The organism is Sphingobacterium sp. 40-24, assembly GCF_001899705.1.
Lineage (GTDB): Bacteria > Bacteroidota > Bacteroidia > Sphingobacteriales > Sphingobacteriaceae > Sphingobacterium > Sphingobacterium multivorum.
In genome coordinates, this window is the sequence record NZ_MKWH01000036.1 from 56,844 (window position 1) to 114,514 (window position 57,671).

At 39.1% G+C, this 57,671-nt stretch carries 50 protein-coding genes (1 of these 50 only partly in view); 25 read left to right on the forward strand and 25 right to left on the reverse strand.

Annotated features, from left to right (window positions below; genetic code table 11):
• Positions 1-154, forward strand: the 3' end of a protein-coding gene (locus BGP15_RS14445; protein WP_046675059.1) for a VOC family protein. 254 nt of this gene lie to the left of the window's left edge; the window shows 154 of its 408 coding nt (coding positions 255-408); its start codon lies beyond the left edge, outside the window; its stop codon occupies positions 152-154.
• Between the two features lie 255 nt (positions 155-409).
• On the forward strand, positions 410-673 hold the full coding sequence (locus BGP15_RS14450) for a hypothetical protein (protein ID WP_112375837.1): 264 nt from the start codon (positions 410-412) through the stop codon (positions 671-673).
• An 81-nt stretch (positions 674-754) separates the two neighbouring features.
• On the opposite strand, the gene BGP15_RS14455 is transcribed toward BGP15_RS14450, so the two are convergent.
• The gene (locus tag BGP15_RS14455) at positions 755-1,378 is read right to left on the reverse strand and encodes an HPP family protein (protein WP_046675061.1); all 624 of its coding nucleotides are present in this window, start codon (positions 1,376-1,378) and stop codon (positions 755-757) included.
• Between the two features lie 382 nt (positions 1,379-1,760).
• On the opposite strand from BGP15_RS14455, the gene BGP15_RS14460 reads away from it, so the two are divergent.
• A complete protein-coding gene (locus BGP15_RS14460; protein WP_286753347.1) occupies positions 1,761-2,219 on the forward strand; it encodes a VOC family protein in 459 nt (152 codons plus the stop codon).
• Positions 2,220-2,221: 2 nt separating this feature from the next.
• Here BGP15_RS14460 and BGP15_RS14465 read toward each other — a convergent pair whose 3' ends face one another.
• The 4 genes from BGP15_RS14465 to BGP15_RS14480 form a co-directional block, all read right to left on the reverse strand.
• Positions 2,222-2,554: a winged helix-turn-helix transcriptional regulator gene (locus tag BGP15_RS14465; protein WP_286769921.1), complete on the reverse strand. Its 333-nt coding sequence runs from the start codon at positions 2,552-2,554 to the stop codon at positions 2,222-2,224.
• 93 nt (positions 2,555-2,647) lie between these two features.
• Entirely contained in the window at positions 2,648-3,811 is a 1,164-nt protein-coding gene (locus BGP15_RS14470) for a PepSY-associated TM helix domain-containing protein (protein ID WP_286769922.1), read from the reverse strand.
• Positions 3,812-3,896: 85 nt separating this feature from the next.
• Positions 3,897-4,376: a hypothetical protein gene (locus BGP15_RS14475; protein ID WP_046675066.1), complete on the reverse strand. Its 480-nt coding sequence runs from the start codon at positions 4,374-4,376 to the stop codon at positions 3,897-3,899.
• 172 nt (positions 4,377-4,548) lie between these two features.
• Complete coding sequence (locus BGP15_RS14480) at positions 4,549-5,124, reverse strand: GNAT family N-acetyltransferase (protein WP_286769923.1); 576 nt, start codon at positions 5,122-5,124, stop codon at positions 4,549-4,551.
• A 363-nt stretch (positions 5,125-5,487) separates the two neighbouring features.
• Between BGP15_RS14480 and BGP15_RS14485 the strand changes: the two genes are divergently transcribed.
• A complete protein-coding gene (locus BGP15_RS14485) occupies positions 5,488-7,017 on the forward strand; it encodes a DUF2931 family protein (protein ID WP_286769924.1) in 1,530 nt (509 codons plus the stop codon).
• A 15-nt stretch (positions 7,018-7,032) separates the two neighbouring features.
• On the opposite strand, the gene BGP15_RS14490 is transcribed toward BGP15_RS14485, so the two are convergent.
• Positions 7,033-7,524, reverse strand: coding sequence for a GNAT family N-acetyltransferase (locus BGP15_RS14490; protein WP_286769925.1), 492 nt, complete (start codon positions 7,522-7,524; stop codon positions 7,033-7,035).
• Between the two features lie 278 nt (positions 7,525-7,802).
• Between BGP15_RS14490 and BGP15_RS14495 the strand changes: the two genes are divergently transcribed.
• Positions 7,803-9,530: a tetratricopeptide repeat protein gene (locus BGP15_RS14495; protein ID WP_286769926.1), complete on the forward strand. Its 1,728-nt coding sequence runs from the start codon at positions 7,803-7,805 to the stop codon at positions 9,528-9,530.
• A 134-nt stretch (positions 9,531-9,664) separates the two neighbouring features.
• Here the strand turns inward: BGP15_RS14495 and BGP15_RS14500 are convergent, their stop codons facing one another.
• Positions 9,665-10,348, reverse strand: coding sequence for a YceI family protein (locus BGP15_RS14500; RefSeq protein ID WP_070566941.1), 684 nt, complete (start codon positions 10,346-10,348; stop codon positions 9,665-9,667).
• Between the two features lie 311 nt (positions 10,349-10,659).
• Between BGP15_RS14500 and BGP15_RS14505 the strand changes: the two genes are divergently transcribed.
• The 3 genes from BGP15_RS14505 (at position 10,660) to BGP15_RS14515 (ending at position 14,415) form a co-directional block, all read left to right on the forward strand.
• Entirely contained in the window at positions 10,660-11,043 is a 384-nt protein-coding gene (locus BGP15_RS14505; protein WP_046675072.1) for a winged helix-turn-helix transcriptional regulator, read from the forward strand.
• Positions 11,044-11,201: 158 nt separating this feature from the next.
• The gene (gene acpA, locus BGP15_RS14510; protein WP_286769927.1) at positions 11,202-12,548 is read left to right on the forward strand and encodes an acid phosphatase; all 1,347 of its coding nucleotides are present in this window, start codon (positions 11,202-11,204) and stop codon (positions 12,546-12,548) included.
• Positions 12,549-12,582: 34 nt separating this feature from the next.
• A complete protein-coding gene (locus BGP15_RS14515) occupies positions 12,583-14,415 on the forward strand; it encodes a cytochrome-c peroxidase (protein WP_286769928.1) in 1,833 nt (610 codons plus the stop codon).
• A gap of 105 nt (positions 14,416-14,520) precedes the next feature.
• On the opposite strand, the gene BGP15_RS14520 is transcribed toward BGP15_RS14515, so the two are convergent.
• Together BGP15_RS14520 and BGP15_RS14525 are read right to left on the reverse strand one after the other, a co-directional pair.
• Positions 14,521-15,033, reverse strand: a complete 513-nt coding sequence (locus tag BGP15_RS14520; protein ID WP_046675073.1) for a GNAT family N-acetyltransferase — start codon at positions 15,031-15,033, stop codon at positions 14,521-14,523.
• A gap of 304 nt (positions 15,034-15,337) precedes the next feature.
• Positions 15,338-15,697, reverse strand: a complete 360-nt coding sequence (locus BGP15_RS14525) for a response regulator (RefSeq protein ID WP_046675074.1) — start codon at positions 15,695-15,697, stop codon at positions 15,338-15,340.
• 210 nt (positions 15,698-15,907) lie between these two features.
• Between BGP15_RS14525 and BGP15_RS14530 the strand changes: the two genes are divergently transcribed.
• The gene (locus BGP15_RS14530; protein ID WP_239468817.1) at positions 15,908-16,699 is read left to right on the forward strand and encodes an NIPSNAP family protein; all 792 of its coding nucleotides are present in this window, start codon (positions 15,908-15,910) and stop codon (positions 16,697-16,699) included.
• A gap of 13 nt (positions 16,700-16,712) precedes the next feature.
• Here the strand turns inward: BGP15_RS14530 and BGP15_RS14535 are convergent, their stop codons facing one another.
• The 4 genes from BGP15_RS14535 to BGP15_RS14550 form a co-directional block, all read right to left on the reverse strand.
• Positions 16,713-17,114 (reverse strand): hypothetical protein, encoded by a 402-nt coding sequence (locus BGP15_RS14535; protein ID WP_112375845.1) that lies wholly within the window; start codon positions 17,112-17,114, stop codon positions 16,713-16,715.
• A gap of 190 nt (positions 17,115-17,304) precedes the next feature.
• Positions 17,305-18,099: a helix-turn-helix domain-containing protein gene (locus BGP15_RS14540; RefSeq protein WP_286769929.1), complete on the reverse strand. Its 795-nt coding sequence runs from the start codon at positions 18,097-18,099 to the stop codon at positions 17,305-17,307.
• An 80-nt stretch (positions 18,100-18,179) separates the two neighbouring features.
• Positions 18,180-18,737, reverse strand: a complete 558-nt coding sequence (locus BGP15_RS14545) for a hypothetical protein (protein ID WP_286769930.1) — start codon at positions 18,735-18,737, stop codon at positions 18,180-18,182.
• Between the two features lie 168 nt (positions 18,738-18,905).
• Positions 18,906-20,444 carry an ArnT family glycosyltransferase gene (locus BGP15_RS14550; RefSeq protein WP_286769931.1) on the reverse strand — a complete coding sequence of 513 codons (1,539 nt, stop codon included), beginning with the start codon at positions 20,442-20,444 and terminating at the stop codon, positions 18,906-18,908.
• A 232-nt stretch (positions 20,445-20,676) separates the two neighbouring features.
• On the opposite strand from BGP15_RS14550, the gene BGP15_RS14555 reads away from it, so the two are divergent.
• From BGP15_RS14555 to BGP15_RS14570, 4 genes are all read left to right on the forward strand, one after another.
• Entirely contained in the window at positions 20,677-21,603 is a 927-nt protein-coding gene (locus tag BGP15_RS14555) for a 2-hydroxyacid dehydrogenase (RefSeq protein WP_286769932.1), read from the forward strand.
• Between the two features lie 151 nt (positions 21,604-21,754).
• The gene (locus BGP15_RS14560) at positions 21,755-23,824 is read left to right on the forward strand and encodes a M48 family metalloprotease (RefSeq protein ID WP_286769933.1); all 2,070 of its coding nucleotides are present in this window, start codon (positions 21,755-21,757) and stop codon (positions 23,822-23,824) included.
• Between the two features lie 118 nt (positions 23,825-23,942).
• Positions 23,943-24,380 carry a dihydrofolate reductase family protein gene (locus tag BGP15_RS14565; RefSeq protein ID WP_286769934.1) on the forward strand — a complete coding sequence of 146 codons (438 nt, stop codon included), beginning with the start codon at positions 23,943-23,945 and terminating at the stop codon, positions 24,378-24,380.
• Between the two features lie 18 nt (positions 24,381-24,398).
• Positions 24,399-24,533, forward strand: a complete 135-nt coding sequence (locus BGP15_RS14570; RefSeq protein WP_286769935.1) for a dihydrofolate reductase family protein — start codon at positions 24,399-24,401, stop codon at positions 24,531-24,533.
• Positions 24,534-24,584: 51 nt separating this feature from the next.
• Here BGP15_RS14570 and BGP15_RS14575 read toward each other — a convergent pair whose 3' ends face one another.
• Positions 24,585-25,082 carry a DinB family protein gene (locus tag BGP15_RS14575; RefSeq protein ID WP_046675081.1) on the reverse strand — a complete coding sequence of 166 codons (498 nt, stop codon included), beginning with the start codon at positions 25,080-25,082 and terminating at the stop codon, positions 24,585-24,587.
• 364 nt (positions 25,083-25,446) lie between these two features.
• On the opposite strand from BGP15_RS14575, the gene BGP15_RS14580 reads away from it, so the two are divergent.
• Together BGP15_RS14580 and BGP15_RS14585 are read left to right on the forward strand one after the other, a co-directional pair.
• On the forward strand, positions 25,447-26,019 hold the full coding sequence (locus BGP15_RS14580) for a hypothetical protein (protein ID WP_112375851.1): 573 nt from the start codon (positions 25,447-25,449) through the stop codon (positions 26,017-26,019).
• Positions 26,020-26,155: 136 nt separating this feature from the next.
• The gene (locus BGP15_RS14585) at positions 26,156-32,155 is read left to right on the forward strand and encodes an alpha-2-macroglobulin family protein (protein WP_286769936.1); all 6,000 of its coding nucleotides are present in this window, start codon (positions 26,156-26,158) and stop codon (positions 32,153-32,155) included.
• Between the two features lie 77 nt (positions 32,156-32,232).
• On the opposite strand, the gene BGP15_RS14590 is transcribed toward BGP15_RS14585, so the two are convergent.
• From BGP15_RS14590 to BGP15_RS14610, 5 genes are all read right to left on the reverse strand, one after another.
• Positions 32,233-33,669, reverse strand: a complete 1,437-nt coding sequence (locus BGP15_RS14590; protein ID WP_286769937.1) for a TolC family protein — start codon at positions 33,667-33,669, stop codon at positions 32,233-32,235.
• The gene (locus tag BGP15_RS14595) at positions 33,662-36,823 is read right to left on the reverse strand and encodes an efflux RND transporter permease subunit (protein ID WP_286769938.1); all 3,162 of its coding nucleotides are present in this window, start codon (positions 36,821-36,823) and stop codon (positions 33,662-33,664) included. The genes BGP15_RS14590 and BGP15_RS14595 overlap by 8 nt, the downstream gene beginning before the upstream one ends.
• Positions 36,824-36,839: 16 nt before the next feature.
• Complete coding sequence (locus BGP15_RS14600; protein ID WP_046675087.1) at positions 36,840-37,925, reverse strand: efflux RND transporter periplasmic adaptor subunit; 1,086 nt, start codon at positions 37,923-37,925, stop codon at positions 36,840-36,842.
• Between the two features lie 105 nt (positions 37,926-38,030).
• Positions 38,031-38,453, reverse strand: a complete 423-nt coding sequence (locus tag BGP15_RS14605; RefSeq protein WP_046675088.1) for a hypothetical protein — start codon at positions 38,451-38,453, stop codon at positions 38,031-38,033.
• A gap of 209 nt (positions 38,454-38,662) precedes the next feature.
• A complete protein-coding gene (locus BGP15_RS14610) occupies positions 38,663-38,887 on the reverse strand; it encodes a YdeI/OmpD-associated family protein (protein WP_112375855.1) in 225 nt (74 codons plus the stop codon).
• A gap of 218 nt (positions 38,888-39,105) precedes the next feature.
• Here BGP15_RS14610 and BGP15_RS14615 point away from each other — a divergent pair, with 218 nt between their 5' ends.
• From BGP15_RS14615 to BGP15_RS14645, 7 genes are all read left to right on the forward strand, one after another.
• Positions 39,106-40,131, forward strand: a complete 1,026-nt coding sequence (locus tag BGP15_RS14615) for an NAD(P)-dependent alcohol dehydrogenase (RefSeq protein WP_070566904.1) — start codon at positions 39,106-39,108, stop codon at positions 40,129-40,131.
• 225 nt (positions 40,132-40,356) lie between these two features.
• Positions 40,357-41,208: a universal stress protein gene (locus tag BGP15_RS14620; protein ID WP_070566902.1), complete on the forward strand. Its 852-nt coding sequence runs from the start codon at positions 40,357-40,359 to the stop codon at positions 41,206-41,208.
• A 197-nt stretch (positions 41,209-41,405) separates the two neighbouring features.
• Positions 41,406-42,218, forward strand: coding sequence for a glycoside hydrolase family 16 protein (locus BGP15_RS14625; RefSeq protein ID WP_112375860.1), 813 nt, complete (start codon positions 41,406-41,408; stop codon positions 42,216-42,218).
• Between the two features lie 49 nt (positions 42,219-42,267).
• Positions 42,268-43,002, forward strand: coding sequence for a YoaK family protein (locus BGP15_RS14630; RefSeq protein ID WP_070566898.1), 735 nt, complete (start codon positions 42,268-42,270; stop codon positions 43,000-43,002).
• 32 nt (positions 43,003-43,034) lie between these two features.
• On the forward strand, positions 43,035-43,874 hold the full coding sequence (locus tag BGP15_RS14635) for a helix-turn-helix domain-containing protein (RefSeq protein WP_286769939.1): 840 nt from the start codon (positions 43,035-43,037) through the stop codon (positions 43,872-43,874).
• Between the two features lie 67 nt (positions 43,875-43,941).
• Entirely contained in the window at positions 43,942-44,556 is a 615-nt protein-coding gene (locus BGP15_RS14640) for a DUF417 family protein (RefSeq protein ID WP_046675093.1), read from the forward strand.
• Between the two features lie 166 nt (positions 44,557-44,722).
• Positions 44,723-45,130, forward strand: a complete 408-nt coding sequence (locus BGP15_RS14645) for a hypothetical protein (protein ID WP_286769940.1) — start codon at positions 44,723-44,725, stop codon at positions 45,128-45,130.
• Positions 45,131-45,188: 58 nt separating this feature from the next.
• Here BGP15_RS14645 and BGP15_RS14650 read toward each other — a convergent pair whose 3' ends face one another.
• From BGP15_RS14650 to BGP15_RS14660, 3 genes are all read right to left on the reverse strand, one after another.
• A complete protein-coding gene (locus BGP15_RS14650; RefSeq protein WP_167450483.1) occupies positions 45,189-45,365 on the reverse strand; it encodes a DUF6496 domain-containing protein in 177 nt (58 codons plus the stop codon).
• Between the two features lie 110 nt (positions 45,366-45,475).
• Positions 45,476-47,284, reverse strand: a complete 1,809-nt coding sequence (locus BGP15_RS14655) for a glycoside hydrolase family 2 protein (RefSeq protein WP_286769941.1) — start codon at positions 47,282-47,284, stop codon at positions 45,476-45,478.
• 184 nt (positions 47,285-47,468) lie between these two features.
• Positions 47,469-49,508 (reverse strand): M13 family metallopeptidase, encoded by a 2,040-nt coding sequence (locus BGP15_RS14660; protein WP_286769942.1) that lies wholly within the window; start codon positions 49,506-49,508, stop codon positions 47,469-47,471.
• A gap of 456 nt (positions 49,509-49,964) precedes the next feature.
• Between BGP15_RS14660 and BGP15_RS14665 the strand changes: the two genes are divergently transcribed.
• Positions 49,965-53,132 carry a SusC/RagA family TonB-linked outer membrane protein gene (locus tag BGP15_RS14665; protein WP_286769943.1) on the forward strand — a complete coding sequence of 1,056 codons (3,168 nt, stop codon included), beginning with the start codon at positions 49,965-49,967 and terminating at the stop codon, positions 53,130-53,132.
• A gap of 23 nt (positions 53,133-53,155) precedes the next feature.
• Positions 53,156-54,643, forward strand: coding sequence for a SusD/RagB family nutrient-binding outer membrane lipoprotein (locus BGP15_RS14670; RefSeq protein WP_286769944.1), 1,488 nt, complete (start codon positions 53,156-53,158; stop codon positions 54,641-54,643).
• A 91-nt stretch (positions 54,644-54,734) separates the two neighbouring features.
• Here the strand turns inward: BGP15_RS14670 and BGP15_RS14675 are convergent, their stop codons facing one another.
• The gene (locus tag BGP15_RS14675; protein ID WP_286769945.1) at positions 54,735-55,745 is read right to left on the reverse strand and encodes a CobW family GTP-binding protein; all 1,011 of its coding nucleotides are present in this window, start codon (positions 55,743-55,745) and stop codon (positions 54,735-54,737) included.
• 66 nt (positions 55,746-55,811) lie between these two features.
• Positions 55,812-56,483: a GTP cyclohydrolase I FolE gene (gene folE / locus BGP15_RS14680; RefSeq protein ID WP_286769946.1), complete on the reverse strand. Its 672-nt coding sequence runs from the start codon at positions 56,481-56,483 to the stop codon at positions 55,812-55,814.
• Positions 56,484-56,652: 169 nt separating this feature from the next.
• Here folE and BGP15_RS14685 point away from each other — a divergent pair, with 169 nt between their 5' ends.
• Complete coding sequence (locus BGP15_RS14685) at positions 56,653-57,144, forward strand: hypothetical protein (protein WP_120336365.1); 492 nt, start codon at positions 56,653-56,655, stop codon at positions 57,142-57,144.
• A 13-nt stretch (positions 57,145-57,157) separates the two neighbouring features.
• Here the strand turns inward: BGP15_RS14685 and BGP15_RS14690 are convergent, their stop codons facing one another.
• On the reverse strand, positions 57,158-57,607 hold the full coding sequence (locus tag BGP15_RS14690; RefSeq protein WP_183044036.1) for a helix-turn-helix domain-containing protein: 450 nt from the start codon (positions 57,605-57,607) through the stop codon (positions 57,158-57,160).
• Between the last annotated feature and the right edge of the window lie 64 nt (positions 57,608-57,671).

Sequence of the window (57,671 nt, forward strand, 5' to 3'; positions counted from 1 at the left end):
GAACGAAATTGTTGATAAAGGACTGAAAGCTGGCGGTATAGAACCCACGCCAATGAAAGACTATGGTTTTATGCAACAGCGAAGTATTGAAGATTTTGATGGGCATACCTGGGAGATATTTTACATGGATATGAGCAAATTTCCAACCGCATAAAAATCACAACGGAATAATCGGTGAAAGCAAGGTCCCTGCAGTAATGTAAGGGACTTTTTCTTTTGATTTTAACGTAGCGAAGCAAGTGTATGCCGACCATTGCCGCGGGCGATTTTTTATAGGAAGTACGAATATTAAATCAGGGTAAGCGAATTATAGTTATGGCTTGTCAAAAACGGATGTGCACCCTACATTTGACGAAATGCTCGTTCGTGTTAGATAAGCGGATCAGTATTAGATCATAAAACTTGACATATGTTTAAAAATAGAAAGCTCAGCAAAAATCCGCTTCATTATGTTTATGCGATAATATGGATTCTTTTATTTGGTTCCATCGCTTATTACGTTTATTCAGGTGCCGCATTTAAACCGGAGAATGGTAAAATCCATTTGGTCGCCATACTTATTGCTTGGGTGGTGGAGTATTTGGGGCTTACAATTACGAGTTTACTATTCCTTCTGTATGGAATTTATCGGGCTATAATAACTGTTTTAGATGACGGAAAGAAGCGATCATAAAAGGATAGCGTTTGGGCGTCTACCCAAAACGCTATCCTTTATTAGTTTTAGATCGTGTTATTCAATAGATCATAAAGACTTTTAATCAAGACTCGATGGACTCCTGCTTGTTTCAAAACGGGTTTTTAAATGCTGTCTTCTTGAGCGGCGCAAACGTGATTTTTTTACAGGATAATGTCTCTTTTTCGTGATATTGTTAAAGATCAGAGCCACCAGGAATAAAATTATGCAACCCGATAGTACTGGACTTAATACATACCAATATCCCATCGATGAAATTTTTGTTCCGCTGCTGACGGCAATGAGTGCTGTTGCTCCACCAGGAGGGTGTAGTGTGCGTGTATGCTGCATACAAACAATGGACAAGGCCACGGCGAAGGGAGCGGTCAGCCAGATAATATCGGGAAGGAGCTGTGCAACGGTAACACCGGCGATTGCAGAAACAACATGCCCACCAATTAAGTTGCGGGGTTGGGCAAGTGGACTTTGTATGGCACCATAAACCAAAACCGAGGAAGCTCCGAAGGAGCCTATCAAAAAGATATTTTCCAGCGAAGGTAAATGAAGAGATTGGATATAAGCGATAATAAATATTCCTACAAAGGCGCCAATAAATGACCAAAAATGTTCCCAAGGATCGACTAACGTCTCTCTATAGATCACATATCTATAGATCCGTAATTGTCGGTGAAGATGCTGTTTCATTTTATTTGCAAATATATATAGACTAAGGGCTTTAAACTTTGCGTATTCTATCTCGATTTTTGAAGAATTTATAACATCCGATTTCTTATGTTGGATGTCACAATACTTTGGACAGTAAAGTCCATCGAAATGATGTCTAATGAATACCTCATATTTATAGACTCATGGTAGTTACAAAGCTTTTATTCCTTGTTCAGATCGAGAAATTTAATGGGCAAAAGTACATTAAAATAATAAAATCTATCTCCTATAATTTAAAATCTCCCTCTAATACTGCTAGTTTTAACGTATACTCTTTTATGGCCACCAGCGCAACTTACAATTTTGTAAGTTGTTCCAGTCTCCAGAAAAACACATTAGTTTTGTTTAAAAAATATACTTTATGGAATTGAAAGATAATATTGTGGGTTTTCACCACCTGTCGATTAAGGCTCAGGATTTTAATAAGACAATTGGATTTTATGAAAATCTCGGTTTTATTATTGTGCATGAATGGTCATTACCCGAGTTTAATTTAGAACGTTGTGCTATGCTTTTTAATGCCTCTATTGGCTATTATTTGGAAATTTGTGATAAGAATGCTGCTATTCCAACGCAGGGAAGAAGGCGTATAGAAGGGGAGGAATATGTCGAGAATGCGCTACTTCATCTGTGTTTTACGGTAGAAGACGCCGAAGATGCCCGAATACAGGCTATCGCCCATGGTGCTCAAGATTTGAGTGATGGAGTATTTCAACTCATACTCAGTCAAGGTAAAAAAGATGTTTTTGTACGAAATAGCCTCGTTTACAGTCCGAATGGGGAAGTGATTGAGTTTTTGGAGCGTGTTGATTTTAGTTAAGGTTAGTCGTTGTTAAACCCAGAAAGCGCCGCCAATAGGGGTTTTAGTTTACGACTTTTATCGGTCAGCGAATAGATTGATGCTGTTTTACTTCGGTCTTTTTGAATGAGTCCGTCCAGTTGTAATTCTTTCAATTGTTTTGTAAGTGTACGATCGCTGACTTGGGGCAGGAGAATTTTGAATTCCGAGTAGTTCGTATCCTGCTCCAGGAGTTTGAATAGAATCGAAAGCTTCCATCGTCCACTGAATAATGCCAGCGTCTTGGAGGCGTTACAGAACTGTTGTAATGCTTTTTCATTGATTGCGTTCGTCGAATTTTCTTTGCGGTCTTTCATAGCAGCTAATATCGATCATTTCTTCTATTATTATCTAGTCGTGTGTCTGATATAAGAATTCATTTGAATAAGTTTAAAAATAAGGATAATACGCTATGCTATGGTTTGAAGTTGAATTGCTTTCTTCTTTTGGCTTTTTGACGGTTTCTTCTTTCTTCTTTTGTTCAACCATATCCATATTCCTGTGATGGGGAGAGAAGCGGCTAGTGTAACGGCTAAGAATACAATAATCTTAGAAGGTAATCCAAATATCGACCCCAAATGAATAGATTTCATCATACGTTGAGCCTGTTGCGCCAAAGGTAATTTTTCTAAAGGGTTATTTTTAAGTAGTTGTCCGGATTTGCTGTCAAAGAAAGCCTGGTTGATCTGTAAAGTTGTATTTGAAAAATTTTCCTTAGTTAATGCAAAAGCTAAGTCCTTCTTTTCGGGAAACGTGATAATTATATTTCCAGAGCTGGGATATAGGCTGTTTAGCTGCTGATAGATCGTATCCAGCACGAGGTAATCTGAAAAAGCCTGATTGTTGATGTTGCTGATCTTCTCTTTTGTTGATTTTTGCGTTGAACCCAATACTTTATAGAATTGTTTATTGTACCAATCGAAACTCCAGGTCAATCCCGTCAAGGTAAAAATAATTAAAAACAAAGATGCGTAAAAACCGCCCACTGCGTGAAAATCCCAGATTTTTCTTTTGAGAGAGGCTGCCATTTTCATCGTTACACGTTGTTTGAGCATGGATTTATTTTTTGGCCACCAAAGGTAAATACCACTTAGGGCAAGAAAGAAAGCCGCTAGAGCTGAGATTCCAGTTAGGGTACTTCCGATTTTTTCGACGAGAAGAAAACGATGGATATCCAAAGTTTTTTGAAAAAAACGGTCACTCTGCCGACCTTTGGATAATAGTGCTCCTGTATAAGGATCTATATATGCATACCAGTATCCGGTCTTTTTTTGTCCATACTGAATACGGAAACTACGGGAAGGATCTGCTGGAATTTCGATGCGAAACAACTTCTTATCCGGAAATATAGCTTCGGCTTTTTGGGAAATATGTGCAAGGGAAAGACGATTGCTTTGTACAGTTACCTGCTGTTCTTTCGGCCATAAAAGTGGGGTAAGCTCTTTTTCAAAGCTCAATAACATCCCTGTCACGCAAACAGTAAAAAAGATTATACCAAATAATAAGCCCAAATAAAGATGCAATTTTCTAAGTATATTTTTTAGGCTTTTTTGTTTAGCTCTTTTATGTGTCATAGATGCGCTGTCAATCGGATGAACAGCGCAAAAATACAGTATTATCAGTAATTATTCTAAATAAACGTAAAGTTTAATCGTACCGTTAATCGTCCCAATCCTCATTATCGTCGTAATACTCTTCTGGTCTTCTGTCAAGAGGTACATCTTTGACCACACGAATCGCAGCATTTCCTAAGTTGACATTCACTAGAAAAGAAGGGACATTCACAGAAAAGTTCCATCGGCCATTGGTCATATAGACATATCCGCCCCGATAAGGATCATAGAATGTTTTGTAATCGCTAAAGTACACATGATGTCTCATGTCGTAGTGATGTGCGCTAGCCCATCTTGGACGCCCATGATCATGTTCGTATGCATGTTTCCAGTATTTGCGATCTTGCTTATCGCGTTCGCGCACATATTTGTCGTACTCTTTTTCCCGTTTTCGAATGTATTTTTCCCGGTCCTTGTTGCCATGCCAGCCATGGTCACCATGTCCTCTGTGTTGTGCTTGTGTTAAAGCTGGCGTCGCCAGAACTAGGCTTAGACAGCCCACCGCAATTGAAATTAGCTTTTTCATTATTCCCAAATTTTCATAGTTATTTTCTAGAATACAAAATCCTTGCCAATTGATCAATGGTTATGTCTGATCTAATTGGTGTTGTCTGCCAAAGCTGCTTGGACTTCTTCTCGAAAGATACTGATTAGCGGGATAAGGCCTGAAATGGCGATAAATTAGATAAAAGCCGTGTCTAATCAAGTTGAATATACATGTGATAATATTCGCCCCCTACTAAAGGAGTTTTTTTGCCGAGTTTGAAACCAATCCTTTCATAGAGTTTTTGTGCATTGGGATTCTCTAGGTCGACGAGCAGGCCAACTTTCTTAAAACCATTTTGCTTGGCATGTGTAATCGCATAATTTAAAAGTTCTGTTCCGATACCTTTGCCCCGTGCCATGGGAGCAACCGCAATTGAATCGATATAAAATTCGTCGCCAGCTGTTTCGGCTTCTGGAATCAAATTATTATTGTACAGTTCCTTCATATGATCCAAAATAGGCTGTCTTAATTCAATAAATCGATCACCATCGTAACCGGTTAATGAGCCTAAAATATGTCCATTGTCGTCAATTGCGACAAACGTATGCTCATAACTATAGAGATTACCTTTTTGCTTGAAGAGCTGCGTTAAGAAATTTACAGCCTCGCTTCGATCTTCTTTTTTGATAAAGCGAAATATAATGTCTTCCATTGCCTGGAGCATAATTTCAGGGACATGATGTGCGTCGCTTTCCTGGGCACTTCTAATGTTATGATGTATATCCATTTTTTTGAAGAATAAAAGCGAAGTTAGTAAACTTAAATGATTTTCGTTAAAGGGCTTTTGATCGGATTTTTTTTCGAAGAAATTTTACTATAACGAGCGATATCTCGCTGAGGGGATAAAGTCGACCGTTTATTGAATGTAATATGAAATGGCTCAATGTATCGATCCTGACGAAAACGGATAACAGTTAATTAAATACTTCTTGTGAAAAAAATATATTGTCCACGTTGGATCGAATATTTGATCAATGTATTTGAATATTGATCGGCTTATATTCATAAGACATTTCTTGTTATTTTTGAATCGTGTTGTTGTCAGTTATACGGCTTTCGGCAGCTTTTTTTGGATTAAAAACAAATTACAATGATTTTAAGAGCGACAGTTTCTGCTTTTTTGGTTGCTATCATCAGCCTAATTGCGACCTTACTTGTACAGAATGCAGATCTAAATATGGTTTATGCTGCATTTTGCTGTTCGCCTTATTTTATTGTTATCGCCTTGGTTTATTTCCATTTTAATTTCTTTCGGAAGAAGTTAAAGGTCTTAGAGAAACCAAAATTCGCTTTTGAACTTGGCTACGGTTTTCTTTTTTATTGCTTATTTTCTTTATTGCTTCCGGTACTTCTTTTTTTATCAACCTTGGGTGATGAATACGAGCATCGGCTTTATGCAGATCTAGGGGGAGTGATTAAGGAAATGTTTCCTTTGATTTTAACACTCAGTATTTTCCTGACATTCTTTAGTAGCGTGATTATCACATGGGCAATAAAATCCTGGAAATATTTGGTTCCGACTTTGCTTGGATATCTTATTTTACTACCGATTATATTCGCGTTCTCAGCGACAATACGTGAGTTTAATGACCTCAGGGAAGAACACCTAACACAAGAGGATAATATCAGAGAAGGGCGCTATAAATGGTTCTGTGCAATGAGTAATCCAGCAGCTTATCCCGTCCAGTTATATAGTGGCCGTTTTATCTTTCCGAAAGATGAAGATTATGAATTTACATTTAGTGAAGGCAATATCGTGAATTATAACGCCGTGTGGGGACAAGCTGGAGGCGGTACATATGAGCAGGTGATGTCATTGCCTAAGGCATTAGACATTACTTGGTATTCCTTTGCTGAAGATGTTTTTTATCGCATGAACGGTCCGATTGATTATAGTAAATTGCGGAGGTTGTTCAGTATACCATACCAAGAAAAAGGAGCGATCAAGACTAATGATGAACATTATAATAAGATTATTTTGGGTTTTGCTCCTGGCGGTGTACTTGTGGTATGGGCCAGTGGGACAGGACGTCGTCAGGTCGAAATCGGTCGTTATCAAGCCGAAAAAGTAGTGATCCATGCTACGGATACATCCAAAGATAATGGAGCTTACGGTAATGTCTTTAATCAGGAATGGCGCGATCAAGTATTGTCCGATACATCGATTATTCCTTCGGATGTTCAACAAGCCATTGCAAATAAACCTATTCCCTATGGCTACTGGGATAAATTACGGCAACGTTATCCTGTACAGCCTAAATTTGTATTGTCTTCTGACATAAAAGCATTTGATGCGGACTTTGAATTTTATAATTCCGAACGTTTTGTCTTTGATGAGCGCCTTCGGGATATGGACATGGCATCTCGAGGTATTCCCAAAGATGTGTACATCAAATGGTATGATCAGCATAATAACCGATGTGCTGCGCGGTTTTTGTTTGATGAAACTGAGACATTTAAGAATTTCGCTTCATTTTTTAATGACAAAAAGGACGTTGGGGCTATGCTGGAGTTCAGTGTTGACACAAAGACTAACATAGCAACAGCGACATTAAGAACCGATAGTGAAAGTAAGCTGCTTTTGAAAACTGAAGTAATCGACTATGGGGAGCATTTCTAAAATTTGGAAGTGAATCTACAGATCTTTTTTCATGTTATAATTTGGTATTTCGACTTCAGTTCTTATTTGTATCTGCTCAGCGATAACTTTAAATCCATTTGCCTCAAAAAAGGGTTTCGCGGTTTTACTTACATCAGCAGTCACGAAAGTTCTTTCTAGTCTTCTTGCTTCATCTTCCAATGTAGTATAAAGTTTTTGAGCAATCCCTTGGCGTTGAAAATCTTTATGGACATACATGACATCGACATAGTTTCCATGATTGAGGGAAGCGAACCCAACCATTTTCTGATTTAGCATAGCTACAATAAAATACTGATCTTCGATTAGCCGATGCCAACGGCCATGATTATTGACGGACGATAACCATGCTGCAATTTGCTCGTTATTATAATCATCTGCGCATACAGTCGCAATAGTTTCAGAAAATAGGATTAACATTTCTTGCAGATCTTGCAATACTCCTTTTCGGAGAATCAATCCCATTGTTTTTGTTTGAATTTTGGTCATCTTTTGTGAAAAGTGTTGAATAAAAGGCTTGATATGCCAAACCTAATGGGTTGCAGTGGTATCAAAAGAAGGCGAAATTTTAATGAAAACGTGTAATTATGTTAAAGTTATAAATATTATATTTATAACCGCAAGTCGGCGATCCGATTTACGAACAATAAGTCAGTATTAACCATTTTCTCGGAGGATTTTGCGTATTAATTTCACAGAATTGTTGAAATTAATTTATCGGTTATGCCAATAGGCAGACAGAGCGTTGAAATTGACCTTTTTCAAGCATGAAGACCATATTTTATTTTTTTGTATTCGTTTCTTTGGTATTGTCAAGCAACTTTAATCATGTATGTGGGCAATCTGTAGTGGAAATAGCTGCAATTAAAAACCCTGTTGTCCAACTGGAGGCTGCTCTTCAGTTGCCTATTAGGTTTGATGGTGATACGATAAAATTGAAAAATGCCTTGGCGCCGTTTTTGGAATTGGCAGACAAAAAAAGAAGTGTTGCTTTAAAATGGGCTTATTATATGCGTATGGCTGACGGTTTCTCAATTGCGTTTGATCGCATAAATTCATCATCTGAGCGCTATTATCGTTTGGCTGAGCAGTTGCTCCGTGTACATCCAGATCCTGAATTAGAAATGTTGGGTTGTGCCCGTGAAGGATATTACAACTTTATCTATAGACGGGTAAAGGAAGCATTTCCGTTCTTTTTACGAGCGAATGATTTAAAATCTAAAGTTACTATCAAAAAAATCCCCATGGTAGTCAAGCATTACCAATTTATGGCGAGTTTCTACAGCTACATTGGTGAACAGGCAAATGCTGTTGCTTATTTAGAGGAAGCGCTACCTTTTACCACGCCGGCTGCACGGGAACGTGTCGATCTGATCAATTCCATTGCTGTATATCTAGCAAAGGACTCGCTCGATCACCAAGCTTTTACCTATTTGAATCGCGCAATGGATGAAGCTAAATTGGCGAAAGATTCGGTTTGGATTGGTATCATTTCGGGTAATTTAGCAGATCATGCATGGCGAAAAGGTGAAAAGGAAAAAGCTATTGGGTTAGTTAAGAAAAATATTGAGCTTTCTATGCGTTATAATGAGCGGAAAGATGCGATGCGTGCAAATCTCAATTTAGCCAATTGGTATATCGAATTGAAAGAATGGAAATTGGCTGAGCAATATGTGATGACCTGTGAAAGTTTGATGGAAGATAAGCCCTATTTTTTAAAATATAAAGTAGAATTAGCAAAATCCAAGTCTAACATCATGCGGGGGTTAGGACGTGGAGGGGAGGAGCTTAAGCAATTGCATTTGTATCTGATGTTGAAAGATTCGTTGGAAAAAAGGATGAATGATAAAGAGATACAGAAAATGCTGTGGCAAAGGGAGTCTGAAAAATACAATCGGACTATACAGGCTACTGAAGAAAAACGGATTCGGACAAAACGCATGTATCAGTTTATAGGCATTGTTCTTCTTTTGATTTTTGCCATAATTGTATTGTTGGTCAATAAGTCGAAAATTAAAATTAAGATGCGGAATACTTTACTAGAAAAAGACCAACTTGCGCTTGCCTATGAAAAACAATTGCTAGATCAGGAGCTAATGATTTTACGAAACTCTTTGACTGAATTTACAGCCACCATCCGGCAGAATGATGTCGTTATCCAGCAACTTAGGCAGGAGGTGGCGAAGATCTCCGAATCTGATCCGGCGTACATCACGCAGGTTACGGATAATTTGAATGCGCTTTTGCAGCAACACATTATGACAGATGAGCGGTGGCAAAAATTCAAACATGTTTTTAACAAAGTGTATCCCGCTTATCTGACACAAATGCGGCAAACTTATCCAAAGGTTACCGAGAATGATCTTAAGATATTAGCGTTGCTCAAATTGGATTTAAGTAATGCGAGTATGAGTGAATTGCTGTGTGTTTCGGTGGAAGCCGTTCGTAAGGCAAAACAACGGTTGAAGAAAAAATTAGAGCAAACCGAAAAGTAAGGGAGATTCACATTTGATCCATGTCTTGAATAAAGGTGATCTCGTATTTGGAGGTTATTTAAATCAAATAGATTAATCAAGTAGAGTTTACCCGATTAATCTATTTGCTAAGAGCGACGAAGCGCTATCGAAATCTATTTCGCATTTTTTGCAGTGACATTAAGTTCAATGTCAACGTTTTGTGCGATCATCCAATCTTGAGGGTTACCTTCTGTACCGTATGTAAGACCCCAATCTTGTCTTTGGATCGTAAATTTAGAATAGAATGTTACTTCATCACCATTGAAAGTAATTTTTGCAGGGAAAGTTACATTCACCGTTTTATCTTTGATGGTTAAGTTACCACTAACTGTATTTGTCGCATCAGCAACAACACTTTTTCCTTGCGCTGCATCAAATGGGCCAACTTTGGTGATTTCGAATTTTGCAGTTGGATATTTTGCTACGTCAAAGAAATCAGCACTTTTTAAATGTGCATCCAGATCTGATGATTTTTTGCCACCGGATGTCGCAGGATCTACAGAAGCTGTATCTGTCAGAATAGAATTGACATCGATAGTGAAAGTACCACCAGTAACTGCGTTATTTTCAGCTGAAAGTGTTCCTTCGCTTTTCAAAACACCATATCTTGGGTTTAAACCGCCTTTATGGTAACCAGTCCATTTTAATGAGCTTTTATCTGCTTCAACAGTGTAAGTCTGTCCTTTTTGTTCAGTTACTTCCTGAGCAGTTGTTGTTGTTGCTTTGTCGCCATTTGTATTTTGACAAGAAGCTAACAACAGGATAAGGGCTAAACCCGAGATTAATTGCTTTTTCATTTTTAATCGTTTTATTTTTTATATGTTTTTTACACTTTATATTTTGCCGCATCAACTGTGCCAATTTGCAACTGCTGATGTTGTCGATACAAAGGTAGATGATAGATAGTTTATTTTTGGTATCAGTTTCCTTAAAGAAACTACTTTCCAAAAAGATAGTGGTCTGTAACTTTATAAATGCGTATTTTTGTAAGAATAAAGAAATCATGTCAGTGGCACCAAGCTTTGCTTGTGTGTTCATTTATCGTTGATCGTATCGGGGATAAGGAAGCCTGTGAGGGTAGAGCGTACATGAATAAAAAAATAATGTAATGAAAAAGGAAGCAACTTTAACGTCGTCAGGTGCATGCAAAACACGTGTGTTGGCCATTAACGATACCATGGAGATTTTGGCCGGAAAATGGAAATTTCATATTATAGGTACCTTATTGTTGGTTGAGAAATTACGTTTTATGGAACTGCTGCGCGAAGTTGAGGGGATAGGTGCGAAGATGTTGTCTAAAGAACTGCAGGATTTAGAAATGAACCAGCTGATCAGAAGAACAGTATTAAATACCAAACCTCTGACGGTGGAGTATGAATTGACCGAATGCGGAAAAACTTTGGGCCCAATCATCGATGAGATTACTAAATGGGGTATAACTTACCGAAGTAAGCTTTATACCAAGAATGGGGAACTGGAAGCAACGACCTAGTATGTAAACACGCCTTTACTTTTAGTGATAAGAGGGAGGATGCCTGTAAAGAACCTGATACGTTGGTAGCAAATCCCTTTGATTATAGGTTATGAAAACGATAATAATTGTAAGTTTGTTCTAGAAATTACAGTCTAACCTACTAAAAAGAAGACAGGATGCGGTTACAACACTTACTTTATTTGTCTCTTGGAGTTTTGAGTATCAGCAGTTGCGGAGTTACCAAAAACGCCCGACACCAAGAGATTCCCTTTGATGAAGGTATCAAAAAAATTAACCATGTGGTTGTTATTTATATGGAAAACCATAGTTTTGACAATCTTTATGGCGAATTCAAGGGAGCCAATGGCATAGCGAATGTCAGAAAGGGTGATTTTTTACAGGTAGACGAGAATGGTGAAGCCTACCAATACCTCCCCGAAATTCCACGTAACAATTCCTTTCCAACCAATCTACCCAATCAATTTTTTAATATAGACCAATATGTACCTTCGGATAAGGCGACGCCCGATGTTACACATCGGTTTTATCATAATCAATTGCAGATCAATGGTGGAAAGATGGATAAATTTGCACTCTATAATGATTCCAAAGGTTTAGCGATGGGCTATTACAATACAGAGAAGCTACCTTTGTATCCGTTTGCCAAAGCCTATACATTATGTGATAATTTCTTTCAGAGTGTATTCGGCGGATCCTATTTAAATCATATTTATATGATTTCTGCGGCTATTCCTGTTTGGCCTGATGCTCCAAGCTCAATGGTTGCTAAACTCGATGCAAATGGAAAGATGATTAAAGATGGTGTAGTTACGCCAGATGGTTATGCAATCAATCATGTGCTTTCTCGCAACAAACCTTATCCTGCGAAATCTGATACTTCCAAATTATTACCTTCTCAGACTATGCCGACCATTGGCGATCGCTTGACAGCGAAAAATGTAAGTTGGGCTTGGTATTCAGAAGGCTGGGATGACGCTGTGGCCGAACGTAAAAATAATTTTGCCTACAATCATGAGCCTTTTTTATATTTTGCTAATTATGAGGATGGTAAGGAAGGACGACAACACATGAAGGATCAAAACGATTTTATCAAGGCCGCAAAAGAAGGAACGCTTCCTAGTGTATCTTTTGTTAAACCAGGTGGGGGCAATGATGAGCATCCTGGAAGTTCGGCAGTCTATTCATCAGAACAACTTGCTGTTAATTTGATCAATGCTGTATTGGAGGGACCGAATGCAAAAGATGCGTTGGTGATTTTGACCTACGATGAATTTGGTGGCTTTTTTGACCATGTTAACCCACCCGTCGTTGACCGCTGGGGACCTGGTAGCCGAATCCCGGCAATTGTCATTGGACCATTTGCTAAGCGTGGTGTAGTGGATCATACGCCGTATGAGACAGTGAGCATCCTTTCATTTATAGAAAAACGCTGGGGAATAGAGCCTCTTGCTGAAAGGGATAAAAAAGCAAATCCCTTTAGAAATGCGCTCGTTTTCAAATAGTCGGTTTTTATATCGAGAGATAGGAAATTGAACTATGTGTAAAAAGGTTGTCGTTTTTATCTTATTGGTTGTAATAGTATTTACCCTCGGATTTACTACAGGGCAGCCTGTTTATACAAAACAAAAAGAGGGCAATGCCCGAGAGCATCTGATTCAGAAAGAAGTACTGGGTCAGATGCTTTCTTTTAAGACATATATCAAGGATACCCTGCAGGCCGAAGTACAGAAAGGTACGGTGGATACGCTACGTCTCAGAAGAGCCTTTTTGACGACAAGGCTACTTTTTAAAAAGTTTGAATGGGCTTCGGAGTATTTTACTGCAGATCTATCCAGAAGGTTAAATGGACCTCCGGTGGAGGAAGTTGAAAATGCGGATTTGTTGGATCCCTCTTTGGCTAGAGGGGTGGAGCCTATTGGATTGCAGGTGATTGAAGAGCTTATCTATCCCACTTACGATAATAGCAATAGGCAAAAGCTAATTCGTGAAATCGAACATTTGATAACCAATACGGATTATTTGATTTCCTATTTTGAAGATCATCAATTGGAGGATTGGCGCATTTTGGATGCTTCGAAACTTGAAGTATTTCGGATTATATCTTTGGGGATTACCGGATTTGATAATGCACTTTCTCGAAATAGTATGATCGAGTCTTCTATGGCGTTAGGCAGCCTACAGCAAATTCTTTTGCAATATGAAGGTAGAAAAGAAACGCTACCATTGATGCTTAAAGGGGCGATCAAATATTTGCAACAACACGCGGAATTTGAATCGTTCGATAGAGCGCAATTCATTACCCAATTTGCCAACAACATCAGTACAGAGATAGCACAGTTGGAACGTAATCTGCCTGGCCCTAAAATCAGATACAATCGAATGCTTCGGCAAGACGTCAATACGATGTTTGATCTGAATGCATTTAATGTAGATGCCTTTAGCCCGGGACCAAAATTTCACTTCAGCAATGAAAAGGCCGTACTGGGAGAGAAATTATTTTATGATGTTGCTTTGTCAGGAACACATACGAGAAGTTGCGCTTCATGCCATCATCCGGACCTTGCATTTACAGATGGGTTGAACTTGCAAGTGGACATTCATGGTTCGGGACGTTTGCTCAAACGTAATACGCCTACTTTGCTCAATGCGGCCTTACAGTCCAACTACTTCTATGATATGCGTTCGTTGACGCTGGAAGATCAGATACACGATGTCATTGGTAATAAGCAGGAAATGGACGGCTCGGTAACTGATATCGTTCAATATGTTTCTTCGGATAAAATCTATCGGTCATTATTTAATAAAGCATTCAATACAGTGGATGGCCCAATCTCAGCAGAGCAGGTAAGCAATGCACTTGCTTCTTACATTCGTGGCCTGACCAAAATCAATAGCCGATTTGATGATTATATGCGTGGGGATAAGAACGCATTGTCCAAATCGGAAGTGAATGGGTTTAATTTATTTATGGGCAAGGGAAAATGTGCGACCTGTCATTTCCTGCCTTTATTCAACGGTGTTACACCGCCCAAATTTATTCAGAGCGAAGTCGAAGTCCTAGGAGTTCCAAAATCCATGAAAGATTCTGTGCTGGATTCGGATTTAGGCTACTATGATATCATTGGTGTTGATTCTTATAAATATGCTTTTAAAATACCTTCTGTCCGGAATGTAAAGAAAACTGCTCCCTATATGCACAATGGGATCTATCGGACGTTGGATGAGGTCATGGAATTTTATAATAATGGGGGTGGGGCAGGACTGGGGATCAAATTATCCAATCAGACATTGTCAGATGAAAATTTGCATCTGAGTGAAAAGGAAATGAAAGATATTATTGCGTTTATGGAAAGTCTCGAAAGCCAATAAAATGACTACGATTCAATATACGCATTCAAGATGGAAAAGCTATTATTTTTACCATATCTTGGTTTGCGGGGATTGATCAACAGTCAAGTTAGTTAGCCTTACTGACTATAGGAATAAACTATAATACATGGAGTAGCCAGTTGTTCCGTCGAGCCATTGCACAAGTTCTTTATGACTATAATGAAAACCGGCTTTTTGGATAGCGGCTTTCGAAATCATATTTATTTCACGATGGCTTATCGTCAGTTTTCTTAATTGATTCTCGGTGGCCCACGCCATTCTTATTTTATACAAAAGACTCGATAGACCTAATTTTCTGTACAGCGGCTGTATGAAGGACTGACCAAAGTAGGCCTCTTCTTTATTCAACAGCAGCATGCTGGTTATCCCAATCATTTTTTCATTTTCGAAAAGACCAAAAACAATGCGTGGGTATCTTATGCGTTCTGCCCAATCCAAGTCAGATAGTTCTATTTCAGGAGGAGTGCTCCGTCTAAAAAGTGTAGGTTCGGTTTGAATTGACTCGATACGCATCGCTTTGTAAAGTGGAGATTCGTTCTCTGCAAGCTGACGGATATGGAATGAACCTGATTGAAATGCTAAAACGGGCTCTGACATAACGTAATTAATGCTGTCTTAATGATTATTTCTAATACTATAACGCGAAAGTATGTATTATTATTTATACTTCAAATGTGGTATAGCATTCCTTCTCAATTGCTGATTCCCGATGATTATGGCGCGACAACTACGACGATAATGCCTGCAAATGAGCAAGCCGCAATTGTATTAAAGCAACACATGATCCTATTCGTTTCAATGTGGCCTTATGCGCAATTAGGACATCAAAATATAAGTTTCACGAGTAGCATTTCCGTAATGGTGCTAAAATATGTAAAGATGCTGAATTATAAGATTAGAACTACAGTAGTTCGGCTATTCTATTTTCTAAGTCTTCTAAATCAAAGGGCTTGGCGAGATAGCTGTCTGCTCCGGCTTGCTGAGCTAGTGTTTCGATATCGGTATTAGCGGATAGATAGATGACAGGGATATTGCAATATAAGGGATGATTTTTGAGCAATCGTGTGGCTTCTACACCGCCTATTTTGGGTATCCAGTTGTCCATTAAAATTAAATCAGGATGTACCTCTTCTACTTTTTCGATAATATCATGAGACGTTTCAGAGACCGCCATATTATAGCCATTTGTTTCGAGGATTATAGTACATATTTCAAGGACATGTTTATCATCGTCCAACATAAGTATTGTTTTGTTTGACATGTTGCAGCTTTAAAAAAGGTGGAGCTAAATTAAATAAAAAGCTATTGCGAGAATAAGGTTAAAATACCGATTCTAATAAGTATAAACCCGTATTTTCGATATATAAAGATGAAAAAGGGAGTTAATTTGCTGGGTTAGTCTAATTTTGAACTTTCAAAAATAGTATTATCTTTATTTTTTAATTAATATCCAATGTTGTCCTGAATTCTAATGAAAAAATACATTTTTATTCCCAATTGGCATTTCATATTGCCGCTATTATTTATCATGGCAGGAAATTGCCTGTTCGCTTTTGAGAAATCGAAACAAGCGTATTTTCAATTGAAAGTATATCATTATGAGAACGATGAGCAGGAGAAAGTCATTGATCAGTATCTTGAATCGGCGTATTTGCCGGCATTGCATCAATTGGGATTTAAAGAGGTCGGGGTATTTAAGCCCTTAGAAAATGCTACTGATCAAGATAGATTGGTTTATGTGTTCATCAGTGCTGCAGACTTCAGTTTGCTGGTTAATTTGGATCAGCGGCTTGCCAAAGATCAAAAATACCTGGAGGCTGGAAAGGCTTATATCGAGGCAGGTTATAGTAATCCTCCTTTCAAAAGGTTGGAGACAATATGGATGAAAGCATTTGAAGGAATGCCCAAATCGGCGCTTCCTAAATTATCTGCTGAAAAAAATAAACGCATTTATGAACTACGCAGTTATGAGGCCGCAACCGAGCAGCTTTCTGCAAATAAGATAGCGATGTTTAACAATGGAGAGATCGATATTTTCAAAAAACTGAATTTTAATGCTGTTTTTTATGGACAGGTGATTGCTGGTAGCACAATGCCCAACCTGATGTATCTGACGGCATTTGAGAACATGGAAGATCGGAATATACATTGGAAAGATTTTGGACCTTTATACAAACCAATGCAGGATTTACCGCAATATCAGAATAACGTTTCCAAAAGTATAAAAGTACTGTTATATCCCACTGCATATTCTGATATTTAGTGGTTGAACTTGTTTATCTTCTCCTAACAAACAAATTGAATTTTTTGCACCAGTCAAAAAAGCTGGCTAACGCCTGTTTGTCCAATTTTTCAAAACTGTAAATCTTATGGGGATAGGGAAGGGCATTCGTATAAATGCCGGTATTTGCTAATATTAGCATCGGATTGCTGTTATTAATTTTGTCAAAATATTTGCCTAGGATGGTGTAGTGTGTTTTAAATAAGGATTCAACAGTTTCGTTATTAGGGACTAATGAAATGGTGTAATCGTAGTCATCATGTTGCATTTTTTCACAGTCGCATATCCTGTTTTTTCCTAAAGCAACTTCATTTCCACTGTCCCAAAGAAAATTTGCGACTTCAAAAAATAAATCGTTTTTGATATGCCCGACGGGCTCAGCGATAAAATATCTCATTCCTTTTCTCTTTTATTTGTGGTGTTCTTCTTGATATTTAATGGACTACAATCTCCTTTCTGTCGGATTTAGATAATCATTAAAGACGCTGTTCGAGTTGTCGCTAACGACGGGCTGAACCAAGCTTTCTAACACAAAGAAATACCAATTCGCTCTAGTTTAAAAGAGATAAAAAGTGGTAAATATTGGACTATTCAAGGTTCCTATTTCGAAAGGTAAGAGCTGTCATACCGGTTACTTTTGAAAATAGACGTGAAAAATATGGATAGTCGTCATAACCTAGCTCTACTGCAATTTCTTTTACAGATTTATTTGAATGGTAGAGCAAACGTTTTGCTTCTAATACAACGCGTTGCTGAATATGATAAGTAACGGGTTTTCCGGTTGTTTTTTTGAGACATTCATTGAGATAGGCCGTTGATATTTTCATTTTCTCTGCATATGCTCTAGGCTGTTTAATGTCAATAAAATCTTTATCTAACAGTGAACTGAACTGTTTGCTGATCAGTTCGAATCTAGACTGTGCATCACTTTTAGTTGATTGGATTAAATACTGCGAGATAATAAGTGCCGCGATGGTATTACAGCTATCTTTCATTAGTGCAGTATATAGTTTTTCATGTCTTCTTTCGTTGATTTTTAAACAGGTGTCTACAGTCTGGGATAAGACCGCCATTGTATCCTGATCGATTTCGATGGGAGCAATCGTCGTAATATCCTTTAGCGCGTTTACGTAGTCTGAGTTTAGGTTTTCTACACTGATCATTAAGACACTAAAAGCGCTGTAATCCATAGCTAAACCCCGATGTACTTGGTAAGGCTGGATGATCATTACGGCGGAGGAGCCTAATTGATAGCGCTGAAAATCTACTTCAAATATTCCATTTCCCTCTTCAAGAATAAAAAACAAGTAGAAATCATCACGATGTGCCTGACTTATCTTAGCTAACTCTAAATTTCTGACAGCATTCCTTTTTATAGCCATTCCCGAATTAAACTCATTAGGAAATGAATTTAATGGGATGGTATTATTTTTTTTTGAGGCTGACGGATTCACGCTCAAATTTAAACATTTGTCAAGATACTAATGATGTTTTTTCTATATCCGGGGTCTTTTTCTCGAAGTTCGAGAATATTGTGTTTTAAATCGATGTTGACATACCATTCCGCGTAATGATGTTTTTCATTTCCGTCGTCAAAGAAAACTTTAGCTTTAATATATTCTTCATCAAAATATTCCGGGTGCCCACTGACGATAAAGGCGGTCGATCCAATATTATCGTGCATTTTAAAGGATGTACCATCAATTTTAAAGAGGCTATTTAAGGCTTTGGTAAAATTGTCACTTAATTTGCCAATCGAATAGAAATTGATCCCTTCGCGATAAAACCTTTGTTTATCGACTTCGGTATCGACAATGCCCAATTTCATGTCGGGACGAAAGGCGATTGCCAAACCAACTATCTCTCTACCCCAATGCCCCTTAGCTTGGACAATATGATGTTCGTCGTCATCTTTCCAGTATTTTGTGACAGTCAGCTGTAAATCTACAAAATCATCGTCTTCACTAACGTCAATCTGTCTCAAATTACTTTGTCCTTTCAAGAAATTCAAAAAGCGCATAATTATCCTGTTAATTTGGTGTTAAGCTCCATGGCGTAGTTATGATACCAGAAGATATACGATAAGTATCATTTGCGCTGGAAGCCTTTGGCTATTGAATTAAATATACTATTTTTTTTAATAAAAAAATAGACTGGAATTAGCTTAATTGCTTAAAAAATGATTTATTTACAAAGGAAGTTTCTTCGCTGTTTTTTCTGATGCGATCTCTTTGGAGATACGTTCATTGATATTGATTTTTGCATGAATAAAAGTGAAGATTACTGTGCCATATTCCCTGGCGTAGCTATTTGTAATGGAGTCGGCCAATATTGATTTGCCGAAGAAAGGACTTGTTATTGCTAGTTCTCTTTCTCGTTCCCAGCGATCTTTAATTCGAATAACATTGCGGTATGGTTTATTCAAATCAAACCAATTGATGTAGTCAGCATTGAATGAAACAGCCTTAATTCCGCGTTTGGAATAGTAGTTTATGGCGCCGGCCTGCCCATAGTTGTCGCAAAGTACAAGGGTATTTTCCGATCTTGGTATTTGGTCATAGAGGCTATCGACTTTGCGTGCAAGTTCTTGCCATCCCAACATATCCGCAAAATCTTGCGGGAGCGGATGCTCTTTACCGTCCTCCCAGGTCAACATACCATACTTTCTGTATTTATCGGGATGGTTCACAAAATATGCCGGATTTCTATTGGGAAATGCAATATTATAGACCGGAAGAAATAGGATCGCAGTTAAAGCGATCAAAATAGGTTTTAAAATCTGACCGGTTTTATTTTCCAAAAGTGATGAAATATAAACTGCGCCAAAAGCAAAATATATAGGGTAAAGACCTATTGCATAATAATCTTTCGCTCTTAGAAATAAGAAGATTCCAAGGGTGATAAAGAATGAGTAGAAGAACAGACGATATGTTTTAAATGCAGGATGTTTCAGAAGTGCATATAATCCAAAAATGAGGACGGGAAAGGTCCCGAAAAAAAACAAAAATTGAGAACGTATGAAGCTCCATCGGTTAACATGGACAAGTTGCGTATCTTGAAGTTCTTTGAAATGAACAAATACAGGAAAGTTATTTTTGTATTGCCATATTATATTGGGAAGGATAATTAGTATGGCGATGAGTATTCCGTAATATAGCTTTTTTTCTGTAAATATTTTTCGCTCCGGAACCAATGCGACTGCGGGGATCAAACCCAAGATCAGAAATACGATGTTATATTTATTTAGAAATCCAAGCGCAAAAACAATAGCCATATAAAATAACCACTTGGATTGTCTGTTGTTTAAATATTTTATTATACAGTAATATATGGAGGTCCAACATAAGACATCAAATGAATTAGGTTGATATAAACCATTCAAACGGAATAGTACAGAAAACATAATACAACAGCTTCCAAAGAACTGTGCAAATAGATTTCCTTTCAGCGATTCTATTGTTTTCCAAACGATAAGAATCGTTAAGGCTCCGAAAAGTGCCGGGAAAAACTTGATCCAAAAGACAGAATTGCCAAGTATTTTGATGAGATAGGAAATCCACGATGTTAATGGTGGTACGGAAAGGTAGCCCCAAGCTAAATGGTTTGCTTGATCTATATGTAAGAATTCATCGCGCTGCAATTCGTAGGTTGGGCTAATCAACTGGTATTGCATAATGAATTTAAAAATGATTAGGCTTATTAGGATAATTCGGTTTTTGAGTGCCATCTGAATCTATGTTTATGGATGTCCTCCACCAATTTACGATTAAAATAGATTCTAAACTTTGTTTTTTAATAGAATCGATTGTTTCAGCTAATTTGGGCAGACAGCTAGCCCACTGTTTTGTCTAAATAAAGGAAATCATCACAAAATTTTTTGAAAACGTAAGACTAAGAATCCCCAAGAAAGTAAACGATAGATCGGCATAAAATGTTATTTTCGTGTAAACCAACAAAACATGAGTATAGCATTAATACTGAATAGGGCCAGGGCCGAGGAGTGGAAGGTAGAAATCAATAAATATTTACCTGAAATAAAGGTGGAGATCTTCCCTGATATTGAAAATTATGATGCGGTCGAATTTGCGCTTTGCTGGAAACCTGAAGCAGATTATTACACTCATTTTCCAAACTTAAAAGTTATCCAGTCTGGGGGCGCCGGAATAGACCACCTTTTTCCCAAAAGTATTTCATCCCATCTCCGCATTTGTAGGATTATCGATCCCATGTTGAAAAGCGATATGTTTGAACATGTTTTGACTTGCTTGATGCATTCGATGAAGAAGTTTTCGGCTTATATAAACGAAAAAGAAAAGAAACATTGGCAGCCCTTGCTATACAAATCAATTGGTGAAACCAGGGTTACTATCTTAGGATTAGGCGAAATTGGTGGTTATGTGGCTGAAAGGTTGGCCCAATTGGGATTCAACGTAAATGGGTGGGCTAATTCACCTAAAAATCTTAAGGGAGTGAATTCGTTTACTGGAATGAAAAGACTTCGTTCTGCCCTTGAAGACACGGATTTTATGGTTAATATCCTACCATTGACCGATGCAACAAAGGGAATTCTAAGTTGTGATTTGTTCAATTTGTGCCCAAAAGAAACTGTACTCGTGAACGTTGGTCGAGGGGAACATCTCGTGGAAAGTGATTTGTTGGATGCAATTGATGGAAAGAAAATTGCCGAAGCATATCTGGATGTATTTCATCAAGAACCATTACCGCAAGATCATCCCTTTTGGGATTGCCCATCCATTGTGATAACCCCGCATGTTGCGAGTAGGACAAATATTGGCTCTTCCGTCTTACAAGTGGTGGATAACTATCGAAGAATGGTTGAGGGGCGACCTTTGCTCAATGAGGTTTCTTTACAAAAAGGTTATTAGCAATTTAAGATGTACGTGGGTTTGCGGCATAATGCATTGATTGGTATTTTATCGGATAAGTTTGCAAAGTTGGTTTGCTGTAAACTTATAGGCAAGTGGATTTTATTTTTTAGATTTATATAGTCAATTATCCTTGCTTTATAGACAATTTATGAAGGTACAAGTATCTACAAACTTTAGGAAACACGCGCGTAAAACAATTTTATCTATTGTTGTGTTTGCGATTACTTACGTTATTCTACTGCTCTTGGCAATAGGTATTACTATTGGTTTTACCATACTTGGAATAATGATTTTCACCGCCAAGCCCATGTTTTACACTGCAATTTTATGTTTGGGCTTACTCGCTACAGGTCTGACTATACTGTTCTTTTTATTAAAATTTGTTTTTGCGTCAACAAAAGTTGATACGGGACATCTTACGCAGATATATGAGCGCGACGAACCACAATTATTCGCACTTATTCATGAGGTCGTAAAAGAAGTTGATACCAGCTTTCCAAAGAAAGTTTTTCTATCGCATGAGGTCAATGCATCTGTATTCTATGACTCTAGTTTTTGGAGTATGTTTTTACCCATTAAGAAAAATCTTCAGATTGGTGTGGGGCTGGTGAATGCAGTTACTCAACAGGAATTAAAGGCTATTCTTGCACACGAGTTTGGACACTTCTCACAAAAGAGCATGAAAGTGGGTAGCTATGTTTACCATGTTAATCAGATTATCTACAATATGCTGTATAAGAATGAATCGCTGGATAATATGTTTGATAAATGGGGCAACATCAGTGGGTACACTGCGATTTTTATTGGCATATCAGTGTTTATTATCCAACAGATTCAGCATATTTTGAAGCATCTTTACGAATATGTAAATCTCAATTATTTGGCATTATCGAGAGAGATGGAATTTCATGCGGATGAGATTGCGGCACATGTTGCCGGTTCCCAGGCTTTGGCTGATTCGCTGCTGCGCTTGAGTTTTGCAAATCATGCACTAAATAATGTGCTTACCTTCTATGATAGCAAATTTTCTGAAAATATCCGCAGTCGCAATATTTATCCCGAGCATCGCTATGTCATGCTCCTGTTTGCGGAACGCAATAGATATCAAGTGCGAAATGGTTTTCCCCAGATCGAATTAGCGACTTTAAAAAAATATGATAAATCGAAATTAAATCTTGAAGATCAATGGTCATCTCATCCGTCGGATGAAGATCGGGTAAAGGCATTACAGCAGCTTAATATTGTCAAGAAAGAAATCAACAACGCACCTGCTATTGAATTGCTAGCTGATCGTGCTGCGGTAACAAACCAGATTTCGGACAAGTTGTTTGCGCAGGTACAGTATCAACATCCCCCTTCGCTGTTAGAAATAGCATCTTTCAGTGCGGATTTTGAAAATCGGATGAACAAGTATGCTGTTGATCAAAGATTCAATGATTTCTATGACTACAATCATCCTGTACGAAAAGGTGAAACGCCAATTTTTCAGGAACGGCCAAAGCCGACTTTTGATGAATTATTTGCCGATAGTAGAGTTGACGCATTATATGAACTTAATAGCCTGAAAAATGATAAGTATGTCGTTGAAGCAATCGGCAAAGGCGAATTAAAGTTAAAGTCGTTTGACTACGATGGTATAAAATATCGTGCTGCGGATGCCTTCGAATTACTGGGGAAAATTGAAGATAATATTGTAGCTACGGAGCATAAAATTACCCTCTATAACCAACAGATCCACTCTTATTTTGCACGCTTAGCGGATAACCAGGGGATGTGTGAAGAGTTTGAACGGAGATATGTTGATTTTGCTTTTTTCGATAAAAATTATGAAGAGGCACAAAAACTTTATGCTGACATGACGGAGAACACCCGGTTTATATTTCAGACTTTGCCTTTCGCAGATATTGAGGCTAGGTTGCGAGACGTCAAACCTATGGAAGGGGAGTTAAAAAAGAAACTGGCAACACTTATGGCACTTCCTGGAAGCAAAGACGAATTGGATGATACGTTGCTTACGTCATTGGACACATATATCAATAGGGAATTAATATATTTTAATGTAGATCGTTACAATGAGGATAATCTTCAAATTCTTTTTAATGCCATCTCGGTCTATAAAAAGTTATTGGATGATCAGCATTTCGCGAAGAAAAAGCACTATTTAGATTTTATGCTTACCCTTGAGGAAGGAAAGGAACAGAAAAAAGAACTGTCGTAATTGCCCTTCTATATTGACGGTTTGTCCCCGCTGTACGTCGAATGAAATGGTTTAATTTTGAGAGACAGTAACCCAATTTTAAATTGGATTTGTTTTATTAAAAACTAAAGTTTTTGTTATGCGGAAATTAATAATGAAAATGTCTATTTCCATCGATGGATTTGTTGCGGGCATCCACGGTGAACTTGATTGGATGTTTAAAAGTGGCGACGATCATTCTAGCGCATGGGTTTTAAATATTTGTGAATCTGCCGGCATTCATCTAATGGGTCGAAAGACCTTTGAAGTAATGGCTTCCTATTGGCCTGCTTCGACAAATCCTTTTGCGGCAGCAATGAATGAAATCCCTAAAGCTGTCTTTACAAAAGAGGGCTATCATCCCAAAACAAAAGATTTCGCAGACAATACAAAGCTTCCTGCGAATTCCTCTTGGATGAATGCCCGGGTTTTTGATGCAGGTCTCATTGAAGGAATTAAAGCACTAAAAGCAGAATCTGGGAAGCCAATATTGGCGCATGGCGGAGCTGAATTTATGCGAAGTTTAATTGAAACCTGATTAATTGACGAGTATCATTTGATCACACATCCAATTGCATTGGGTACTGGGCTGCCCATCTTTGACGGTCTTTCCAAACCCTGTGAACTAAAGCTTATGCACGCGCAGGTTTTTCCAGGTGGTGTTGTCGCACATACCTATTGTCCGGCGTAGAATGAACATACGACATCTAGATGTCGTATGTTCATTCCAGCAGCTAGCTTTTTAGAAATTCAGTGAATCGGCAGAGGGGCCATAACTTGCTGGAAGGGGAATATCATTGAGTCTATAGTAAACACCTAATTGTGCCCTGTGATGTGTAATCTGGTTTAATGAGTGACGAATAGCACCGTATTTGCTCCAGCTTGCCAGTTCATGGCCGTCATTTTTAATGGTCCAGCTTGGAATTAAGTCTTCCTCCTTAGCTGTTTCTAAAGCCTTTTTTCCGGCTTCGTAATCTTCGTCTAATTTTTTTAAGAGATCATCCCGGGTCAATAGACTTGTTGGCACATAAGCACTTTTGGCAAAGTCAAGTTCTGAAGTCTTTAAAATGGTACTTGGCCATTCGAAAACTTCGACTAAGTGGGTTGCCAGACGCATCATTTTCATGCTTTTTTCATGTGGGACATATTCATTCTTGCCTTCAGGAAAAAGTGCGATAAAGTTTTTTGTAATTTGATATTCATTCGCTAATTCTTCTTTTAATTGTGGTAATGTTTCCATGTTTTTTACTGTAATAATTTAAAATTCGATTAGTTATCCTACTAATAGCCTTCGCACTGGAATTGTTTTTTCGTTTAATATTTTTCTTTTCCTACTAAGGTTAAACAAAGATATAATCACAGGGTGACAGCTATGTGTCAGTATGAATTATCGATTTATGATAAAAATAAAATAGTGGCAGTTCTTATTATCTCATGTTGTTGAAAACTTGGACTGCAGAGGTTCGAGTATTTGTTTTTTTTATAACGTTTATTTACGCAAGCGCAGCAAATAATAAAGCAGGTCAAGCGAATTGTAAAAAGGGTGAAAATGAGCATATAGACTAAGTAGATTTGATTGGTAATTAATTAAATAAAATAGAACTATGGGAAATAAGAAAGCAATATTCACTTTTGTAGGCCTGGTATTGGTTGCAGCAATTGGTATCGGTATATGGGCTTACCGTCTTTTGGGAAATATGGAGGCGGATCAGGAAAAAACAGAACAATTATCTTCCCGAATTTTAGCAGGTTTTGGCGATCATACCGCTATTTATAAATATCCAGTACAATTGTCCACAGTAGACTGGGGGAAGAGCTGTCTAATTCTTGAAAATGGCGGTGCCGGTGATTTGGGAATAACTTATAAGGAAAAATGGAACGAGGCATTGGGAACAATAGATAATTATCCCGGTGATGCTGTCAAAGGCATTGTTATGATAGCGATGGACATGCAGGAAAAAGGTGAGTATGTTAATAAAATCGGCCAAAGAGATAAAGCTTATCAGCGCAATTATATCATTAGCTATGTAGATCTCGACAAGAAGGTAGTCATTGCCCGCGATACTCTATATGGTGAGGAGCCGCCTTTGGTGAATCGTTCCTCCGGTTCGGGAGCTGGTGACTTCCCCTCGGAAACAGAAGTTGTAAATTCGGTCAAAAGTAGGTTGAAGTTATAATTTTTTTTTCTTCGTTTATGGAATTTTGATATTCTTCGCATCCCTGCACGAAAGTTGAAGTGCCGGATGAAAGAATCTAGTACTTGGCTTTAGGTAAATTTATCTATTTTAAAAGAATTTAGCCAGTATCTTAAACATGAAATGGAAATCAATTGTTGTATGCTTTTTAGCTGTTCTGTATTCCGTGGTCCTTTGTGGGCAATCGACCTTATTCAATAGTCCGCGTGGATCTTCTGACTATTATATTTATAAACTGAGCCCAGAAGTTTTAAGAAAAATTCACTTGAGAGAGAAGAAATTCGATGAAACTATGCTCAGCGATTTTTTTCTTAAGTATAAGGCCGGAAGTCCACAGCCGACTTTACCTCCTGGTAATTATGTCCAGGTCCGCGCCAGTGGAGCTGATCTCATCTATCAGGAATTGATTAGTGATAACCTATATGTCAAGATTATCCCAGCAGAAACTTTTGCGATTTGTCTATACGATTCGCTGGGAACGATTATAAAAGATGCACAAGTAAAAGTGAAGGGACGTCGCATGTCATTTGATAAGAAGTTTCATTACTATAAAGTTGCCAATGCAAATAATGACGATATTGTCAGTATTGAACATAAGGGTGTCTATCATTACCTGAGTGTAGAGCGGAGTTGGCCTTACAAAGACAGGGTTCCATTATGGAAAGGGATCAAAAATAGCTTGCATAGAACAAAGTTTAAGATTAAGAGGTTCTTTCATAAACAGGAAACTGAACAGACAGAAAGCTTTATGGTTTTTAACAAGCCAATGTATAAGCCAAATGAGCAGGTTAAATTTAAAGCTTATCTTGAGGAAGAAAAATGGAAACCTTACCGTGATTCTATTGCCGTACGTCTGACAGGTGGATATGGGTATGCCAAAGATACCGTTTTGACCCGACTTGCTCCCTATCGTCCGGGAATGTACACCTTTGAATTTAATTTGAAGGGGCTTGGCCTTATCCTTGATAAAGATTATGGGATCTCTTTGGAATCTACAAAAACCAAAGCCGTCTTGCATCAACAGTCTTTCCGATATGAAGATTATGAGTTAAAAAGCCTAAGTTTTAATATGACGTCCGAAAAGACGAAATATGCTAAAGGAGACAGTGTGCGACTGAAACTAAAAGCTTTAAATGAAAATGAAATGCCCATATATGATGGGAAAGTAGATTTGCGTGTTGTGACAAGTCCACTTTATACGCTTGATGTAAAAGCCAATAAGGTTAATTTTATTCCAGATACTTTATGGCAAACGAGCATTTCTCTCGCAGATGTGGCGGAAAAGGAAATTGTATTACCCGATTCAATTTTTCCGGCTGACATTGGTCTTACATTTCGGGCTATTGGCACTTATCTAAGTTCAGATAATGAAAGAATTGAACGAAGTCTCGACCTCAATATACTCAACAGCGAAAAAGAAATTCGTATTGCTGTAAAAGACGGGCATGCAGAGCTGAAGTATTTTGAAAAAGGTGTTGCGATGCCAACAACTGCTCAGCTAATGATATTAGGTGAACATCGCGAAATGCTGAAGACTGAAAATTTGAGTTTACCTAATTTGGTTTCTATACCCTGGCAGGCTGAAGAAATTGTTGTTAAGTCGAATGGATTGAGTAAAAGTGTATATTTAGAGGATCAAGAACAGGCACAACTGAATTATCGGTTTTATCGAACTGCGGATTCGGTGATATTGCATGTCAATAATCCCGCTATGATTCCATTTTGGTATCGTGTCCATCGTGCTGGTCGTACGATTGCTTCGGGTTATCATACCACGTTAAATAGTAAATTTTTAGCCCGTGGAAAAGACGGGTATAGCATGGAAATCACCTATCTTTTTGGAGGAAAATCAAAAGTTATCCAGGAAGAATTACCCTATGTGGAGAAGAATTTAAATTTGGCAGTCAACACGGCGACGACAGTTTATCCGGGGCAGAAGGCTGACGTGGAACTTTCGGTTACGGATAAGAATGGTAAACCTTTGAAGGATGTTGATATTACGGCCTATGGTTTTACCTCAAAATTTAGGTCAGCAACCGCTCCAAATATTACTATGGGTGGTCTGATGCGAAGGGCAAAAGTCTCACAAAATCTTAATTTTAGTTTGGATGATGATGAGAAGGCACATCAGGGAGCTCTTCAAAATTGGGCAAAATGGTCTAAAGACATGCAGTTGGATACGATGGCTTTTTATCGGTTTTTATATCCCAAAGATTATTATCAGGAGTCTCTTCCTTTAGATGCTGTCAAGAGCCAGATTTCCCCTTATGTCGTTGTAAATGGTGTGGTGCAGGGGATACATTTGGTATGGATAGACGGCGTGCTGACTTATGCTAAGCAAGAGCAGCAAAACAACAGCAGTATTTTTGAAGTTGCTCCGGGTCAGCATGATTTTAGATTTAGGACCAAGGATCGCGACATTCGTGTAAGTGGCTTTTATATTGAAAATGGAAAAAAGATCATTGTTTCCTTTAATGCCTCACAGGATACGATTGGTTTTACCTACCCCGAAAAAGCATTCAGTAAAGGCCAGATTTTGGTTTACCAATTACCTAAAGAACAACGTGGCAAGTTCTACGAAAACGAATTGACTGAATTGAAGCGCCAGTTGATTACAGTAACCAACAATTTTGGAGCCTGGCAATTACCCAATAATAATGTGTTGATTGAGAGGCCAGCATATATCCAGACAGCTGGAGATCTCTATTACCTCAATCCTGTAAGAAAAACCGTTTACGATAGTCGGTTGCGTACACAGGTTCCTGTGCCACTGATGGTAGGACCATTTCCAAGGACAGAAATGTATAATGGTGTGTCCAAAATAGGTACGCTCATGGTTGATACAGCGAAAATTGGACGTTTTGAAGTTGAGGGGGGCTATCAATATAGCATCTATAAAAATTATCAAAAGCAAAAAAGCTGGGATGGCAATCCTTTGCGGATTGATCTGTATGATTTCAAGCCAAATTTAGATTTTCAGGAGAAGGTATGGTCATTGGAGGATATCAAGGCAAACGTAGAACGTACTTTCAAAGAGATCATGCAAAATAGCACGGGATTGGCACAATTTGCTACGGTGAAGAAAGGAAAAAATGAGGCTATTTTTAAATTGAATTTAACTTTGGGCAATGATGTTGCACAGAAAGGCATCCGGCCTACATTGATCTTTATTGAACCGACGAATGTCGAGGAGAGAATGTATTTTCGACTGTTTTACGGTGGACATCGAACTTTTGGAGATCTTCCAGTCGGCGATGTTACTTTGCATATTGTAAAGGATGATTCAACTTCTTTTAGTTTGCCAATCAAACTCAAAGCCAATGGGATGAATTATCTCCGGCTGGATTCTATTCAATGGAGCAATGCATCCCAAGCGGCAAGATTGGCTTACAAACTTGTACGTGATGAAATTATTGTGCGTACCGTAGAAAATCCATTGCGGGATTCTATAAGCCATGGGCAAGAGATTGTTCCGCAGCTCTTAAAAATAGACCGGGAAGATTTTAGAACGAAGAGAAAGAATAATAAGGTCGCCAGGGTCTTAGTTTATGATGGGGATACGCCATTAATTGGGGCTAAGGTGAGTGTTCCGGATACCAAAAAACGATATTTCACAAGCTTTGATGGTAGTGTGGAACTTGAGCTCTCCGATGACAAAAATACGGTACTTGAGATTGCTGCTTTAGGGTACAATACCGCTACGGTCAAAGTCTCCAGTGGCAAAGATTATTTCGTGGAATTAAAGCCAAGCGAAAATCAATTGGATGAAGTGGTTGTTGTGGGGTATGGCGTCCAAAAAAGGCAATCATTGACTGCGGCAGTGAAATCGATCAATGCTAGGATGGATGGGGTGACTACAGCTATGCTGCAGGGGGCTGTAGCAGGGATTCGTATTCGTGGCGCTGCTAGTCCGGCCCCCAATGAAAAACCATTGATTTTAGTGGACGGAGTCCCTTTTGAAGGTGATATTTCAAGTCTTGATCCATCGACTATCGCGTCATTGAATGTGATTAAAGATCAATCTATGCTGGGATTGTACGGTGCGCGGGCCGCCAATGGCGTGGTGATGGTTCAGATGAAAGCTGGAGCATCTGCGACATCGACAGGTGCTGTGGATATGCCCTATTTGGAATCTGGAAATACGATGCGCGTGAACTTCCGCGATGATGCATTCTGGCAGCCAAAGCTAACTACCGATGCTCAGGGAAAAGTTAATTTTGAAGCGACCTATCCGGATGATATTACCAATTGGCGAACATTCTTTATCGCTAAAGGAAGTAAAAATTTCGCCGACATAAAAGAGCTAAATGTCAAATCCTTTAAAGCTGTTTCGGCACATTTGGCGACTCCCCGATTTGCCATCAGAAGTGATCAGTTTACAGCCATGGGAAGGGTTGTTAATTATCTTAGCGACAGCTTGCAGCTCTTGCGTACCATCAACAATGGGCTGACAACGCAGGAGGCAACGTTGAAAATTGCGAAGTCCTATCGGGATCCTATATCAGTTATTGCCGCTCAGGGGGACAGCGTCCAACTTGCTTATTCGATCGAATTGTCAAATGGATATTTTGATGGTGAAAAACGTAGCATTCCGATTTTTGAAAAGGGGCTTGAACAACATGAAGGAGATTTTAAAGTACTCAACAGTACCGCAGAATATTTACTAAAAACTTCTCCAGCACTAGGCGAAATCACCTTGCATGCCGAAGCAAATTCGCTGGAATTTTTACAACGGGAAATTGAATCGATCGATCGTTATAAATTTCTATGCAATGAACAGATGGCTTCCAAATTGAGCGCATTACTTTCCAAAAAAGAGCTGACAAAATTGATCGGAAAGCCCTTTACAGAGGATAAGAAAATAAAGGATCTTTTGAAGGAGTTACAGAAAAACAAAAATTCCAATCAGGGCTGGGGTTGGTGGAACAAAAGTGAAACTGTGACCTGGATCAGCAACTATGTGATCGGGGTACTGTTGGATGCCCGAGAAGCCGGCTACCAGGTTGAGATCGATACGGAGATTTATGCAGAACGTGAAAAGACCATGTTGAAAAGCAGCTTGGCTTCGCTGGATGTTCTATTGGATAGAGATAAGCTTCACGGGGCCAAGGAGAATTTGTTTAGCTCCTTGATATATCTACTCCGGTTGGATCCTAAAGCTGATTACAAAGATTATTTCTTCGAAATCGACACAAAACTGAAAAGTAAAACCATCAAGGATAAACTGTTGAAATATCTGTTGATTTCAAAACTGGGTCTTAAGGATTCACATGCTGCAGATACCGTTCTTAAATACGCGTCAAAGGCTGTCTTAGGTGGGCTCTATTGGACTTCTGGAACTACAACAGATCAGAAAGGCGGATTTTTTATGCGCCCAACGGAAACCGATACCGAGAATACATTGTTGGCTTATGGTGTCTTAAAATCAATTGGTGGTCATGATTCAGATTTAGAAAATATCCGTAATTACTTTTTCGCGCAGCGGCAGCAAAACCAATGGTATAATATCTACGAATCTTCCCGTATCATACGAAGTATTCTTCCTGATGTACTGAAAGAGGGTGAATCTTTCCAGGCACCGGTAATGGTCATCAATGGCAAACGCGTCACTGCATTTCCGTATACGCAAAGCTTTAAGTCGGATGAGCAGATTAAAGTGAGGAAAGAAGGGACGGGGCCGGCTTTTGTGACGGCTTATCAAAATTTTTGGAATCCCAATCCAGCTGTAGAAAAAGAAAAGGGCTTTGCCGTGGCAACGCGATTTAAGGACAATGGTGCTACGGTAGCGGCACTCAAGGAAGGGAAGCCTGTAAAACTTGAAGCAAGCGTAACATTAACTGGTGAAGCTGAGTATGTGCAGATTGAAGTTCCGATACCGGCGGGATGTTCTTATGAAACCAAAACCAATGGATACTATAGAATCGAGGCGCACCGAGAGCATTTCAAAGATCGTGTTGTCATTTTTTGCAACAAACTGGGGAAAGGTACACATACCTTTGAGATCGAACTTTTACCTCGTTATACCGGGACTTATACTGTCAACCCCGCGAAGGCTGAATTAATGTATTTCCCGACATATTATGGAAACGAGAAAATGAAAGAAATCGTGGTGGAGTAAGTGTATTGTTAAAATAAAAAGGGACTTATCACATGATAAGTCCCCAACATATAAAAACTAAAATTAAAAGTGCGCTATTAATGATCCCATCCGCCTCCTAGGGATCTGTATATCGCTACGCTTGCTTTGAGTTGGTTGACCTTCTTCTCAACGAGCTCAAATTTAGATTCCAGGGCATCGCGTTGCGTTAGCAGAACTTCCATATAATCTGCGCGAGCGTATTTAAAGAGGTCGTTGGAAATACCGATAGACTCATTTAATGCATCAACTTCCTTGGTCTTAATTTGTAGGCCATTCTCCAGATTTTTAATTTTGGAGAGCTGGTTTGCAACTTCAATATAAGCAGCCAATATGGTCTGTTCATAATGGTAAACAGCCTGAACCTGTCGTGCATTGGCATTATAGTAAGCCGCCTTGATCGCTCGTTTGTTAATCAGGGGCGCAGTAAGTTCTCCAACGAGCGAAGCCAGAAATGATTCCGGCTTAACGAGATAAGTTGGATCAAAGGCCTGAAACCCTACACCAGCAGCAATATCCAAGGATGGGTAAAAGCGGGCTTTAGCCGATTTTATATCCAGTTTGGAAGCTGCAAGTTCATACTCCGCCTGCTTAATATCGGGTCTGTTTTCTAATAGCTCCGAGGGAATACCTGTGTAGACGGTTTGAGGAACAAGCTTGTCAAAAGAGGCTTGGTCTCTTTGAACCGGCTGCGGGAATCTTCCAACAAGGTAGTTTATTCTATTTTCTGTTTCTGTGATCTTCTGCTTGATATCATATTGCATACCTTGGGTTTTCAATATCTGGGCTTCGAATCTTTTGACCGCTAATTTATTGGATCGCGCATTTTTCTTCAGGTCATTCACGACGACAAGGGCGTCGTTTTGAATCTTTACATTCTCATTGATAACCAGGAGTTCGTTGTCCAGCGCCAGGAGTTCATAATAAGAATCTGCAATTTCGGATATTAGGTGAGTTACCATAAAGTTTTTGCCTTCCACGCTGGCAAAATACCGTTTCAGCTGCGCTTTGGTCGCATTGTGAAGTTTACCCCAGATATCTGTTTCCCATTGTGCCTGTACACCAACTCCAAAATCAAATAGCGGTTCAGGCATTTCACGTCCGGGTTCGATTTCTGTATTCTTTTCCATCGCTCCAATGTTTGTGTAGCGACTTACTTTGTCGACCCCCGCGCCAACTTTTACGCCTACGGAAGGTAGATATTCACCTTTTTTGGCGCTTACCTCATTTTTGGCTATTTCAATTTCCTGAAGCATAATATGTAGCTCCTGGTTGTTTGCTAGTGCCTGACCGATCAGTCCTTGTAAATTGGGATCGCTGAAATAGCTGTTCCATTTTATTTTTCCTGTATTCGCGGTGTCGCTGTCAGCATCGCCATATTTATAAGGAACGGTTCTATTTTCGGCACGTTGTTTTATTTCCAGTGGTTTGCAGGCTGCAAGACTGAGCAAGAAAAGTGCAAAACCTGTATAGTGATATAATCTATTCTTATTCATAATGTATCATGTCTTCGCTTAATGGTGATTCGTCTTCGGCTTGGATCATTTTTCTTCCGTCAGCCAATTTTGCAAAAATGTAGTAAAGTCCGGGAATGACAATAACGCCAAAGATTGTTCCGACAAGCATACCGCCCAGTGCTGAGGCACCTATGGTGTGGTTACCGATAGCTCCCGCGCCGCTGGCAAAGACAAGTGGTACAAGTCCCGCGATAAATGCAAATGAGGTCATGAGAATTGGTCTGAAACGCGCTCTTGAGCCCTCAATAGCTGCTTCCAATATGCTATCGCCAGCTTGGCGCCTTTTCACGGCAAATTCTACGATAAGCACCGCATTTTTACCCAATAAACCAATAATCATGATCAGCCCGACCTGTGCGTAGATGTCATTTTCAAGACCCATTGCCTTTAATAAAAAGAATGATCCAAATACACCCACGGGTAGCGACAACAATACCGCAAATGGAATAATGAAGCTTTCGTACTGCGCAGCAAGTACAAGATATACGAAGACTAAGACAACCAAAAAGACATAAACGGCTTCGTTCCCGCGTTGAGCCTCATCATAGGACAAGCCCTCCCAGGCAACTTTATAGCCGTGTGGTAATGTTTGAACTGCGGTTTCGTTGATTGCCTGAATAGCGTCGGCTGTTGTATACCCATTTGCCGGAAGTCCACGGATGGCGGCCGAATTGTACATGTTGTAGCGCGTGATTTCATTTGGTCCCTGTGTTTTTTTTAAGGTCATAAAGGCCGAATAAGGAACCATCTGGTCATGATCGTTTTTGACGTAAAGATTCATGATATCGGAAGGTAGCCTTCTAAATTCTGGTGAAGATTGTACATAGACCTTGAAGAATTGACCAAAACGGATAAAACCCTGCTCATAGGTACTACCGATAAGGATATTGAGGTTGTCCATGGCTTTACCAATGGAAACGCCTTTTTGCATGGCGGCGTTATTGTCAAATACCAATTCGTATTGCGGGTAATTGGCAGCGAAGAAAGTGAATACACCAGTTAACTCTTTGCGCTTTTTGAGATTAGCAATAAAAGCTTTATTGACTTTATCGAAATCTTGGTAATCGGTTGTCCTATTGAGGTCCAGCAGGCGCATGGAGAAACCTCCTGAAGAACCAAAACCCGGAACAGCCGGAGGTTCGAAGAATTCAACTGTTGCACCTAGATTTTTTGATTTTTCTTCAAGTTCTTCCATGATCTCTTTAACGGAGTGTTCACGTTCACCCCAGGTTTTGAGGTTGATAAGACAGGTTCCGGCATTCGATCCACGGCCTTCGGTCATGATTTCATAACCTGCCAGTGATGAGACGGATTCAACCCCATCTACCCCTTGACAGATCTTTTGGAGCTCTCTGGAAAGCTTATTGGTCTGTTCCAATGTTGATCCTGGAGGAGTCTGAATAATGGCATATATTGTACCTTGGTCCTCACTCGGTATAAAACCTCCTGGAAGCGTTTTGTTAATGACGAAAATTCCGACACAGAATGCTATTAAGATACCCCATGTAATCACTCTTCGGCTGGCAATTTTACGAAGTAAGGAGGCATATTTGCCCGTTATTTTATCAAAAGTACGGTTAAAAAGGTCGAGCGATTTAGTGAATACGTTTGATTTTTTTTGTTTACCATGGTTATTTTTAAGGAGCATCGCGGCAAGCACAGGAGTAAGGGTTAATGCGACTACTGCAGATATCACGATGGAACTCGCCATAGTAATTGAAAACTGACGGTAAAATGTTCCGACAGGGCCTGTCATAAATGAAATGGGGATAAAAACGGCCACCATAACAGCTGTGATAGCGATAATAGCACCTGCGATTTCGGCCATGACTTCTTTTACAGCACTGTACGGCGATATAGCACTTTCTTCCATTTTGGCATGTACTGCTTCAATGACCACAATGGCATTGTCTACGACAATCCCGATGGCAAGCACCAATGCAAACAAGGTCACTAAGTTGATCGACATACCGAACCATTGGATGACGAAGAATGTACCTATCAGCGAAACGGGCACGGCGATGATTGGAATCAAAGTCGAACGCCAATCGCCAAGGAAAATAAACACAACAATGGCAACTAAAATAAAAGCATCGCGTAGGGTGTGCATCACCTGTTCGATAGAAGCATCCAAGAATTGGGATACGTCATAACTGATTTTATAGTCTATACCTGGAGGAAAGTTACCTTTCATCTCAGCAAGTTTTGCCTTCACATCTTTAATAACGTCATTAGCATTACTGCCATAATTCTGTTTCAACACAATTGAAGCCGAGGGATGCCCGTCTAAATTGGAATAGATGTCAAAGAATTCACTTCCCAGTTCGACTTTAGCCACGTCTTTTAACTTGATGTTTTCACCGTCGCCGTTTGCGCGAACGATAATATTGTCGTATTCTTCAGGTGTATTGTATTGTCCTTTATAAGTTAGGACATATTCGAGGGATTGCGCTGCAATACCCGAGCTTTGTCCCAGTCGACCGGGACGGCCGATGATACTTTGTTCTCCTATCGCTTTCATCACTTCATCAACTGATAAGCTATAGGCACGCATACGATCGGGATTTAACCAGACGCGCATGGCATATCTACGGCTACCTAAGATTTGTGATTTGGCGATACCATGAATACGATTGATTTCAGGAATGATGTTTACCGTTGCATAGTTGTACAAGAACTTTTCATCCATGCTTTTATTTGTACTGTAAAGATTCACGTACATCAGCATACTGGGCTGAATGGGATTGACGACGACTCCTTCCTTTTGAACAAGTTCAGGCAATAGTGGCATGACTTGATCCACCCGGGTTTTGACCAGTACTACGGCATCGTTGGGATCCGTTCCGGGGTCAAATACGACGTTTACGGTCGCTTCACCGGCGCTGGTTGCATCGGTAGCGATATAGCGCATTCCCTGTACACCATTGATTGCATTCTCCAGTGTAATCAGTGAGGATTTTACAAGTACATCGGCACTTGCACCAGGATAGGCAATGGAGACCGCCACTGTAGTCGGTGCGATTTTTGGAAATTGCTCTGTAGGAAGCTGCTTTATGGCCAAACCTCCGATAAATAGGATGACAACCGATATGACAATAGCAAATACCGGTCGATGTATTACTTTTTTAAACATAATGCTGCTTTTTTAATTACTCTGCATATAAATCTAAGTTTGACATGACTTTCTCCGGAGTCTGATATTTGGATTCAATGGTCTGGTTTTCCTGTACCATGCGAAGTCCATTGAGCAGAATCTTTTCATCCTTGCCCAATCCGGAAGAAACAACATAGATATGCGGCAGTTCGGCAGCAACTTTTATTTCTCTTGCTTTTACTTTATTATCTTTTGTAATAACGTAAACATATTTTTTTTCAAGCTCCTCAAATGTTGCTTTCTGCGGTATCATAAGCGCATTGTTATAGGGCGATGTAATGACGATATTGCCTGTCTCACCATAACGCAGTAATCCCTTTGGATTCGGAAAAGTCGCTCTGTAGGCAATATTTCCAGTTTCATTATTGAAGTCTGATTCAATTGTTTCAACAATACCCTCATGACCGAATTCTTTTCCATTGGCCATGTTTAACCGTACATGCAGCGGGCCATTGTCTTGTTTTGCGTCCATTTGATTGAGGTATTCCACTTCGGGTACATTGAAATAAACCCACATTTTACTGTTATCGGACAATTCCGTGATCAACTCGCCTTCGTCGACAAGACTTCCTTTACGTACGTGAAGCTTACCAACGATTCCGGAAAACGGTGCTACGATGTCCGTAAATTTGAGATGAGTATTCATCGCGGCTAGCTCAGCTTTGGCTTTTTCATATTTTGCTTTTGCCATTTCAGTTTCCTGCGGAGCGACAATATCTTTTTCGGACAGATTTTTGGTGTTCTGATATTCGATTTCAGCATATTTTACCTCTGCTTTAGCACGATTAACATCGGACTCATAGAGGTTGGGCATGATTTTAAATAGGGGTTGTCCTTTTTGTACAAATTGACCTTCATCGACAAATATCGATTGAATGTAGCCTTTTTCCTGCGCGCGCAATTCAATATGGTTGATCGAACGGATTTGGGCGACATAGTCTTTATTGACGATTGTATCCTTGACCAAAGGAGTAGTGACATTGAAAACTGCAGCTTCTTTTTTGTCTTTTTTTTCTGACTGACAGCTTGTAGATAGAATAATAAGGCACAGGCTTATATACATAAAGCTTCTCATGACCATGATAATAGTTTTTTAATTATTTCCGAAAAATTGAACAATAGTGTGACCTGCTTCCAAGTGATTTTGAAAGCTATTTTGATGTTTTTTTAAGAAATTATTAAAAAATCACAGCCTGAATACACTGTAATGGATATAGAGAGCGTTTTTTCGAGAAGTAAGCTGGTTGGAATTTGCAAGCGAAACTGCTGTGCGTGTATTTTGAAATTGAGGATGGATATACGATATTATATTCCCAAAATCATCCCCGGTAAGTGCAAATAAGTTAGGGCTATTGGAATCACTTCCCGCGTCATCATTTTCATTGTCATTTTCTGAAAAATATGCCCTTAATTTTTCATGCCGAGGACGTTTAGTTTTGCGAATAACTTTGGTGTCATAATCTTCGCTTTTTACTTGCTTGTTGAAGTGGTTGACAGCGTGAAGATTGCAGGAGGGGATATTATTTGGTGTTGGCACATGATACCAGCCAAAACTGATAAGTATTGCGCAAACTACGCCGAATAGATATTGATGGAATTTTCCTTGCATCCTTGAAAGCAAATGTAATTAAACTTTAAAAATGATACAAGTGATTTGGGTATCGAAATTTTAAAGTTTATCTAGTATTGTTACAATTATTGAAAATTGACATTGCTGAAATGTAAAAAGGTCTGCGATGTTATTCTGAATACCTTTGCCTATCAAATTTATTCTTGCCGTTAATTTATAACTCTTTTTTAGGAGTTAATGCCTCTTTTTTAAACGGTTTTAAGCGTTTTTTGATTATTTCTTAGCATCTGAATTGCTTTTTCTGCCCTTGTTTTTCTAGTTTGTTCCTGTTTAGCTGAGCCTACCCAATCACAATATCCCTGTTTGTATGATTTGGAGAGTGTTTCAAAAAAAACATTGGCTTTTTCGTCCATATCCAACAATTGTTGGAGTTCCATAGGAACGCCTTCAATATGTTCACCTTTTTTTAGCATGTATTTTTATCATTTGATTCCCGATAAAAATACATAAATATCTTCGAGTTGCCGGTCTTTATTGCATGAATACTTTTGACTTGCCGTTAGGTAATACGATCAGGGGATTGCAATACTTTTTCTTGAAATAAGACTTACATGTTGCCGCTGTCTTTATATGTGTTGAAACATATATCGTTCTTATTTGTTCTGCTATTAGTCAACAAAAAAATTTCAATATGAAAGCAGTACGTTTTTTTGGGCATAAAGATGTCCGCGTTGTGAATGATCTTGTGAAGCCCGTTCCTAAGGGCGATGAAGTATTACTAAAAATTGGTGGTGCAGGTGTTTGTCATTCTGATCTCCACATTATAGATGAGGGGACCGTTGTAGGTACGGTATTTACCTTGGGACACGAAAATGCGGGCTGGATTGAAGAAGTTGGATCGGATGTAAAAGACTATAAAAAAGGAGACGCGGTACTGGTCTATGGCCCTTGGGGTTGTGGGCACTGTAAGCCCTGTCAGCAATCAAAGGAAAATTATTGTGATCACCAGTCTGAAATGGCCTATGGTGGTGGGCTAGGCCTTGATGGTGGGATGGCGGAATATATGCTTGTCCCTTCTTCGCGTTTACTGGTCCCAATTTATGACTTAGATCCAGTCATTGCTGCGCCATTAACGGATGCGGCACTTACTCCTTATTCGGCGATAAAACGTTCGATAGGCAAATTGACAGCGGATGAGTATGTGGTTGTGATCGGAGTTGGAGGTTTGGGCCATGTTGCCTTACAAATACTAAATGAAGTAAGCGCGAGTTCAATTATTGCCTGTGATGTCACCGAAGAAAAACTAGCCTTTGCTAAAGAACTGGGCGCAGCCTATGTGGTTAATTCGAAGGATGCAAATGCAGCCGAACAAATCAATAAGATTACGGGCATTAAAAAAGCTAAAGTAGTGATTGACTTTGTAGGCGCGACATCGACTATAGATTTAGGAACAAAGGTTGTTGGTTTGGATGGTGACCTGACAATTGTTGGATTAGGTGGGGGACACTACCAGTACAATATGTCGGGGCTTCCTTTTGGTGTGAGTATGACAAACCCATATTGGGGCTCGCGGGTTGAGCTTATGGAAGTTGTAGGTTTAGCTAGGCAAAGGAAGATTCATATTGAAATTGAGCAGTTTAAGCTTGATCAGGCTAACGAAGTTTATGATCGAATGCGCAATGGTAAGATCAAAGGAAGGGCTGTACTGATTCCTTAATAAAAAAAGTCTATCTTTTTAGTAGTTTATTTTGGTTTTTATCTTTTTGATGTTTATCTTTGTTGTATCATAATTTAGGTTTATAATTGGTTATTTAAGGTTTTCATTCTCCCCGTTTGAAAACCTTTTTTTTAAAGTCTCTCTTTTGATTGATTATTAAAAACCTTCTGCCTTCTTTACTGTTGTAATACTAATAATCCGCGCTGATTTATCTGCAAAATATTTATGGACAAAACAATTCTCGTACTCACCGATTTTTCTGAAAACTCATGGACTGCTATTCGATATGCGGCGAATCTGGCTAAAAAATTTAATTGGACAGTAGAACTTCTGCATACTTATACCATCCCAATAAAAGACAGTGTCCATGCGAAAATGGAGAATATGTTTTTGAAGCCTCAGAAGGAAGAGGCTGAAAGCATGCTCAAGGACTGGCAGATACGTATCGACGATGAATTTCCTGATCTCCGCTGTAAAACCGTAAGTTTGGCCGGCAACTTGGAAAAAACGGTACTAAACTTACTACAAGAAAAGGAATATCATTTTATCGTCATGGGAGCTAAAGGTAAAGGTATGATACAGAAAGCTGTCTTGGGAAGCAATACCTTCGCCCTGATAAAAAAGAGTCCAATCGGTGTCTTGGCAGTACCCATCACTTTCCAAAAATTTGGGTTGCAAAATATCGCATTACTGAGCAATTTTAAAGCGTCCGAATATGATCTACTCGACAGTTTCACCTTACGTGTACCGGAGAAATTTAATCTCAGCCTGTTGCACGTAACACAAAAGTATATCTCTCCAAAACAAGAAGATATTGAAGACTGGAAACAAAAGCTATCCGCCCAATTTTCGTTTAATAAAATTGATTATGTGGAAAAAAATGCGGTCAATCGTTTAGATTACAATATGCCTATACCACGTTGTATCGACTACATGGTGGAAATCGAAGCTATTGATCTTTTACTTGTGTCGTACAGTCCTAAAAGTTTTTTCAAAAGTATATTTTCCCGAAATCTTACGAAAGCAATTTATCGCAACCTGACTGTACCTACCTTTTTTAAGCGTAATTTATATTAATTGCGGGTAATCTCCTCCTGCTTATCACTTTCCATTGGTTGATAGTACACGTTTTAGTAAAGGGAAAATGATTAAACTAAAGTTAGTAGCCGCGATTTTATAATTACTAACGGAGCTTTAAATTGCGTCTCCGATGTGAGGTAATCTATTCATATTTTTCATTAGCTTTATCAATAATTGTATAAAATATAAACATAATGAGCCTTTGGATACTTCCTTTGATCGCAATACTTTCCGTAAGTCCCGATAGTACACATGTAGGAGAATATAAGTTTGCTGAAATGCCCAGTTGGAGTGATGAGTTCGATTACGATGGTCTTCCGGACGCAAAAAAATGGGGATATGATGTAGGCTCCTTGCATAATGGTTGGGGAAATCATGAACTTCAATACTATACAGATGCAAATAGGAAAAATGCAAGTGTTGCAAATGGTGTTTTACGTATTACTGCAATAAAAGAACAATATGAAGGGTTGAACTATACTTCTGCCAGGCTGGTGAGTAAAAACAAGGGCGATTTTCTATATGGTCGATTTGTAGTCCGAGCCAAGGTGCCGAAAGGGAAAGGTACGTGGGCAGCCGCTTGGATGTTACCGACAGATTGGGTTTACGGAGGATGGCCACATTCGGGAGAAATAGATATCATGGAGCATGTCGGTTATGACGAGAATGCAATACATATTACCGTTCATACAAAGGATTATAATCATTCTATCGGAACTCAAAAAGGAGTGATGAAACGAATTGATCAGGCAACATCGGAGTTTCATAATTATCGGATAGACTGGACCCCCGAGTATATTCGTGGTTTCGTGGATGATGTACAGATCTACAGTTTTCCAAATGAAGGAAAAGGCAATGGCGTGTGGCCATTTGATAAAAGATTTCATTTACTATTGAATCTGGCCGTTGGTGGAGATTGGGGCGGTGTGCAAGGCGTCGATAGCAGCGCATTTCCTGCAGAGATGGAGGTGGATTATGTCAGGGTATATGATTTACTGAAACCTTAAATGAATCTTGTTTTCATCTATTTTCTCTAATTTATAAAGATTAATTCAAATGTTTAGGCATCAAGGGAGAGGAAGGAATTATATTCATAATTTAAAGTTAGCCTCTATTTTATCTTGTGTGGCGGGTTTGGTCAATATTACAGGTGTTCTTGCCGTTAGCACTTTAACAACGAATGTCACAGGTCACTTCGCATTTTTTTCAGAACAGTTGATTTTAATGAATTATAAGATGGCTTTGATTTATCTGTTATACATTGCTTTTTTTTTAATGGGAGCTACCGTTTCAGGTTTTATTGTAGAATTAGCTTCAAAAAAGAAATCACATAACGCTTATATCATTCCAATTTGTATGGAGTCTATTATCTTAATTAATGTAGGACTGCTCCCAGCTTTATTTAAAGCAGGGCCAACGTTACCAACCATAATTTCATTTGCCCTGCTTTTTGCTATGGGACTTCAGAATGCCCTGGTAACGAAGGTGTCACAATCAGTTGTCAGAACGACGCATTTGACGGGATTGTTTACTGATCTTGGTATTGAAATCTCGCAGTTACTTTTTTATAGAGAAATTGCTGAAAAAGTGAAATTACACAAAAGTATTTTTCTTAAGTTGATGATTATTGGAGGCTTTTTTATTGGGGGAGTTGTAGGCGGCTTTATGTTTCAATATTTTAAACTGAAAACATTATTGTTACCGGCTAGTATGCTTTTATTTGCCTTATGGTATGACCATATTCTACTTAAGTTTTATCATTTGAAGCGAAGCTTAAGACCGGATGAATAGGTTCGATTAAATTCATATTTTAGCTTAATAACATGAACTATTCCCATATCCTGTTTGAAAAATTAGTATTATCTGCCGGTAGATTCAACATTAGTGAACCATTGTACTGCATTCTTTTATTTGAGAAAGCGACGAGTTTTTCGGTTGATTTGGTGACATACCATGCGGATCCTAAAAGTGTTTTGTTTTTGTCTCCCTATCAGTTGTTTACGATGGATGTGGTGCAGAAAAGTACCTTTAGTGTGCTAAAATTTCACGGCGATTTCTATTGTATAGAATATCATAAAGATGAAGTTGCCTGTAATGGAATTCTATTCAACAACATCTACCAGCAACCTCATGTGTTGCTCTCAGCAGCTATTTATCATGAGATATCAACTATCATGGAAAAAATAGATCAGCTCAAAATGTCGTCGGAATCCTATGATCAGTCATTGAGCAGAACCTATTTACAGCTGATTTTAGCGCTGGCGAGTAGACAAAAGCTACTTTTTAACGACCTACAAAAACCGTATTGGGCTCATAGAGATATTATTGATGACTTTGAGCAGTTTTTGGAAAAGAATTATAAAGCGCATAAAGAAGTTACCTTTTATGCAGCGAACTATGGTTTAAGTCCAGCCGTTTTTACGAAAAAAATAAAATTGAAATGGGGAAAATCCCCTTCAAAGTTGATCCAGGAACGCCTCGTATTGGAAAGTAAAAGACAGCTCCATTTGACGGCCAAAAGTATTAAAGAAATAGCAGCCAATTTGCAGTACAAAGACGAGTTTTATTTCAGTAGATTTTTTAAGAAGATGGTAGGCGTATCTCCTAAGGTATTTCGGAAGCGGGTCGGTTTATCAATTGTTGCCGAAAAGTCTATGTTATAGATCTATTTGTCCATGTTGTGGATTTAAGCCATTGTTTAGTTTTGCATGGTATTAAACAAACTACGTTATGGAGAAAATAATAAAGCTATTGGCAAAGTCACAATATATCTTTACAAACTTTGCTAGAATTTCAATTTTTATTGTGATGGCATGGATTGGAGGATTAAAAGCATTTCAATATGAAGCTGATGGTATAGTTCCTTTTGTTATTAATAGTCCGGCAATGCGTTTTTTTTATCATAATACGGAAAAACGGGTGTTGGATAAAAACGGAGAGCTAATACCGGAATACCAGTTGTTTAAAAATCCGGAGGGTCGTGTCGTAAAGAAAAATATTGCATGGCACCAAGAAAATGGAACTTATATTTTTTCTTATATACTTGGCTTTGTAATTGTTTCAATTGGTCTGATGATATTTTTAGGTATTTGGTATCCTAAAATCGGAATTTTTGGGGCATTGTGTACCGTGCTTATGTCATTGGTTACACTTTCTTTCCTGATAACAACTCCAGAGGCGTTTGTGCCAAAGCTAGATGGAGATTTCCCGTCACCTAATTATGGTTTTCCTTATTTATCCGCGGCCGGTAGATTAGTCCTGAAAGATGTAATTATGCTTGCAGCAGCATTGATCATTGCAGCAGAAAGTGCCAGCCGTCTGATAAAAAAAACGAATATAAAATAGAGACAGATAGTTTTTGTATGTGAATTAGCAGCAGGTTGTTTGCTGGAGGCGATCACTACTCGGGGTAAATCCACCAACTTTTGGAAGGTATCTTTCATGCCAGCTGTATTTTGGCAGCATCTTTGTGTCTCGTCGTTAAACTATATTGAGTTATACCACGAACGATATGAAAATAATACGAACGACCCTTCCATTTCTTCTGTTTAGTTTCATCCTTTTAGTTGGATGCAACAATAATCAACAGATCAGGATGATTGATAAAGATGGTAACACACATTTGTTGACAAGAGAAGGTGATCGAAAAGGAGAATTGGGACTGCAGCGTATCATCGCTCGTGGCAATGATACAGTAATAACGATTGATGGTGCAGGTCATAAAATGATATGGACAGCTTCAGATGTGACCAATATTGATACAACAAAGATTCAATATTATCTCAAAAAAAGAAATGGAAGCAGTGTTCATATTTATACACCCGTAGATGTAAATCAAAATTTTATAGATGTCGAGGATAGTCAAAATGTTTTGTCAGATCCTTATGATGGTACAGACCAGAAAAAATCCCTACTGTAGATTGCCGCATGAAAAAGCATAATTTGGGCTAAAGAGAAAATCCTAGCAAGTTTACTTGCTAGGATTTTTTTTTGGGTACTTTGGCACCTTCTTTTTTTGCTTCGGAGAGGCCGATAGCAATCGCCTGTTTTCGTGATGTTACCTTTTTCCCGCTACCAGATTTTAATTTTCCTTCTTTCATTTCGTGCATCGTCTTTTCAACTTTCTCAGATGCTTTTTCTGAATATTTTGCCATAATAGTGTTACCCGTTGATCTGTTATTAAACACTTCTGCAAAAAGAACAGCTGTTTCAGCTGAATCGTTTGAAAATTCTTTGAGAGCGAAATAGCGAACATCTGTATCCGCTAATTCAATTCATTTCCAGCTTTAATCACGGCTTGGTTGACTGCTTTTATTCTTTCAAGATCCATTTTTTGTATTTTACGGTCGTAAGTCAATAGGCCATTGACTTCATGTTCCACATCGGTAGTTTGCGTATAAATAGCAACACTCAGTCCTTTGTATCGGAGCAATTGTTCGACATTGTCCATTAGGAATATATAACGGTCTGTGAGCGCCTCTATAGTGGGTTCGTAGGCATAGGCATTGTTTTCGACAGGCCACATGTGACCGCGGACAAATAAGCCTACGCCACCAAACTCTCCGAGGGAAGCTGCCCTTTTCGAATCAGGTTCTGAGGCACCCTTGGGGCCAACATAGATATGGGTGTCAACAAAATCTCCATTTCCGGGGTCACCATAAGCTTTTTGGTAAGATGGATTGTTGTTAAATCCCGAATTACCGTTCACTAAACGTGAAGGGTCATATTGTTTGGTCCAGTCGGTAATATTGCGTACATCGAAAGCGCCCCAATTTTCGTTAAAAGGAACCCAGGCGATAATGGATGGCGAGTTGTAGTGGTCGTCAACGATGGCCTTGTATTCATCACGAAATGCTTTTCGATAAATCGTAGTATCTTCTTCGGGATACCAAAGGCAGGGCATATCTTGCCACACAAGCAGTCCCATTTTATCTGCCCAATAATAGAACCGTTGGGGTTCGGTTTTCATATGCTTACGAATAAGGTTATAACCAGCATTTTTGGTAAACTCGATATCATATTTGAGAGCTTCTTCCGTAGGTGCTGTTAGAATACCATCGGGCCAATACCCCTGATCCAGGAGACCGAGCTGCATCACAAATTTGTCATTCAAGAGCGGCCTTACAATTCCGTTTACCTTACCAAGTTTAATATCACGCATACCAAAATAGCTCTTAACCTCGTCAATGATTTCTCCATTCTTCCCATGTATACTTAATTTTAAATCGTATAAAAAGGGGGAGTCAGGAGACCAAAGTTTTGGATTTTCTACCGGGATATTAAATTCCATGCCCGACTGAATTACCGTTTTTGAAATTTCTTTTCCCTCTGAAGAAACGATGGCCGTAACTTTTGCCTTCGCTGTGCTAGTGACCTGTATTTTTAGTTGTTTTTCTGCTACTTGAGGCAACAATTTGATTCCCTGTATATGGTTTTTGCTTACTGGTTCCATCCACACAGTTTGCCATATGCCAGAAGAAAATGTATAGTCGCCTCGAGGTCCATTTTTGCCCGAAGGATACTTACCGTCGTTCTTGTCATGCACTGCGACGACAATGTTATTTGGACCGGCCTTTAAAAACTCAGTGATGTTGATCCAGAAGGAGTCGTAGCCACCTGAATGAGTACCAGCTTTTCTACCATTTACAAATATAGTTGCATCGTGATCCACTGCACCAAAATGGAGTATAATATCTTTCCCTTTCCAATGATTAGGTAGCTCGAAATTTTTACGATACCACAGATTAATTTCTTGTTTGCGTTGTATTCCGGATAAATAGGACTCTGGACAATAGGGGACAAGAATGCTTTCTCGGCTGTGGTCAAAGGAAATGGGGACAGCAGGATTTAGTGCATTCGGAGCATCCTTTCCACCTATATAATCCCATTTACCGTTGAGACATAGCCATTCATTCCTTTCCATTTGGGGACGTGGATATTCGGAAAGTGGGATTTCTGTTTGCTTGGCTATTACTGTCCATGGGGTTGAAAGCTGTGGCTGTTGTGCCAAAGCATTAAGCCAACCGAAGAGCGATAGTGCCAGCACAAAAATTGAGGTTTTGGTTTTTATCATGGTATACTTCTTGGTTTTTCAGAATATGAATATAAGTATACTAAAATGATTTAGTGAATTATAAACGAAATGTTACTAGTGGGGCTTTCGATATTGGGGTTGGTTGGTTCACAAGAGAAATAGATATTGGATTAAAGAAAATAACAGGAGCTGCTTTTTTGAGACAGCTCCCGTATAATGCTTATTACCAGATTTTAATTCTCTCTTCTGGACTTTTGTAAAGTTTGTCACCTTGTTTAACATCGAAAGCTTTATAAAAAGCGTCAACATTGATCAATGGACCAAAACTTCTGAAATATCCTGGAGAGTGTGGATCAGTTTTAACTTGGTTGACCATATATTTTTCACTGGATAGGGTTCTCCATACCGTTGCCCAGCTTAGGAAAAAACGTTGGTCTTGTGTGTATCCACTTATTTCACCTGGGTTTCCCTTATCTTTTAAATATAGTTGAAGTGCATCATAAGCAATGTTTACACCTCCTAAATCCGCGATATTTTCACCGTTTGTAAATGTTCCGTTGACGAAAGTGCCTTTTACAGGTTCATATTTATCGTATTGAGCTGCGAGTGTTTTTGTTGCTTTTTCAAAATTAGCTTTGTCTTCTGGTGTCCACCAGTCGACCAAGTTTCCATCCGCATCAAATTGCGCTCCGGAATCGTCAAACCCATGGCTCATTTCGTGGCCAATCACAGCACCTATACCACCGAAATTAACCGCGGCGTCAGCTTGTGGATTGAAAAATGGAGGTTGGAGAATTGCTGCTGGAAACACGATCTCATTGTTTACAGGATTGTAATAGGCATTTACTGTTTGTGGAGTCATTCCCCATTCTGATTTGTCTACTGCTTTTCCGATTTTCGCCAAATCTCTTTCATATCGCCATGTGGTGATACTTTGCAAGTTAGCATACAGGTTTCCACCTTTGCTTTCCGATAGAATATTTAATTTAGAATAGTCCTTCCATTTGTCAGGATAGGCAACTTTTACGGTAAATTTATTTAGTTTTTCAAGCGCTTTAACTTTGGTGACAGAGGACATCCATGTTAAATCATTGATATGAAGTGCGAAACTTTTCTTTAAATAGTCAATTAATTCCACCATTTGCGCTTTGGCTTCTGCGGGAAAATATTTTTCAACATATAACTTCCCAAAAGCTTCACCTAAAGTGGAGTTGATCAGTTCAAATCCTCTTTTGTTTAGTGCTCTTTGCTCTTGCTGGCCTCTTAAATATTTCCCATAAAAAGCAAATCGCATATCTCCCAGTTCTTCACTCAAATAAGAGGCACTCCCATTAATAAGATGAAACTTAAGGTAATCTTTAATGACAGGAAGGTTCTGGTTGCTGATCAATTTGTCAAAGTTCTTATAATAACCTAATTCTCCGATGATTACTTTTTCTGTATTGACGCCAACTTTTTTGAGGTAATCAGGTAGATTTACATTTTTGACTAGAGCAGATAGCTCAGCCATAGTCTGCGGGTTGTATTGTAATGTATTATCCCGGCTTTGTTCATTGGTCAAGTAGGTCTTCGCAATGCTTTTTTCGTAGTCAACAATCCCTTTTGCAGCAGTTTCAGCATTTTTATACCCCAACTCCTTTAACATGGAAGCTACATACTTTTGGTATTCCGCAATTGCTTCGGTATTTTTTTCATTTTCTTTTTGATAATAATCTCTTCCCAAACCTAAGGACGCTTCTCCTAAATAAACCGCGTTCATTTTAGAGTCTTTTAAATCAGCACCGACCCCCCAGCCGTAGAAATTATTCTCACCTTCTTTGGTTACGGAAGTTAAATAATTCTGAAGATCTTTTAGGTTCTTTATCGCATCGATTTTGCTTAGATTTCCCTGGATGGGCTTAATCCCATCGGCATTTCTCTTCTGCAAGTTCATATAGGAGGCGTACAAGTCCTGTATTTTTTTGCCCTCACTTCCTTCAGGAAATTTATCTTTTAAAAGTGAGTTCAGAATTTTCATCGAATTGTTGTCCGTATCTTCTGCCAATTTATTGAAGCTTCCCCAAGTGGGTTTGTCGGAAGGAATTTTAGCCGTTTTCATCCAGGTTCCGCTTACGTAGTTGTAAAAGTCATCCTGTGGACGTACAGATTTGTCCATTAAGCTCAGATCAAGTCCTTTGTCGGGTACTGTACCTGCTGTCTGTGCTTCCGCATGCTGTGTGTAGACTCCAGCCAAGAAAATTAGGGCGAGTGTTAATTTTTTCATTGTTGTTTTAATGTTGTATGATTTTCAATAATTCAATCTGGGAGTACGCACAAATTACGGATAAAATAGGTTATGTTATTTGCTCCGTGTAATTCGATTTGTAGCAGCCATGTCAATAATTAGCTGTGATTTTTTTAAAGCTAAAAAATCATTTACACAAATGACGGAAAATTCTAATTCAGCAACAAGTAAATTTGATCATTATCTGTCATTTTGTTAAATTAATAGGGTAAATTAACATGTTATTCGTTTGCTAATGAATAACATGCATATACTTTTTAAAGTATATCCTTTGATGTGTCGGTGAACGCTCCACTATCTGACTTAGCTAAGCTGTTTTAGGATAAGAAGAAATACTAAACTTAATATGGAAATACTAAACTTAATATGAATTTAGTTTAGTATTAATAAACGATGTTTAATATTGCTTACATTTTCATCTATAAGTAAGCGATTATGTTCAAACTATCCTATTCAATTTCACCTAAAGTTACTGGCCTAACATTGTCATTGGCCATGCTGGCTGCACAGGGGTTTAGCCAGACCCGATCGTTCCAGGGGAGACTGGTCGATTCATTGAGTCAAGGCGCTATTCATGGCGCAACAATTCGTAATTCTCATTTAGCTAAGCTTGTTTCATCGGATCATTCCGGTAAGTTTGTGATTGACGCACATATCGGTGATACGCTAAGAATTGGCTATATGGGGTATCTTCCCAAGGTTTTCATTGTTGGCAATCAACCTTCATCCGTTATTTCGCTTATACCGAACCAACAATCCCTCAATGAGGTGGTTGTAACTGCGCTTGGTATCAAAAAAGAAAAGCAGGCTATTGGCTATTCAGTGCAGGAAATAAAAGGCAAAGACATGGTTAAAGCTCGGGAACCAAATGCTATTTCTGGTTTAGCTGGACGCGTGTCAGGCTTAACAATTACACCGAGTACGAACTTATTTGGAGACCCGGGTATCACGTTACGTGGTCGGAGCAATATTCTTATTGTGGTCGATGGCATGCCGATTAATACCGACTCATGGAATCTTAGTCCGGATGATATCGAATCCTATTCTGTTTTAAAAGGGGCAAATGCTGCGGCATTATATGGGAACAGAGGTCAAAATGGAGCGATTGTGATAACGACAAAACGAGCAAAATCACAGGATAAGGGTTTCCAGGTTGAATTTAACTCAAGTACACAATTGCAGACGGGGTATAATGCGATACCAAAAATTCAAACCGAATATGGCCCGGGTTCAAATTATCAATATGCTTTTAAAGATGGTCGTGGGGGTGGAATCAATGACAACGATTACAACATTTGGGGACCCCGATTTGAAGGACAGCTTATTCCGCAATATAACAGCCCGATAGATCCAAAAACAGGTCAGCTTATTCCCTTACCTTGGGAAGCCAGAGGAAAAGATAATTTGAAGAAATTTCTTCAGAATGGTCTTTTGAGTACAAACAATATTGCTATTTCGACTAAGAATGATCATGGTGATCTACGCTTATCTGCGTCTCAGATGTTTCAAAGGGGAACTACACCTAACACGAAATTGGGAAGCACCAATATAAATCTTACCGGAGGCATTAACGCTGGTAGTAAGCTCCGTTTCGATGCGAGCATAAATTACAATAAGCAGTATTCACCAAATTATCCAAATATTGCTTATGGACCAAATAGCCCTATTTACATTCTTACATTATGGGGAGCGGCAGATTATGATATTGATGATCTTCGCAACTATTGGCAGCCTGGAAAAGAAAATGTACAGCAGTACAATCGTGAATACACCATTTATGACAATCCTTGGATGACGGCTTATGAAAATTTGAGGACCTATGATAAGGATGATATCTACGGTTCCGTGTCGGCTAATTACAAGTTTAATGATAAATTGTCATTAAATGCACGTACCAGTGCTAGTACCTGGAATAGGAATAGAACGATTAAAATTCCAATTTCTGCCAACCTATATAATTATAATATCGGTGGAAGCCGTGTTGGTGGTTATCAAGAAACCTATGATACTTTTTGGGAAAATAATACAGAGGTTTCCTTAAAATACCAAAATCGTATCGCCGAGGACATAGGCTTCTCAGGCTCGGTATTTGGTAATTTAAGAACCGTCAGTGTCAAATCGCTGTTTGCACGTACAGATCGTGGATTGACTGTGCCCGGTGTTTATGACTTAAGTAATTCGATCATGCCCACGGTGTCTACTAACGATCGCGCCCTGCGTCAGGTTGGAAGTGTGTATGGATTCATGGATGTAGACTATAAAAGTATGTTATTCTTAAATCTAACGGGGCGATTTGATAAATCTTCGACGATGCCGGTAAAGAATAACACCTACTTCTACCCATCGGCTTCACTAAGTGCTGTGATTTCACAGATGGTCACTTTGCCCAAGGTTATTTCCGCATTAAAAATCCGTGGGGCATATGCTAATGTTGCGAGTGATTTCGTCAATGAATCGGCCCAGTACGATATTTATAAACTTTTGCCGGCATACAGTAACTATGGACGTTGGGCCAATTCAATGACGGGCGTAACATATACCGATGTATTACCTAACCCGGATCTCGTGGCAGAGCGTGTGAAGACGGCGGAAATAGGTTTGGAAACTCGTTTATTTAACAACCGTCTGGGGTTCGATTTTGCTTTTTTTAGAAACCTGGAAGGTCCCAGGATTATCGAATTGGCTACGTCGGTTACTTCAGGTGTAAGAGCGAGACAAACCAATGGGTTGACTTTATTGCGTAAAGGTCTCGAGCTGAGTATCGATGGGACTTTGATTCAACAGAAAGATTTTAGCTGGAATGTAATGGTCAATGCATCAACAAATCATGCCTGGCTACATGACATCGATGGGCATCAAACGCGATCGGGGAATGTTAGTGTTGGTGAGCGATGGGACGGATATTACGTGAATGATTTTCAGCGTGATGAAAAAGGAGTGCCAATTGTGGGTACAAACGGTTTGCCAGCTTACAATCCTTATGTGAGCAGAATAGGTTATAGCGATAATAAATTTACGGCCAGTATCAGCAATAGTTTCCGATACCGTGATTTCAGTTTTAGTTTTCTTGTCGATGGCCGCTTTGGTGGTTTAATAAAAAATGTGCAGGATGCCAAACAGTGGGGATCTGGAACCCATCCCGAATCAGCAAATGAATATCGTCTAAAGGACTGGGAAAATAGGGATGTCAAAGATTATAAAGGAACTATCATGACCAATGGGTTAAAAATAGTCAAGGGGCAGCTCAATACAGATCAGGATGGTAAGATAATCTCCGATACAAGAGAATTTGCCCCAAATGACATTTCTGTATTGTGGCAAAATTGGGCCACTAATTACTATCAGTCGGGACCAATTACGGCCAAAAGTCGAACCTTTGTCAAATTACGGGAGATCGTTTTCAGTTATAATGTACCTGCCAACTTGTTGAAAAATTCCAGATTCTTCCGCAGTGCAAGTGTTTCAGTGGTTGGTAGGAATTTGCTGTATTTCACTGGAAAAGGTACCCAAAATATGGATTTGGACCAATTCACCAGTGCTAGCTCAGACTACCAGACACCATCAGTAAAGAGCTTTGGTCTAAATCTTAATGCAACCTTCTAAAAACTTAGTCAAAATTTTTAAAAATGAAGTACTTTAAATCCACTCTCATTCTTCTCCTGTTCGGGTGCTCTTTCAGTTCCTGTAAAAAGATAACGGATCTACAAAAAGACCCTGCGGCCGTATATAATCCTGCTCCAAAACTTTTGTTTACGGGAATACTTATGCGTTCTTATGATGCGCCATGGAGTGAAGATCATCGACATAATCAGTATATGACACAAAATGAGGCCTATTATGCGGGGCAGCCTTATGGATGGACTACAGGCTCTTTTGAAACGCCCTATGGTATATTGCGTGATGTGTACCGTATGGAAATCGAAGCTGCGAAAACTCCTGAATTGAGTGCTGCTTATATGACTATGGCCAAATTTTTCAAGGCTTATTTCTTTGCCCGAACGACTGAAATGTTTGGTGATATTCCATTGACAGAGGCTCTGCAAGGTGAATCGGCGGGCAATTTTGCACCCAAATACAATACCCAGTTGGAGGTATATCAGCAAGTGCTTAGCTGGCTTGAGGAGGCGAATAATGAACTGGCAAATCTCAAAGAAAAAGGCAATACATTAGATGGCGATTTCTTTTACAATGGCAAGCCTGAGCAGTGGCAGAAACTGGTCAACTCGTTTAAGCTACGTGTTTTAATTAGCCTCAGCAAACGTGCCGACGATAGCCCCGCATTGCGGGTTAAGGAACGCTTTGCTGAAGTTTTGGCGAATCCTACCAAATATCCGCTGATTCTTGAAAATCGGGATAATTTTCAACTCCTTTACAATAATATTAACACCTATCCGCTATGGCCAACAGACGGTGTGATTATAAAAAAGGATGTGCGAAACACATTGGGAGCAACCTACCTGAATATTTTAAAGACTTTACAGGATCCAAGATTGTTGATTCAGGCTCTGCCGGCTTCGGCGATGCCTTCTGATCCTACGCGCCCCTTCGACGTATACAATGGCGGGAAAACAGGCGACCTACAGAGTACCTTGCTAAAACAAGCTGCGGATGGACAGCTATCTATGATCAATTTCGATTATTGGCTCGCTTCGCCGTCTGGGGTTCCATCTATTCAACTTGGTGCCTCCGAAGTCCAATTTGCCCTGGCAGAAGGTATCAATCGCGGTTGGGCTAGCGGAGATGCTGCGGTAAGATTTCAGTCAGGGATAAGTCAGTCGATGCTGTTCTACGGAATTTCTCAAGACAAGATCAATTTGTTCTTACAGGCAAATCCTTACAAAGGGAACAATATGGAAGGGTTAAAGCAGATCCTAACACAAAAGTATGTGGCATTTTTTGAAAACTCAGGAAAACAGGCATTTTTTGAGCAGCGCCGGACAGGAGTGCCAGTTTTTGATATAGGACCTTCGAATGCCAATAATAACCAGATACCGAAACGGTGGGCATACCCTAAGACCGAATACAGTACCAACGAAACTTACTTGAAAGAAGCTTTGCAACGTCAGTTTAATGGATCAGATACCCAAAATGACATTATTTGGCTAATTAAATAAAATACAAAGTAAGCGTAGTTAGTCATGGAAAGACCTCTTGGATTTGTGTCCGAGAGGTCTTTTTACGTAGACAATTGTTTCTATAAATCGTTTATTGCCTCTCTTTGATGGTCAACATACGTATCAGGAGATCTTGTATGGAGAGACTATCAAGCTCTTTTCCAATAAATACCAGTGTATTCATTTTTCTTTCATCCTTTTTCCAATGGTTACCGTAGTCCATATCGACTCGTGAACCGACGGTCTGTATAATGATTTTTTTGTCTTCATCTTTTTTATAACCAATTCCCTTCATTCGGTAAATTTTGTTTGGATACTTGCCGACGAGTTTGCTCAAACCGAGAAATAGGTTTACGAAATTAAATTCTTCAGCAAAAGTATAGACGCGCGTTGCAATATCGCTCAGATGTTGTTTTGCCAGACTTGATTTGCCAAGTATCAGTGAGCTGCTTAGATTAACGTTCTTCAGAAAAGAAAAGGCTTCTATTTTTTTTGTGTACTTTATTTCCTCAATTATTTCGAAAGGAAACCCCTCCGTTACTGTTGACTGGAGAGTTTTCGCTAATGGGTTTACATGTGCTAAGTAGTTGCTTAAATAGCTCAAGTATGCTGAATGTACCGCTTCGGTTTTGTTAATGACAATGACGTCGGCAGCTGTGATTTGCCGTAACACTTCATCCCTTTCCTTGATCTGATCTTCAATAAGTGCAGCATCAACCAAGCAAATAATCTTTTTTAATGGGAAGTAGCTCTTAAACACTGGATGCCTTGTAAAAGGTTCTGTTATAGCATCGGGTATGGCAAGACCTGTACATTCAATAACGAGTTCATCAAAGCTGTCTTGTTTTTGATAGAGCGATTCGAGTGCGGTGTAAAGTTCATCGTTCAGCGTACAACAGATGCACCCCTCTTGGAGCGCTACCAATTGTCCATAGTTTTCATTGAGCAAGGAACTATCTATATTTAGTTGTCCTATCTCATTTTCAATGATAGCAAAACGTTTTTTCGGATAGGATTTCATTAAGGCATTTAGAAAAGTCGTTTTTCCTGCACCTAAAAAGCCAGTTAAAATGGTTACTGGGCGAGCATGGGCTGTATTCATTTGCGATGATTATACATTTAATCTGCTTCTGGTATCATCCCAACGAAAGTCGGGGAAAGGCAGATCTTATTTCAATAAATTGAAAAATTCGTTTCGTTTACTTTCTGATAAGAATATACCGCTGTATTCCAGTGTTGTTGTACAGCTGCTGGTGTCTTTGACACCCCGGGCGGAGACACAGAGATGATCGGCATCAATCACAACAATGATATCATCTGTTGCTAAGGTGGATCTGAGCTCATTGTAAATCTGTAAAGTAAGGCGTTCCTGCACCTGTGGTCGATGCGCATAGTATTCTACAATACGGTTTATTTTTGACAGTCCTATTACGCGGTCTTTGGGGATATAGCCTATATGTGCCCGCCCCACGATTGGTAAAAAATGATGTTCACAGGCAGAATTTACCCGTATGTCTTTTTCTATCAATAGCTTATTGTAGCCATAGCGATTTTCGAAGGTGGACAGCTTGGGCTTGTTAACCGGGTTAAGGCCATAGAACAATTCGTTGATATACATTTTTGCTACACGATGGGGCGTTCCGCTCAGACTGTCATCTTGGAGGTCGAGGCCAAGTTCATACATGATGTCCTTAAAAAGTTGAGATATCTTGCTGATTTTTTCTTCGTCTGTTCGATCAAATGCATCGGGCCGCAGGGGAGTATCCATTGAAGTCATCATGTGTTGGTCTCCTAAATCTTCCGGATTGGATGCTGCATCTTTTTTTAATAATGTGTTCATAAATTAATTTTTATCAAATCGTGCTGATTATACCTCTTGTCTATTGTCAAATGGAGTTGCCATTTCATAGCGCTATTCGTGTTATAAATATAGTTAAAAAACAGTAAATGCAATATAGTTGCTTTTGATGTTTTTTAACTATATTTGATAGGTAAATCTTTAATGCGTTATGTTTAAGCAATTTATTCTAGTTTTTTTATTTGTTGTTGCAGGAAGTAAAACTAATCCAGTCTTTTCTCAAGGGGTAACGGAATCACAACATTTGGTAGATCATAAGCCTTTGATGAATGAGGTTTGGAAAACCTTTGACACCATGCTCTATAAAGTTAACAAGGTTAATGGCAAGACGGTTTACACCCCCTATTTTCCGAGTAAGCTGTCGAAACTGGATGGAACAAGTGTAGAGTTGCAAGGCTATATGGTGCCGTTAAAGGCCGGTCTTCGCCATAATAGGTTCCTTTTGTCGGTTTTGCCGGTGCAGCAGTGTATGTTTTGTGGACAAAATGGTATTCCACCGATGGTGGAGGTTACGCTGAGCGACAACAATAAAGTGTGGTTAAAAGAGAATCCTGTTATTGTAAAAGGCTATGTCAAATTAAATGAGAAAGATCGGAGCAGGGTTGAAATCTTTATAAGAGATGCAGCTCTTTTAAAACAGTAAAGATTATCAAAAGCTAACGATTCCGCCAGGTCCACCAAAGAACGATTCCATAGATAAGCACAGCGACCGCAAGCAGTAAAAATAGTTCGAAACTTGTCTCCGGAAAACTAGTCGATTGTGAAAGAAAGGCGGATATTAATAAAATGCCGAGTATGCCTGAGGTTATGCTCACAATGAGTTTTTGAGCTTTGTTTAACGCGGGTTTTGTTTGTTGTGCTACTTTCTTCTCGAGGATCTCATGTACAGGTTCGGTTTCCTTCAATAGTGCAATATCGAGATCAAGCTGCACTGCCATTAAATTGAGGGTATAAGCCCTTGGTAGAACTTCAGCTTTTTCGATGCGTTGCACAGACCGAAGATTCAGTTTGACAAGATCAGCAAGTTGCTGTTGGGAATATCCTTTACTGATACGGGCATTTTTGATCAAAAGCGCTATTTTCTCTTTGCTGGATTTATTGGTCATTTTATGACATTTTGCGGCGTATTCAAATGTCGTGAAATTAAATGATTTAAGGCTATAGCTTTGT

Excerpts from the sequence above, each read along its gene's own strand:
- BGP15_RS14450 (WP_112375837.1), top strand. The coding sequence starts at position 410 with ATGTTTAAAAATAGAAAGCTCAGCAAAAATCCGCTTCATTATGTTTAT.
- BGP15_RS14455 (WP_046675061.1), bottom strand. The coding sequence starts at position 1,378 with ATGAAACAGCATCTTCACCGACAATTACGGATCTATAGATATGTGATC.
- BGP15_RS14460 (WP_286753347.1), top strand. The coding sequence starts at position 1,761 with ATGGAATTGAAAGATAATATTGTGGGTTTTCACCACCTGTCGATTAAG.
- BGP15_RS14465 (WP_286769921.1), bottom strand. The coding sequence starts at position 2,554 with ATGAAAGACCGCAAAGAAAATTCGACGAACGCAATCAATGAAAAAGCA.
- BGP15_RS14470 (WP_286769922.1), bottom strand. The coding sequence starts at position 3,811 with ATGACACATAAAAGAGCTAAACAAAAAAGCCTAAAAAATATACTTAGA.
- BGP15_RS14475 (WP_046675066.1), bottom strand. The coding sequence starts at position 4,376 with ATGAAAAAGCTAATTTCAATTGCGGTGGGCTGTCTAAGCCTAGTTCTG.
- BGP15_RS14480 (WP_286769923.1), bottom strand. The coding sequence starts at position 5,124 with ATGGATATACATCATAACATTAGAAGTGCCCAGGAAAGCGACGCACAT.
- BGP15_RS14485 (WP_286769924.1), top strand. The coding sequence starts at position 5,488 with ATGATTTTAAGAGCGACAGTTTCTGCTTTTTTGGTTGCTATCATCAGC.
- BGP15_RS14490 (WP_286769925.1), bottom strand. The coding sequence starts at position 7,524 with ATGACCAAAATTCAAACAAAAACAATGGGATTGATTCTCCGAAAAGGA.
- BGP15_RS14495 (WP_286769926.1), top strand. The coding sequence starts at position 7,803 with ATGAAGACCATATTTTATTTTTTTGTATTCGTTTCTTTGGTATTGTCA.
- BGP15_RS14500 (WP_070566941.1), bottom strand. The coding sequence starts at position 10,348 with ATGAAAAAGCAATTAATCTCGGGTTTAGCCCTTATCCTGTTGTTAGCT.
- BGP15_RS14505 (WP_046675072.1), top strand. The coding sequence starts at position 10,660 with ATGAAAAAGGAAGCAACTTTAACGTCGTCAGGTGCATGCAAAACACGT.
- acpA (WP_286769927.1), top strand. The coding sequence starts at position 11,202 with ATGCGGTTACAACACTTACTTTATTTGTCTCTTGGAGTTTTGAGTATC.
- BGP15_RS14515 (WP_286769928.1), top strand. The coding sequence starts at position 12,583 with ATGTGTAAAAAGGTTGTCGTTTTTATCTTATTGGTTGTAATAGTATTT.
- BGP15_RS14520 (WP_046675073.1), bottom strand. The coding sequence starts at position 15,033 with ATGTCAGAGCCCGTTTTAGCATTTCAATCAGGTTCATTCCATATCCGT.
- BGP15_RS14525 (WP_046675074.1), bottom strand. The coding sequence starts at position 15,697 with ATGTCAAACAAAACAATACTTATGTTGGACGATGATAAACATGTCCTT.
- BGP15_RS14530 (WP_239468817.1), top strand. The coding sequence starts at position 15,908 with ATGAAAAAATACATTTTTATTCCCAATTGGCATTTCATATTGCCGCTA.
- BGP15_RS14535 (WP_112375845.1), bottom strand. The coding sequence starts at position 17,114 with ATGAGATATTTTATCGCTGAGCCCGTCGGGCATATCAAAAACGATTTA.
- BGP15_RS14540 (WP_286769929.1), bottom strand. The coding sequence starts at position 18,099 with ATGGCTATAAAAAGGAATGCTGTCAGAAATTTAGAGTTAGCTAAGATA.
- BGP15_RS14545 (WP_286769930.1), bottom strand. The coding sequence starts at position 18,737 with ATGCGCTTTTTGAATTTCTTGAAAGGACAAAGTAATTTGAGACAGATT.
- BGP15_RS14550 (WP_286769931.1), bottom strand. The coding sequence starts at position 20,444 with ATGGCACTCAAAAACCGAATTATCCTAATAAGCCTAATCATTTTTAAA.
- BGP15_RS14555 (WP_286769932.1), top strand. The coding sequence starts at position 20,677 with ATGAGTATAGCATTAATACTGAATAGGGCCAGGGCCGAGGAGTGGAAG.
- BGP15_RS14560 (WP_286769933.1), top strand. The coding sequence starts at position 21,755 with ATGAAGGTACAAGTATCTACAAACTTTAGGAAACACGCGCGTAAAACA.
- BGP15_RS14565 (WP_286769934.1), top strand. The coding sequence starts at position 23,943 with ATGCGGAAATTAATAATGAAAATGTCTATTTCCATCGATGGATTTGTT.
- BGP15_RS14575 (WP_046675081.1), bottom strand. The coding sequence starts at position 25,082 with ATGGAAACATTACCACAATTAAAAGAAGAATTAGCGAATGAATATCAA.
- BGP15_RS14580 (WP_112375851.1), top strand. The coding sequence starts at position 25,447 with ATGGGAAATAAGAAAGCAATATTCACTTTTGTAGGCCTGGTATTGGTT.
- BGP15_RS14585 (WP_286769936.1), top strand. The coding sequence starts at position 26,156 with ATGAAATGGAAATCAATTGTTGTATGCTTTTTAGCTGTTCTGTATTCC.
- BGP15_RS14590 (WP_286769937.1), bottom strand. The coding sequence starts at position 33,669 with ATGAATAAGAATAGATTATATCACTATACAGGTTTTGCACTTTTCTTG.
- BGP15_RS14595 (WP_286769938.1), bottom strand. The coding sequence starts at position 36,823 with ATGTTTAAAAAAGTAATACATCGACCGGTATTTGCTATTGTCATATCG.
- BGP15_RS14600 (WP_046675087.1), bottom strand. The coding sequence starts at position 37,925 with ATGGTCATGAGAAGCTTTATGTATATAAGCCTGTGCCTTATTATTCTA.
- BGP15_RS14605 (WP_046675088.1), bottom strand. The coding sequence starts at position 38,453 with ATGCAAGGAAAATTCCATCAATATCTATTCGGCGTAGTTTGCGCAATA.
- BGP15_RS14610 (WP_112375855.1), bottom strand. The coding sequence starts at position 38,887 with ATGCTAAAAAAAGGTGAACATATTGAAGGCGTTCCTATGGAACTCCAA.
- BGP15_RS14615 (WP_070566904.1), top strand. The coding sequence starts at position 39,106 with ATGAAAGCAGTACGTTTTTTTGGGCATAAAGATGTCCGCGTTGTGAAT.
- BGP15_RS14620 (WP_070566902.1), top strand. The coding sequence starts at position 40,357 with ATGGACAAAACAATTCTCGTACTCACCGATTTTTCTGAAAACTCATGG.
- BGP15_RS14625 (WP_112375860.1), top strand. The coding sequence starts at position 41,406 with ATGAGCCTTTGGATACTTCCTTTGATCGCAATACTTTCCGTAAGTCCC.
- BGP15_RS14630 (WP_070566898.1), top strand. The coding sequence starts at position 42,268 with ATGTTTAGGCATCAAGGGAGAGGAAGGAATTATATTCATAATTTAAAG.
- BGP15_RS14635 (WP_286769939.1), top strand. The coding sequence starts at position 43,035 with ATGAACTATTCCCATATCCTGTTTGAAAAATTAGTATTATCTGCCGGT.
- BGP15_RS14640 (WP_046675093.1), top strand. The coding sequence starts at position 43,942 with ATGGAGAAAATAATAAAGCTATTGGCAAAGTCACAATATATCTTTACA.
- BGP15_RS14645 (WP_286769940.1), top strand. The coding sequence starts at position 44,723 with ATGAAAATAATACGAACGACCCTTCCATTTCTTCTGTTTAGTTTCATC.
- BGP15_RS14650 (WP_167450483.1), bottom strand. The coding sequence starts at position 45,365 with ATGGCAAAATATTCAGAAAAAGCATCTGAGAAAGTTGAAAAGACGATG.
- BGP15_RS14655 (WP_286769941.1), bottom strand. The coding sequence starts at position 47,284 with ATGATAAAAACCAAAACCTCAATTTTTGTGCTGGCACTATCGCTCTTC.
- BGP15_RS14660 (WP_286769942.1), bottom strand. The coding sequence starts at position 49,508 with ATGAAAAAATTAACACTCGCCCTAATTTTCTTGGCTGGAGTCTACACA.
- BGP15_RS14665 (WP_286769943.1), top strand. The coding sequence starts at position 49,965 with ATGTTCAAACTATCCTATTCAATTTCACCTAAAGTTACTGGCCTAACA.
- BGP15_RS14670 (WP_286769944.1), top strand. The coding sequence starts at position 53,156 with ATGAAGTACTTTAAATCCACTCTCATTCTTCTCCTGTTCGGGTGCTCT.
- BGP15_RS14675 (WP_286769945.1), bottom strand. The coding sequence starts at position 55,745 with ATGAATACAGCCCATGCTCGCCCAGTAACCATTTTAACTGGCTTTTTA.
- folE (WP_286769946.1), bottom strand. The coding sequence starts at position 56,483 with ATGAACACATTATTAAAAAAAGATGCAGCATCCAATCCGGAAGATTTA.
- BGP15_RS14685 (WP_120336365.1), top strand. The coding sequence starts at position 56,653 with ATGTTTAAGCAATTTATTCTAGTTTTTTTATTTGTTGTTGCAGGAAGT.
- BGP15_RS14690 (WP_183044036.1), bottom strand. The coding sequence starts at position 57,607 with ATGACCAATAAATCCAGCAAAGAGAAAATAGCGCTTTTGATCAAAAAT.